The sequence below is a fragment of the Pseudarthrobacter sp. NamE2 genome (assembly GCF_005796205.1).
In the GTDB taxonomy this organism is placed as follows: Bacteria; Actinomycetota; Actinomycetes; order Actinomycetales; family Micrococcaceae; genus Arthrobacter.
Genome location: NZ_VAHN01000015.1, coordinates 1 through 56292, shown reverse-complemented (window position 1 = coordinate 56292; position 56292 = coordinate 1). Strand labels below are relative to the sequence as shown.

The 56292-nt window shown below is 66.2% G+C and carries 54 protein-coding genes, 1 tRNA gene and 2 riboswitches (1 of these 57 only partly in view); of the genes, 22 read left to right on the top strand and 33 right to left on the bottom strand.

Annotated features, from left to right (window positions below; translation table 11 throughout):
- A protein-coding gene (locus FDW83_RS15980) for a hypothetical protein (RefSeq protein ID WP_138139068.1) crosses the window boundary here: on the bottom strand, window positions 1–188 show its 5' portion. Its footprint begins 40 nt before the window's first position; only the first 188 of its 228 coding nucleotides appear in the window; it begins with the start codon at window positions 186–188; its stop codon lies off the left edge, out of view.
- 253 nt (window positions 189–441) lie between these two features.
- On the opposite strand from FDW83_RS15980, the gene FDW83_RS15975 reads away from it, so the two are divergent.
- Together FDW83_RS15975 and FDW83_RS15970 are read left to right on the top strand one after the other, a co-directional pair.
- Window positions 442–1632, top strand: coding sequence for a VIT1/CCC1 transporter family protein (locus FDW83_RS15975; protein WP_138139067.1), 1191 nt, complete (start codon window positions 442–444; stop codon window positions 1630–1632).
- Between the two features lie 37 nt (window positions 1633–1669).
- Complete coding sequence (locus FDW83_RS15970; protein ID WP_171027590.1) at window positions 1670–2578, top strand: matrixin family metalloprotease; 909 nt, start codon at window positions 1670–1672, stop codon at window positions 2576–2578.
- Window positions 2579–2593: 15 nt separating this feature from the next.
- On the opposite strand, the gene FDW83_RS15965 is transcribed toward FDW83_RS15970, so the two are convergent.
- Both FDW83_RS15965 and FDW83_RS15960 read right to left on the bottom strand, forming a co-directional pair.
- Window positions 2594–3718: an LOG family protein gene (locus FDW83_RS15965; protein ID WP_138139066.1), complete on the bottom strand. Its 1125-nt coding sequence runs from the start codon at window positions 3716–3718 to the stop codon at window positions 2594–2596.
- Between the two features lie 72 nt (window positions 3719–3790).
- Window positions 3791–5002 carry an MFS transporter gene (locus FDW83_RS15960; RefSeq protein WP_138139065.1) on the bottom strand — a complete coding sequence of 404 codons (1212 nt, stop codon included), beginning with the start codon at window positions 5000–5002 and terminating at the stop codon, window positions 3791–3793.
- Between the two features lie 199 nt (window positions 5003–5201).
- Here FDW83_RS15960 and FDW83_RS15955 point away from each other — a divergent pair, with 199 nt between their 5' ends.
- The 3 genes from FDW83_RS15955 to FDW83_RS15945 all read left to right on the top strand — a co-directional run bounded on the left by FDW83_RS15955 (window position 5202) and on the right by FDW83_RS15945 (window position 6626).
- Window positions 5202–5669: a MarR family winged helix-turn-helix transcriptional regulator gene (locus tag FDW83_RS15955; protein WP_138139064.1), complete on the top strand. Its 468-nt coding sequence runs from the start codon at window positions 5202–5204 to the stop codon at window positions 5667–5669.
- 116 nt (window positions 5670–5785) lie between these two features.
- Window positions 5786–6127 (top strand): helix-turn-helix transcriptional regulator, encoded by a 342-nt coding sequence (locus FDW83_RS15950; RefSeq protein ID WP_138139099.1) that lies wholly within the window; start codon window positions 5786–5788, stop codon window positions 6125–6127.
- 16 nt (window positions 6128–6143) lie between these two features.
- On the top strand, window positions 6144–6626 hold the full coding sequence (locus FDW83_RS15945) for an SRPBCC family protein (RefSeq protein WP_138139063.1): 483 nt from the start codon (window positions 6144–6146) through the stop codon (window positions 6624–6626).
- A 179-nt stretch (window positions 6627–6805) separates the two neighbouring features.
- Here FDW83_RS15945 and sucD read toward each other — a convergent pair whose 3' ends face one another.
- The 5 genes from sucD to FDW83_RS15920 all read right to left on the bottom strand — a co-directional run bounded on the left by sucD (window position 6806) and on the right by FDW83_RS15920 (window position 13302).
- Window positions 6806–7708, bottom strand: coding sequence for a succinate--CoA ligase subunit alpha (sucD, locus tag FDW83_RS15940; protein WP_138139062.1), 903 nt, complete (start codon window positions 7706–7708; stop codon window positions 6806–6808).
- Between the two features lie 30 nt (window positions 7709–7738).
- Window positions 7739–8908, bottom strand: a complete 1170-nt coding sequence (gene sucC / locus FDW83_RS15935; RefSeq protein WP_138139061.1) for an ADP-forming succinate--CoA ligase subunit beta — start codon at window positions 8906–8908, stop codon at window positions 7739–7741.
- Between the two features lie 222 nt (window positions 8909–9130).
- A complete protein-coding gene (locus FDW83_RS15930; RefSeq protein ID WP_138139060.1) occupies window positions 9131–9829 on the bottom strand; it encodes a hypothetical protein in 699 nt (232 codons plus the stop codon).
- 8 nt (window positions 9830–9837) lie between these two features.
- Entirely contained in the window at window positions 9838–12375 is a 2538-nt protein-coding gene (gene pcrA / locus FDW83_RS15925; protein WP_370281353.1) for a DNA helicase PcrA, read from the bottom strand.
- A 96-nt stretch (window positions 12376–12471) separates the two neighbouring features.
- Window positions 12472–13302, bottom strand: a complete 831-nt coding sequence (locus FDW83_RS15920) for an inositol monophosphatase family protein (RefSeq protein ID WP_138139058.1) — start codon at window positions 13300–13302, stop codon at window positions 12472–12474.
- Between the two features lie 31 nt (window positions 13303–13333).
- On the opposite strand from FDW83_RS15920, the gene FDW83_RS15915 reads away from it, so the two are divergent.
- On the top strand, window positions 13334–13963 hold the full coding sequence (locus FDW83_RS15915) for a hypothetical protein (RefSeq protein WP_138139057.1): 630 nt from the start codon (window positions 13334–13336) through the stop codon (window positions 13961–13963).
- On the opposite strand, the gene FDW83_RS15910 is transcribed toward FDW83_RS15915, so the two are convergent.
- Entirely contained in the window at window positions 13932–14717 is a 786-nt protein-coding gene (locus tag FDW83_RS15910) for a DUF998 domain-containing protein (RefSeq protein WP_138139056.1), read from the bottom strand. The genes FDW83_RS15915 and FDW83_RS15910 overlap by 32 nt on opposite strands.
- 81 nt (window positions 14718–14798) lie before the next feature.
- Here FDW83_RS15910 and FDW83_RS15905 point away from each other — a divergent pair.
- The 3 genes from FDW83_RS15905 (at window position 14799) to FDW83_RS15895 (ending at window position 15789) form a co-directional block, all read left to right on the top strand.
- A tRNA-Arg gene (locus FDW83_RS15905) sits at window positions 14799–14871 on the top strand.
- A 1-nt stretch (window position 14872) separates the two neighbouring features.
- Window positions 14873–15349, top strand: a complete 477-nt coding sequence (locus FDW83_RS15900; RefSeq protein WP_171027589.1) for a DUF6314 family protein — start codon at window positions 14873–14875, stop codon at window positions 15347–15349.
- Window positions 15346–15789 (top strand): NUDIX domain-containing protein, encoded by a 444-nt coding sequence (locus FDW83_RS15895; protein WP_138139055.1) that lies wholly within the window; start codon window positions 15346–15348, stop codon window positions 15787–15789. The genes FDW83_RS15900 and FDW83_RS15895 overlap by 4 nt, the downstream gene beginning before the upstream one ends.
- On the opposite strand, the gene FDW83_RS15890 is transcribed toward FDW83_RS15895, so the two are convergent.
- Window positions 15786–17699, bottom strand: coding sequence for an ABC transporter ATP-binding protein (locus FDW83_RS15890; protein WP_138139054.1), 1914 nt, complete (start codon window positions 17697–17699; stop codon window positions 15786–15788). The two genes, FDW83_RS15895 and FDW83_RS15890, sit on opposite strands and share 4 nt — an antisense overlap.
- 46 nt (window positions 17700–17745) lie before the next feature.
- On the bottom strand, window positions 17746–19401 hold the full coding sequence (locus FDW83_RS15885; RefSeq protein WP_138139053.1) for an ABC-F family ATP-binding cassette domain-containing protein: 1656 nt from the start codon (window positions 19399–19401) through the stop codon (window positions 17746–17748).
- Window positions 19402–19637: 236 nt separating this feature from the next.
- Between FDW83_RS15885 and FDW83_RS15880 the strand changes: the two genes are divergently transcribed.
- Window positions 19638–20375 carry a hypothetical protein gene (locus FDW83_RS15880; RefSeq protein ID WP_138139052.1) on the top strand — a complete coding sequence of 246 codons (738 nt, stop codon included), beginning with the start codon at window positions 19638–19640 and terminating at the stop codon, window positions 20373–20375.
- Entirely contained in the window at window positions 20372–21109 is a 738-nt protein-coding gene (locus tag FDW83_RS15875; RefSeq protein ID WP_138139051.1) for a hypothetical protein, read from the top strand. The genes FDW83_RS15880 and FDW83_RS15875 overlap by 4 nt, the downstream gene beginning before the upstream one ends.
- 330 nt (window positions 21110–21439) lie before the next feature.
- Here the strand turns inward: FDW83_RS15875 and FDW83_RS15870 are convergent, their stop codons facing one another.
- The 10 genes from FDW83_RS15870 to FDW83_RS15830 all read right to left on the bottom strand — a co-directional run bounded on the left by FDW83_RS15870 (window position 21440) and on the right by FDW83_RS15830 (window position 32622).
- A complete protein-coding gene (locus tag FDW83_RS15870; RefSeq protein WP_138139050.1) occupies window positions 21440–24472 on the bottom strand; it encodes a glycoside hydrolase family 38 C-terminal domain-containing protein in 3033 nt (1010 codons plus the stop codon).
- Window positions 24473–24591: 119 nt separating this feature from the next.
- Window positions 24592–25470, bottom strand: a complete 879-nt coding sequence (gene fdhD, locus FDW83_RS15865; protein ID WP_138139049.1) for a formate dehydrogenase accessory sulfurtransferase FdhD — start codon at window positions 25468–25470, stop codon at window positions 24592–24594.
- Between the two features lie 69 nt (window positions 25471–25539).
- Window positions 25540–26919: a molybdopterin molybdotransferase MoeA gene (locus tag FDW83_RS15860; RefSeq protein ID WP_138139048.1), complete on the bottom strand. Its 1380-nt coding sequence runs from the start codon at window positions 26917–26919 to the stop codon at window positions 25540–25542.
- Window positions 26916–27209, bottom strand: coding sequence for a DUF6457 domain-containing protein (locus FDW83_RS19220; RefSeq protein WP_171027588.1), 294 nt, complete (start codon window positions 27207–27209; stop codon window positions 26916–26918). The genes FDW83_RS15860 and FDW83_RS19220 overlap by 4 nt, the downstream gene beginning before the upstream one ends.
- A 16-nt stretch (window positions 27210–27225) precedes the next feature.
- A complete protein-coding gene (locus tag FDW83_RS15855) occupies window positions 27226–27885 on the bottom strand; it encodes a molybdenum cofactor guanylyltransferase (protein ID WP_240721017.1) in 660 nt (219 codons plus the stop codon).
- Between the two features lie 59 nt (window positions 27886–27944).
- The gene (locus FDW83_RS15850) at window positions 27945–28445 is read right to left on the bottom strand and encodes an HNH endonuclease (RefSeq protein ID WP_138139047.1); all 501 of its coding nucleotides are present in this window, start codon (window positions 28443–28445) and stop codon (window positions 27945–27947) included.
- Window positions 28446–28745: 300 nt separating this feature from the next.
- A complete protein-coding gene (locus FDW83_RS15845; protein ID WP_138139046.1) occupies window positions 28746–29525 on the bottom strand; it encodes an NlpC/P60 family protein in 780 nt (259 codons plus the stop codon).
- A gap of 161 nt (window positions 29526–29686) precedes the next feature.
- Window positions 29687–30370 carry a C40 family peptidase gene (locus FDW83_RS15840; RefSeq protein ID WP_138139045.1) on the bottom strand — a complete coding sequence of 228 codons (684 nt, stop codon included), beginning with the start codon at window positions 30368–30370 and terminating at the stop codon, window positions 29687–29689.
- A gap of 70 nt (window positions 30371–30440) precedes the next feature.
- A riboswitch (cyclic di-AMP (ydaO/yuaA leader) is annotated at window positions 30441–30636 on the bottom strand.
- 112 nt (window positions 30637–30748) lie between these two features.
- The gene (locus FDW83_RS15835) at window positions 30749–31570 is read right to left on the bottom strand and encodes a M23 family metallopeptidase (protein WP_138139097.1); all 822 of its coding nucleotides are present in this window, start codon (window positions 31568–31570) and stop codon (window positions 30749–30751) included.
- A 10-nt stretch (window positions 31571–31580) separates the two neighbouring features.
- A riboswitch (cyclic di-AMP (ydaO/yuaA leader) is annotated at window positions 31581–31823 on the bottom strand.
- 103 nt (window positions 31824–31926) lie between these two features.
- The gene (locus FDW83_RS15830; RefSeq protein ID WP_138139044.1) at window positions 31927–32622 is read right to left on the bottom strand and encodes a metal-dependent transcriptional regulator; all 696 of its coding nucleotides are present in this window, start codon (window positions 32620–32622) and stop codon (window positions 31927–31929) included.
- A gap of 282 nt (window positions 32623–32904) precedes the next feature.
- Between FDW83_RS15830 and serC the strand changes: the two genes are divergently transcribed.
- Window positions 32905–34035 carry a phosphoserine transaminase gene (gene serC, locus FDW83_RS15825; protein ID WP_138139043.1) on the top strand — a complete coding sequence of 377 codons (1131 nt, stop codon included), beginning with the start codon at window positions 32905–32907 and terminating at the stop codon, window positions 34033–34035.
- 80 nt (window positions 34036–34115) lie between these two features.
- On the opposite strand, the gene FDW83_RS15820 is transcribed toward serC, so the two are convergent.
- Complete coding sequence (locus FDW83_RS15820; protein WP_138139042.1) at window positions 34116–34751, bottom strand: DUF3027 domain-containing protein; 636 nt, start codon at window positions 34749–34751, stop codon at window positions 34116–34118.
- A gap of 6 nt (window positions 34752–34757) precedes the next feature.
- Window positions 34758–35141 (bottom strand): cold-shock protein, encoded by a 384-nt coding sequence (locus FDW83_RS15815; protein WP_138139041.1) that lies wholly within the window; start codon window positions 35139–35141, stop codon window positions 34758–34760.
- A 215-nt stretch (window positions 35142–35356) separates the two neighbouring features.
- On the opposite strand from FDW83_RS15815, the gene FDW83_RS15810 reads away from it, so the two are divergent.
- The 7 genes from FDW83_RS15810 (at window position 35357) to FDW83_RS15780 (ending at window position 42920) form a co-directional block, all read left to right on the top strand.
- The gene (locus FDW83_RS15810; protein WP_138139040.1) at window positions 35357–35590 is read left to right on the top strand and encodes a hypothetical protein; all 234 of its coding nucleotides are present in this window, start codon (window positions 35357–35359) and stop codon (window positions 35588–35590) included.
- A 10-nt stretch (window positions 35591–35600) separates the two neighbouring features.
- Entirely contained in the window at window positions 35601–38084 is a 2484-nt protein-coding gene (locus FDW83_RS15805) for a helicase-associated domain-containing protein (protein ID WP_138139039.1), read from the top strand.
- Between the two features lie 13 nt (window positions 38085–38097).
- Window positions 38098–39744: a DNA repair helicase XPB gene (locus FDW83_RS15800; RefSeq protein ID WP_138139038.1), complete on the top strand. Its 1647-nt coding sequence runs from the start codon at window positions 38098–38100 to the stop codon at window positions 39742–39744.
- 60 nt (window positions 39745–39804) lie between these two features.
- A complete protein-coding gene (locus tag FDW83_RS15795) occupies window positions 39805–40257 on the top strand; it encodes a DUF427 domain-containing protein (RefSeq protein WP_370281340.1) in 453 nt (150 codons plus the stop codon).
- Between the two features lie 82 nt (window positions 40258–40339).
- Window positions 40340–41050 (top strand): response regulator transcription factor, encoded by a 711-nt coding sequence (locus FDW83_RS15790; RefSeq protein ID WP_138139036.1) that lies wholly within the window; start codon window positions 40340–40342, stop codon window positions 41048–41050.
- 2 nt (window positions 41051–41052) lie between these two features.
- Window positions 41053–42525: a HAMP domain-containing sensor histidine kinase gene (locus tag FDW83_RS15785; RefSeq protein WP_205754687.1), complete on the top strand. Its 1473-nt coding sequence runs from the start codon at window positions 41053–41055 to the stop codon at window positions 42523–42525.
- Window positions 42526–42632: 107 nt separating this feature from the next.
- Entirely contained in the window at window positions 42633–42920 is a 288-nt protein-coding gene (locus FDW83_RS15780) for a WXG100 family type VII secretion target (protein ID WP_138139035.1), read from the top strand.
- Window positions 42921–42971: 51 nt separating this feature from the next.
- Here the strand turns inward: FDW83_RS15780 and FDW83_RS15775 are convergent, their stop codons facing one another.
- Complete coding sequence (locus tag FDW83_RS15775) at window positions 42972–43967, bottom strand: ribonuclease HI family protein (protein WP_138139034.1); 996 nt, start codon at window positions 43965–43967, stop codon at window positions 42972–42974.
- Window positions 43968–44133: 166 nt separating this feature from the next.
- Between FDW83_RS15775 and FDW83_RS15770 the strand changes: the two genes are divergently transcribed.
- On the top strand, window positions 44134–45441 hold the full coding sequence (locus FDW83_RS15770) for an ABC transporter substrate-binding protein (RefSeq protein WP_138139033.1): 1308 nt from the start codon (window positions 44134–44136) through the stop codon (window positions 45439–45441).
- 90 nt (window positions 45442–45531) lie between these two features.
- Here FDW83_RS15770 and groL read toward each other — a convergent pair whose 3' ends face one another.
- From groL to FDW83_RS15745, 5 genes are all read right to left on the bottom strand, one after another.
- Entirely contained in the window at window positions 45532–47160 is a 1629-nt protein-coding gene (gene groL, locus FDW83_RS15765) for a chaperonin GroEL (protein WP_138139032.1), read from the bottom strand.
- A gap of 288 nt (window positions 47161–47448) precedes the next feature.
- Complete coding sequence (locus tag FDW83_RS15760; RefSeq protein ID WP_138139031.1) at window positions 47449–48720, bottom strand: ABC transporter substrate-binding protein; 1272 nt, start codon at window positions 48718–48720, stop codon at window positions 47449–47451.
- Window positions 48717–48923, bottom strand: coding sequence for a cold-shock protein (locus FDW83_RS15755; RefSeq protein ID WP_138139030.1), 207 nt, complete (start codon window positions 48921–48923; stop codon window positions 48717–48719). The genes FDW83_RS15760 and FDW83_RS15755 overlap by 4 nt, the downstream gene beginning before the upstream one ends.
- A gap of 170 nt (window positions 48924–49093) precedes the next feature.
- Window positions 49094–49738 (bottom strand): LytR C-terminal domain-containing protein, encoded by a 645-nt coding sequence (locus FDW83_RS15750; RefSeq protein WP_138139029.1) that lies wholly within the window; start codon window positions 49736–49738, stop codon window positions 49094–49096.
- Between the two features lie 56 nt (window positions 49739–49794).
- The gene (locus FDW83_RS15745) at window positions 49795–50136 is read right to left on the bottom strand and encodes a DUF3263 domain-containing protein (protein WP_138139028.1); all 342 of its coding nucleotides are present in this window, start codon (window positions 50134–50136) and stop codon (window positions 49795–49797) included.
- 141 nt (window positions 50137–50277) lie between these two features.
- Here FDW83_RS15745 and FDW83_RS15740 point away from each other — a divergent pair, with 141 nt between their 5' ends.
- Window positions 50278–51051: a uracil-DNA glycosylase gene (locus FDW83_RS15740; protein WP_240721016.1), complete on the top strand. Its 774-nt coding sequence runs from the start codon at window positions 50278–50280 to the stop codon at window positions 51049–51051.
- A gap of 14 nt (window positions 51052–51065) precedes the next feature.
- On the top strand, window positions 51066–51905 hold the full coding sequence (locus tag FDW83_RS15735; protein ID WP_138139026.1) for a siderophore-interacting protein: 840 nt from the start codon (window positions 51066–51068) through the stop codon (window positions 51903–51905).
- Window positions 51906–51927: 22 nt separating this feature from the next.
- Here FDW83_RS15735 and FDW83_RS15730 read toward each other — a convergent pair whose 3' ends face one another.
- The 4 genes from FDW83_RS15730 to FDW83_RS15715 form a co-directional block, all read right to left on the bottom strand.
- Complete coding sequence (locus FDW83_RS15730; RefSeq protein WP_240721015.1) at window positions 51928–53490, bottom strand: threonine/serine exporter ThrE family protein; 1563 nt, start codon at window positions 53488–53490, stop codon at window positions 51928–51930.
- Between the two features lie 32 nt (window positions 53491–53522).
- Complete coding sequence (locus FDW83_RS15725) at window positions 53523–54839, bottom strand: peptidoglycan bridge formation glycyltransferase FemA/FemB family protein (protein ID WP_138139025.1); 1317 nt, start codon at window positions 54837–54839, stop codon at window positions 53523–53525.
- A gap of 122 nt (window positions 54840–54961) precedes the next feature.
- Complete coding sequence (locus tag FDW83_RS15720) at window positions 54962–56095, bottom strand: peptidoglycan bridge formation glycyltransferase FemA/FemB family protein (RefSeq protein WP_138139024.1); 1134 nt, start codon at window positions 56093–56095, stop codon at window positions 54962–54964.
- A gap of 70 nt (window positions 56096–56165) precedes the next feature.
- The coding region (locus tag FDW83_RS15715; protein WP_138139023.1) for an L-serine ammonia-lyase, iron-sulfur-dependent, subunit alpha at window positions 56166–56292 on the bottom strand (127 nt) is incomplete at its 5' end.

Below are 56292 nucleotides of genomic sequence, written 5' to 3'. Positions count from 1 at the left end.
ACCACCCGGTCCTCGGCGTCGATAATCACCGGCGGTGCCTGGACAACGGGTTCTTCCTCGTCCAGGAACTCGTCCTCCGCGTCCCAGTCGTCCTCAACTACCGGCGCATCCTCCGCGTAGTCGTAGGCGGGGTCCGCTTCTACGGAGTCCAGGTGCGGCATGTCCGGGTGCTGTCCGGTGGTGCTCATGATTCAACCTCCGTTTGTTCGCCTGACGTGCTCTTGTCGACGGGGCGCCGGCGGCGCCACACTTTCATCACAACACCGGCAGGCAGGCGGGTCAATAGGTTCGTGCGGCCGGCGCAGCGTGCGCAGGGAGGCCGGCAATTAGGTGTGCCGAAACCTTCAAGCGAGGTCGGCCAGCCAAAAAACCGCGGAAATCCGCAGTAAGCTGGCACCTGCAATGGGGCCGCAGCATGCCCTATACAGCCCAGGAGTTTCCGTGTCACAGCACGCCCAACCAGACCATCCACCGTCTGCTTCCACCCGCTCCAGTGGCGCCCCTGCCGGCAGCAGGCTTTCCCGATCCCCCGGCACCGGGAGCCACGTGTCCGCCCCAACCGCCGCGGACATCAAACGGTGGCGGCAGTACCTGGCCGATGAGCGCGCCGAGGCCGCCGCCTACCGCGACCTGGCCCAGAACCGCCAGGGCGAGGAACGGGAAATACTCCTTGCCCTTGCCGAAGCCGAAGGCCGGCACGAAGCCCACTGGCTTGCCCTGCTGGGCGACCAGGCCGGCAAGCCGCGGCAGGCGTCCTTCCGCAGCCGCTTCCTCGGCTTCCTGGCCCGGAACTTCGGTTCCGTGTTCGTGCTGGCGTTGGCACAGCGGGCGGAAGGCCGCTCACCCTACGCCAAGGATCCCAACGCCACCGATGCGATGGCTGCCGACGAGCAGATCCACGAGGAAGTGGTCCGCGGCCTGGCAACACGGGGCCGCAACCGCCTTGCCGGAACGTTCCGTGCCGCGGTCTTCGGCGCCAATGACGGCCTGGTCAGCAACCTGTCGCTGGTGATGGGCATGGCCGCCTCGGGCGTGGCCAGCAGCGTGGTGCTGCTGAGCGGCATCGCAGGCCTGCTGGCCGGGGCCATGTCCATGGGCGCCGGCGAGTTCATCTCGGTCCGGTCCCAGCGGGAACTGCTGGCCGCCACCCGTCCCACCCAGATCACCCTTGCTGCGGCCCCCAAACTGGACATCGAGCACAACGAACTCCTCCTGGTCTACCTGGCCCGGGGCATGTCCCAGGAGGCGGCCCAGCACCGGGTGGCGGAGCGGATGGGAGTGTACTCGTGCGACTGTGATCCCAGCCTCTCCCTGCACCCCGAACTGCCCGACGACGAGGACCAGCACGAGGCTGTAGGCACAGCCTTGGGCGCTGCCTTCTCCAGCTTCTGTTTCTTTGCATCTGGCGCGATTGTGCCCATTTTGCCGTTCATTTTCGGCATGACCGGAATGGCCGCCCTGGTGGTGTCCGGCGTGCTGGTGGGGATCGCCCTGCTGGCAACCGGCGGCATCGTGGGCCTGCTGTCCGGCACCTCCCCATTCACCCGCGGCCTGCGCCAGCTGGCCATCGGCATGGGCGCCGCCGCGGTGACCTACCTGCTGGGGCTCGTCTTCGGCACCGTGGTGGGCTAGTGGCGGCAGCCCGCGGTGCAATGCCGCAGGTTTCCTGATGGACAACCGACCGCCGCGCCACGCCGGCCCGCGTCCACGCAGCGGGCTGGGCTACCGCTCGATGCTGACCGGCGCGCTCCTGCTGGCAGCAGTCTTTGGCGGCGCCCTGGTGCTGGACGATCCCCGGGTCAAGCAACTGCTGGACGTCCGCATCGGCCCCGGCAACGCCCGGCAAGAGGACGGTGAACGCACCGCGCCATCGCATGACACCCCGTCCGGGAGAGCGCAACCCGGCGTGGACACTCCTCCCCCGGGCTATGAAGAGGCAGACGCTCCCTTGGGAACGCCGGACCCGCCTGCCGTGGGCAGTAACGCCTACCGTTTCCTGGCGGTGAACGGTGACGGCAGCCCCGTCGGCTACTCGCCCTGCCGGCCCCTGCATTATGTGGTCAACTCCGGCCTCGCCCCGGCCGGTGCCGAGCATCTGGTCACCGAAGCAATCGCCACCATTTCCGCGGCGACCGGCATCGAGTTCGTGTACGACGGCACAACGCATGAGCAGCCGTCGCCGCAGCGCCCGCCGTACCAGCCGGACGCCTACGGCGAGCGCTGGGCGCCCCTGCTCATCGCATGGACCACGCCAGAGGTGGCGCCGCAGCTCAAGGGGAAAGTCATCGGCACCGGCGGCAGCACCCATTTCAGCTACGCCGATGGTCCCAAAACCTTTGTTACCGGCGGCCTGGACCTGGACGCCCCGCAGATCGCCAACGAGCTGACCAACCCGGACGGCCACCTGTACGCCAGGGCCGTGATCCTGCACGAGCTCAGCCACGTGATGGGCCTGGACCACGTGGAGGATCCGCGGCAGCTTATGTACCCGGAGATCGGCCTGCCTGAGGGACTGGCCGACGGCGACCTGAACGGCCTGTACGAGTTGAGCAAGGCCCAGTGCCGCAAGGACCTCTGAGCGGGAAGGAACCGGTCAGCCCTGCAGTACCGCCACGGCTTCGTCCACCGTGTCCACCAGGAAGATCCGCTCCGCCATATCCCGTCCCGCTGCCATGGTGTGCAGCAGCGGCCACGCCGGGTAGTCGTGCTCCCAGTGCCGGCGGCCCACCAGCACCATGGGCGTGACCTTTTCCCGGGCGCCGTAGTAGTTTTCGCAGGCGTCCTGGAAGATCTCCTGGACCGTGCCTGCCGCGCCGGGCAGGAAAACGATGCCGCCCTGGCAAAGCTCCAGCAGGATGGCCTCGCGGACCGCGTTGGCAAAGTATTTGGCGATGGCGGTGGCGAAGTAGTTGGGCGGCTCATGCCCGTAGAACCAGGTGGGGATGCCCAGCGAGGGCGTCCCGTCTGGAAAGTGTTCGACGACGGCGGCGGCCGCGCGTGCCCACGCTGACACGGAGGGACGGAAGCCAGGGACGGAGGCAAGCATGTCCAGCGCGGTTTGCAGGCCGCCGTCGTCCGCCTGGCTGAGGTATGCCCCCAGGTTGGCTGCTTCCATGGCGCCCGGTCCCCCGCCTGTCGCCACGGCAAAACTGTTGCGCGCCAGCAGCCTTCCCAGCTGTGCCGCCTGTGCGTAGCTTTCTGTCCCCCGCTGCGCCGCGTGACCACCCATGACGCCTACCACGGCCTTCCCCGCCCAGGGACGGGACAGGAGCAGTTCGTCCAAGGCATCGCCAATGGCCTGGTCGTGGAGGGCGGAGGCGAGCGTGGCGTCAAGGCGGTGCCGCTGCCCGGGCTGGATGCTCCACTGGTAGATGCGGGCGTCCGGGAGTTCCTCGTACGGCTTGTTGGCCAGCCCGTCATAGAGTTCGGCCGGCGAGTACAGCCCGGAACGGTATGGGTTGAAGGGAACCGTCTCAAGCCGCGGAAAAATCAGCGCGCCACGGCTGCGGAGTCTGCTTTCCATGCCTTCGTCGAAGGTACAGCCAAGGAAGATGGCGCCTTCCACATCCAGTCTGTCCAGTGCGGCGGATCTGCCGCGCAGGTCCAGGGACTGCGCGTGCCAGCCCTCCAGGTGCACCGCGCCGGCCGTCACCAGGCTGTCGAAGGCCTGCAGGTCCTGGACCTCGAGGCTGCGGGGAGTGGGGCCCAGGTTGGTCATCCACCCAGCCTAGCCAACCGCCGTCGTCCTCTCCCTGGTTCTGCGCCGCCCGCTGCGTAACTGGACAAAAACTCAGAGGCGCAGGCCCTCCGTTGCCTCCACCGGCGCTTCTGCCGGGACCTCCGCGCGGCCGGCACTCCGCCTGGCAGTCGCCGCCGCGTACGCCATAACCGCCAGGCCCAGCAGCGTGATGGCCGCGCCGGCCCAGATGGGTGAGGTGTAGCCCAGGCCCGCCGTGATGGTGACCCCGCCCAGCCAGGCGCCCAGCGCGTTTCCCACGTTGAAGGCACCGATGTTGGCGCCGGATGCGAGCGTGGGTGCGTCCGGGGCGTACTTCATGACGCGCATCTGCAGGCCGGGCACCGTGGCGAACCCGAAGCCGCCCATCAGGACCAGGGAGATAACAGTCAGGATCTGGTTCCCGGCTGTCACCGCGAAGGCCACGAGGACCACGGCCAGGACGGCGAGGACCGCCAGGAGCGTCCGGTCCACGTTCCGGTCTGCCGCCTTACCGCCCAGGGTGTTGCCGGCAAAGAGACCGACGCCGAAGACGATGAGCAGCCACGGGACGGTGGAGGCGGCGAAGCCGGAGACCTCTGTGAGCGTGTAGGCGATGTAGGTGAAGGCGCCAAACATGCCGCCGAAGCCCAGGATAGTGACCACGATGGACAGCCACACCTGGCCCGAGCGGAACGCGGTCAGCTCCGAGCGCAGGCTTCCTGCCTTCTCAGTTTCACCTGCGGACCTGGGTACCAGCGCGAGGATTCCCACGAGCGCAGCAACACCGATGGCCGTGATGGCCCAGAACGTGGCCCGCCATCCAGCGGCCTGGCCGAGCAGCGTGCCAAACGGAACACCGAGGACGTTTGCTGCCGTGAGCCCGGTGAACATCAGTGCGATGGCACCGGCCTTCTTGCTGGGCGGGACCATCCCGGCCGCCACCACCGCCCCGATGCCGAAGAAGGCGCCATGGGAGAGGGCGGCAATGATGCGGCCGAGCATCATGGGCCAGTAGTCCGCCGCCGTCGCGGACAGCAGGTTGCCGGCAATGAAGAGAACCAGCAGGCCGGCGAGCACGGGCTTGCGTTCCAGCCGGGTCACTGCCGCCGTCAGCCCGAGCGCGCCGACCACCACGGCAAGAGCGTAGCCGGAGATGAACCACCCGGCCGTTGCCTCACTCACACCAAAGTCGGCTGCAACATCAGGGAGAAGACCCGCGATAACGAATTCGGTGAGTCCGATTCCAAATCCGCCAAGGGCGAGGGCTATCAGGCCAACAGGCATGGCATTGCTCCTTTTGAGCTGAACTGAGGTGGTTACCGGTCTACGGCGTCGGCTGTACGCGGCTGAAAAAGGCGCCTAAAATAGTTGCAGGCGCGGGATTTATTGTTGCACATGCAATTATCCAGCGCAAGCAACTATTCTAGTGCCCCGTCACGTGGTCCGTTCTTTTGAGGGGCCGCTTTCCGCGAAAGGAGTATCCATGGGCATCAAGGACGACGCCGTCGAAGTCCGGGCGCAAGGCTGGCGTACCCTGGCGGCCCTGCACGGACTGATTGAAGGAGAGCTTGAGCGGTCCCTGCAGGCAGAGTCGAAGCTGTCTGTCGTGGAGTACACGGTGCTGGACGCCTTGAGCCGCCAGGACGGATGGCACATGCGCATGCAGCAGCTCGCCCGGGCCTCCGCCCTCAGCCCCAGCGCCACCACCCGCCTGGTGAACCGGCTGGAGGACCGCGGGCTCCTGACCAGGATTTTGTGCGATGACGATCGGCGGGGCATCTACACGGAACTCACCCAAAGCGGCAGCAGGCTGCTCGCGGAGGCCCGGCCAGTGCACGACGCCACGCTGGAACGGGCCCTGGCGGAGGCCCAGAACATCCCCGAACTGGCACCCTTGGTGGACGCCCTGCCCCGGCTGCTCGCCCCGGCCCAGGTCGCAAGCAGCTCATGACGTCGGTGATCCGGCCATAACAAGAGCTCAAAGATGCATTGCGGTTGAACCAGCACCGGCGTACTCTTAAACAACCAACTGGTTGATAAAGATATAGGTTGATTAACGAGGCCGTCATGGGTTCCAGCAGCGAGGCACTGGACTTGGCCTTTATGGCCTTGGCGGACCCCGTGCGGCGGAGCATCATAGCCCGGCTTAGCCGGGGGCCGGCCACGGTGAATGAATTGGCTGAACCGTTTGAGATCACCAAGCAGGCGGTCTCCAAACACATCCAGGTGCTCGAGCAGGCGGAACTGGTAACCCGTACCAGGGAGGCCCAACGCAGGCCCGTCCACCTTAATCCGGCGCGGCTTGAGGCGCTGACCGCGTGGATCGACCAGTACAGGCTGGTCCGCGAAAATCAGTTCCGCAGCCTCGACGCCTTACTCAGGTCAAACGCCGATCCCAGCGGCGACTAACCAACAAGGAATCATCATGAGCAATCCCCTGAAACTCAGTGTTCCGGAAGGCGTTCCTTTCATCGACTACGAGCGTGAGTTCGATTTTCCTGTCCCGGATGTTTTCCGGGCCCATAAGGAACCGGACCTGATCGTCCAGTGGCTGGGCCCGCGCGGGTACAAGATGGAAATCGACCACTACGATTTCCGGACGGGCGGCAGCTACAGCTACCTGCACACCGGTCCCGAGGGTGTGCCTTACGAGTTCAAGGGCATCTTCCACACCGTCCGTGAGAACGAGTTCGCCGTCCAGACCTTCGAGTTCGGCGGCTACCCGGATGTGGTCAGCCTGGAGTTCATGACATTCGAGGACCTCGGCAACGGCAGGACGCGCCTCCGCGGCCACTCCGTCTACCCCAGCCAGGAAGCCCGGGATGGTATGGCCCAGTCCGGCATGGAGGGCGGCATGAGCGAAGGCTACGAGCGGCTGGACGAGCTGCTTAGCAGCGCCAAGGTCTAGGACGCAAGCACCAACTAACTCGCACTTGACGTCGTGGACTTACGATTTCACGACGTTGACTGCCACCCAGTCGGGTTGCCGCCCGCCGTCGTCGTACTTAAAGCGTCGTCGTACTTAAAGCAAAGCGGCACCGCGTGCCGTCCCAAGGGACAGCAGGCGGTGCCGCTTCCTGTGCAGTGCTAGAGGGCTGCGTAGACCTCGCGCAGCAGCTTGGCGGTCTCGGACGGCGTCTTGCCCACCTTGACTCCGGCTGCCTCAAGGGCTTCCTTCTTGGCCTGTGCCGTACCGGCCGAACCGGACACGATGGCGCCGGCGTGGCCCATGGTCTTGCCTTCCGGTGCGGTGAAGCCGGCCACGTAGCCGACAACCGGCTTGGTGACGTTGGCCTTGATGAAGTCGGCGGCACGCTCTTCGGCGTCACCACCGATCTCGCCGATCATCACGATTGCCTTGGTCTCGGGGTCGGCCTCGAACGCGGCCAGGGCGTCGATGTGGGTGGTGCCGATGATGGGGTCGCCGCCGATGCCGATGGCGGTGGAGAAGCCGAGGTCGCGCAGCTCGTACATCATCTGGTAGGTCAGGGTGCCGGACTTGGAGACCAGGCCAATGGGGCCCTTGCCTGTGATGGTGGCTGGGGTAATGCCCACGAGGGACTCGCCCGGGGTGATGATGCCGGGGCAGTTCGGTCCGATAATGCGGGTGACCTGCTTGCCGTCGGCGTCCACCTTGGACTGGGCCAGTGCCCAGAATTCGGCGGAGTCCTGGACCGGAACGCCTTCGGTGATGACAACAACGAGGCCGATGCCGGCTTCGATGGCCTCCACGACTGCAGCCTTGGTGAATGCCGGCGGAACGAAGACGATGGAGACGTCTGCACCGGTTTCCGCCATGGCTTCCTTGACGGTGCCGTAAACGGTAACTTCCTTGTCGCCGTGCAGGACGGTGGTCCCCGCCTTGCGGGCGTTGACGCCGCCGACGATGTTGGTGCCGGCCTTGAGCATCAGGGAGGTGTGCTTGGTGCCTTCACCGCCGGTGATGCCCTGGACGATGACCTTGGAGTCCTTGTTGAGGTAGATAGACATGATTCTTTTCCTAGATCTCGGCGGGCTCGATCAGCGGGCGGCGTTGGCGAGCTCGGCGGCCTTGTCGGCGCCCTCGTCCATGGTGGCGGCCAGGGTCACCAGCGGGTGGTTGGCTTCGGTGAGGATGCGGCGGCCTTCTTCGACGTTGTTGCCGTCGAGGCGGACAACGAGGGGCTTGTTGGCTTCCTTGCCGAGTTCGGCGAGGGCTCCAACGATGCCCTTTGCGACGGCGTCACATGCGGTGATGCCGCCGAACACGTTGACGAACACGCTCTTGACCTGCTCGTCGCCAAGGATGATGGACAGGCCGTTGGCCATGACCTCAGCCGAGGCACCACCGCCGATGTCCAGGAAGTTGGCGGGCTTCACGCTGCCGTGGTTCTCGCCTGCGTAGGCCACGACGTCCAGGGTGGACATAACCAAACCGGCACCGTTGCCGATCACGCCAACCTCGCCGTCGAGTTTGACGTAGTTCAGGTCCAGTTCCTTGGCCTTGGACTCCAGCGGGTTGGCCGCTGCCTTGTCCTCGAGCTCTGCGTGGTGCACGTGGCGGAAGTCTGCGTTCTCATCCAGGGAGACCTTGCCGTCCAGGGCCAGGATGTCGCCCGAGCCGGTCTTGACCAGCGGATTGACCTCCACCAGGGTGGCATCTTCCTTCTTGAAGACGTCCCAGAGCTTGAGGATAACGCCGGCCACCTTGCCGCGCAGTTCCTCAGCGAAGCCGGCGGCAGCAACGATTTCATCGGCTTTGGCTTGGTCGATGCCGACGGCGGGATCGATGGCGACCTTCGCAAGGGCTTCGGGGCGTTCGACGGCGAGCTGCTCGATGTCCATGCCACCCTCTACCGAGCACATGGCCAGGTAGTTGCGGTTGGCGCGGTCCAGCAGGACGGAGAAGTAGTATTCCTCGGCGATGTCCGCGCCCTGCGCGATCATGACCTTGTTGACCGTGTGGCCCTTGATGTCCATGCCCAGGATGTTGGTGGCGTGCTCAAGGGCTTCATCAGCGGACTTGGCAACCTTGACACCGCCGGCCTTACCGCGGCCGCCGATCTTCACCTGTGCCTTGACGACGGTGACTCCGCCAATGTTTTCGGCAGCAGCCTTTGCTTCTTCAGGGGTGTGCGCCACGATGCCGGCGAGCACGGGAACGCCGTGCTTTTCGAACATATCGCGCGCCTGATATTCAAACAGGTCCACGGTTTAGTGTCCTTCTACGTCGAAGTAGTTTCTGTACAGTCGGACACCATCGAAGACGATGACCGGGCTGCGGATTGCACGCCGCGGCGGCCTGTCTGGAAACGAGCCACGCGGCGTGATGCTCCTCTGGGAACTTTAGTCCTTTGTCGGGACCGGCCCGTCCCAGACTACCGCTTATGTGAGTAACGACACTATTCTATGAGGCGTAGAAAAACCGCGGATTTACGGGGTTTTTGGGGCTTCCGCCGGCGCCGTCGCGGCACCCCCGGCCTGCCCGTGGAGCAGCTCGTAACGTTCCGGCGAGACGAAGAATGCGACGCCGGCAGAGACGTTTCCGCACGCCACCCCACCGTTGTAGGCCGAACACCTCAAGCCGTTGCGTTCGAGGTTCTGCCCGTCTGCCAGGACGGGCAGCTGGGCGATTGGACCTGCTTTGCTTCCGGCCGGGCCGAACGTTGCTTCCATTTCCGTGACGCCGGACCGGCAGCCGCCGTACGTGGCATTGTCCGGCGTCAGCAGGGCGACGCCGCCCAGATAGCCAAGGTTCGTGCCCGCACAGTCGTCCCCGACGTCCCCGGCGGAGGGCTCGGGGTAGGTGCCGAGCTGGCAATGGGCCACGGGAACGGTGGCCAGCTTGTTGTTCCCTGCGTCGCTGAAGCTGTTGGTCTCATACGGGAGGTTCAGGTGTTCCCCGCGTGCTGAAGTGAGGGAGCAAGCCACCGCCCGGTCCTCGGTGACAAAGGAAAGGACATCCGTGCCGTTGGCAAAATCCCTGGGATCGGCGAGCGCCGCCTTCTCCAGCTGCTCCAGGGGTGGCATCGGGGGTGGGGGCACATATCCGGGGTCCTCCGCGGTGACGCTGCATCCCGTTGCGGCCAGCAGGAAAAGGGCGGCGAGCGTCCCCCGTAAAGTTCGTCGCATGTGCCGGCCTAGGCGTCGAGTTTGGTGAGCGGTGCGTAGCGCAGCAGCAGGCGCTTTTCGCCGGCGTCGAACTTCACCTTGGCGACCGTTTTGTCCCCAACGCCTTCCAAACCGATGACGGTGCCGTTGCCGAAGCTGGTGTGGTTGACCTTGTCCCCCACGCTGACCGCGATGATCTCCTTCTGCGGCTGCACCCGGTTCCGGGCGATGACCGCGGGAACGTCGGCGTCGAACCCCGCGGCGGAGCCGCGGGCCGTCCCGGCGCCCCAGAACGATCCGCTGTAACGGCCGGATCCGATGGAGCCGCTGCTGCTCCCCCAGGCCGCCTGCCTGCTGGTGCCTTCCCGCTTCCATTCCATCAGTTCTGCCGGAATCTCCTCCAGGAACTGGCTGGCGGGGTTGTACTGGCTCTGGCCCCACATGCTGCGGACCTCGGAACGCGTGACGTACAGCCGCTTGCGGGCGCGGGTGAGGCCCACGTAGGCAAGCCGGCGTTCCTCGGCAAGTTCCTTGGGGTCCGTGGCGGATCGCTGGTGCGGGAAGAGCCCGTGCTCCATTCCCGTCAGGAACACCACGGGAAATTCCAGCCCCTTGGCGGTGTGCAGAGTCATCAGGGTGACGACGCCCAGCCGCTTCGCTTCGGCGACGGCGGCGTCGACGTCAGCGCCCGGTGCGTCGGGAATCTGGTCGGCGTCGGCCACGAGGGACACCTGCTCGAGGAATGCTTCGAGCGACCCTTCGGGGTTGTCGCGTTCGTATTCCCGGACGACGGCGACAAGTTCCGCGAGGTTCTCCACGCGGCTTTCGTCCTGGGGATCCGTGCTGGCGCGCAGCGCTGCAAGGTACCCGGTCTGTTCCAGGACTGCTTCCAGGGCGGCTGCAGCGCCGGAGCCGGCTGCCACCTCCGCAAGATCGTCCAGCAGCTTCACGAAGCCGAGGACAGCGTTAACGGAGCGGGTGGCCATTCCGGGCGCCTGCTCGGCGCGGCGGGCAGCGGCCATGAAGGAGATCCGCTCACGCTGCGCGAGGGCCGCTACGGCTCCTTCGGCCCGGTCGCCGATGCCGCGCTTTGGTTCGTTGAGGACCCTGCGGAGGTTGACGTCGTCGTCCGGGTTCACCAGGACCCGGAGGTAAGCCAGGGCGTCCTTGATTTCCTTGCGCTCGTAAAAGCGTGTGCCGCCCACCACCTTGTACGGCAGGCCCACCCGGACCAGCACGTCCTCGATGGAGCGCGACTGGGCGTTGGTGCGGTAAAAAATGGCGACGTCGCCCGGGCGGAGGTTGTCCTCGTCCTGAAGCCGGTCGATTTCCTTGGCAATGAACTGGGCTTCGTCGTGCTCGTTTTCGCCCACGTAGCCGATGATCTTGTGGCCTTCGCCCTCCGCGGTCCAGAGCCGCTTTTCGGGCCGGTTGGGGTTGCGGGAGATAACCGAGTTGGCTGCGCTGAGAATGTTCTGCGTGGAGCGGTAGTTCTGCTCGAGCTTGATGGTCCGGGCCTCGGGGTAGTCCTTTTCAAATTCCACGATGTTGCGGATGTCCGCGCCGCGGAAGGCATAAATGGACTGGTCCGAGTCGCCCACCACGGTGAGCTCGGAGGCTCCCGGCCCCTCCCCCACGATCTCGCGGACCAGGGCGTACTGGGCGTGGTTGGTGTCCTGGTATTCGTCCACCAGGACGTGCCGGAACCGGCGCCGGTAGGACTCGGCGAGCGCCGGGAAAGCGCGGAACATGTAGACGGTCTCGGCGATGAGGTCGTCAAAGTCCATGGCGTTGGCCTGGCGGAGCCGCTGGGTGTAGCCCTTGTACACGTCTGCAACAGCCTGCTCAAAGGGATCGTTGTAGTTGGCCGCAGACGCGAAGGAATCAGCGTCGACAAGTTCGTTTTTCAGCGCGGAAATCTTGTGCTGGATGGACTTGGGCGGGAACTTCTTGGGATCCAGGTCCAAGGCTTTGGACACCTGGGTGACGAGCCGGAGCGAGTCCGCGGAATCGTAGATGGAGAAGTTGGATTTCAGCCCGACGTTGGCGGCCTCCTGGCGCAGAATCCGCACGCAGGACGAGTGGAAGGTGGAGATCCACATGATCTTGGCCCGGCCGCCCACCAGCGCCTCGATCCGCTCCCGCATTTCCGCAGCGGCCTTGTTGGTGAACGTGATGGCCAGGATCTCGCCGTGGTGCGCCCTGCCGGTAGCTATCAGGTAGGCGATCCTGTTACTGAGCACGCGGGTCTTGCCCGACCCCGCGCCGGCCACGATCAGCAGCGCGGACCCGGCGTGCTTGACCGCTTCCTCCTGCTGCGGGTTGAGCCCTTCGAGGAGCTGGGAGACGTCCGGCCGCCGCCCGTGGTGGCGCTGCCCTTCGGGCTGCGCGGTCGCGTGTGCATGCCCTTCGTTCCGGCTGCCAGTCCGGCTGTCCGCCGGGATTTCGGATGGAGTGCTGCCGCCCGGGCCGGCCGCGGTGGCCACGGCGTCAGGGCCCGCCTTTGCGCGGGCGGCCGACGCGGGAGCAGCCTTGAACGGTCCGTCGGAGTACGGGTCAAACAACATATCCATGATGGCTACAAGTTTAGGCGGTGGGACCGACAGGCACGTGCGGCCTGTGGATTACGCCACGCAGCACCTCGCCTGCTGACGGAAAATTTCCTAGGCAACCGATCCGGACTCGAGTGCGGCACGCAGCTCACGCACCGCCGTCGTGCCTCCTGCCATAAACCATTCCAGCCCGTTCACCCGGACGGTATCCACGGCGCCGCCCGCGGCCCGGACGATTGCCTTGCCGGGCAGCCAGTCCCATTCCGGGCAGCTGTGCTGGAACCAGCAGCCAAGCTGTCCGTCCGCCACCCGGCCGAGGTCGCATGACCCCGAACCGAGCATGCGCAGCGCGGCGGCGGATGTTGCTGCCGCATGCCAGGGCATGGCGCACAACGGGTCCATCAGCCAGGCGGGATGGATGTAGGTGGCAGCGCCCAGTTCGGCAACGGCCGTGGCGTTCCGCTCGCCCCTGTTGTCCCGGAAAACGGTGATCCGCTCCCCGTTGAGGGAAGCCGGATGGCCGCGGCCACCAACCCACAGCTTGTTTTCCTCCGGTTGGAAAATGGCGCCGAGCAGCACATCGGAGCCGTCCTTGAGCGCGATGGCGGAACACCAGTAGGTGGAACCGTGCAGGAAGTTGTAGGTGCCGTCGACGGGGTCGATTACCCAGGTCCGGCCGCTGCTGCCCTGGACGGACGCGCCCTCCTCGCCCAGGATGCCGTCCTCCGGGCGGCAGCGCTGCAGCTGCTCCAGGACATAGGCCTCGGCGGCATGGTCGGCGGCTGTTACCACGTCCGAGATGGAGGTTTTCTGCTGTGACTGCAGCCCTGCCATCCGCATCAGGAGCGCCAGCTGTCCGGCTTCGCGGACCAGGGCCGCCGCGAGCTGGTGGTCGTCCAATGCGGGGTCAAGTTCAACGGCGCTGTGCCGGCCAATGGTCATGGTTTCAGTGTATGGGCGGAATAATGGTGCCATGGCCAAAACCCCTGCCCAGCGGATCAAGAAGCACGGCGCGAAGGCGGTTGTGCCGCAGCACAATCTGCCGCCGGTCATCAACCCCACCACGGCGCGCACACCGGAGAAGGCGCAGAGCAACAGCAACCTTATTGTGATCGCAGGCGTGGTGGCCAGCCTGTTCCTGTTCTGGTACCTGCACCTGCTGACCATGGACCAGCTCACACAGCTGTCCGGCGGGCTAGCCATGCCGGACTCACTGTTCGGCGGATTCGACCCCGGATACGTCGGCCAGCTCCAGGCCGCGATGAACAGCGAGGCACGCGGCCAGTTGAACTACGTCCACAAAACCGCCGGGACGCTCTTTCCGTTGATTTTCGGCTTTACGTGGCTCCTGCTGATCGGGACGAATGTTGCCCGGAAAGCTCTGCGCTGGGCGTTGTGGGCGCTGCCGCTGCTGTTCGTGGTAGTCAGGCTGTGGGGCAACGGGGCCATTGACGGCATGATGGCTTCCGAGGGGCCCGACGCCGGCCAGGTGGCACTGGCGTCCGGCCTCACCGTCGCAGGCTGGATCCTCTTGGTCCTGAGCCTGCTCGCCGGAGCGGGAGCCGTGCTGCTTAGCGCCCGGCGGAAAAAGGCGGCTGGTTGACGCCGGCTGCCGCGGCCCGCAGCTGCTTCCGGTGCCGGTGCACGCGCTGTGCGATCACCAGGCCGGCCGTGGCCATGCCCACCGTCACCGGGTAGGCCATCAGGCGCTCCAGCGTGCCCGGTTCCGGTACGTCCATCCCCGTCACGCCGCCCGTGACCAGCGCCGCCAGCGAGACGCCGCCGCACACAAGGATGAACCAGGCCATCCGGGATTTCCGCAGCCACAGGATGCCCAGCACCAGCAGCGCGGCTGCGCCCGCCAGGAAGTACATCACGGCGCCGGCGAAGTGCCAGCCCGACCCCACATCCTCGGGCACCAGCCCCACAATCACAGTGCCGGCACCGGCGGTTCCCGTTAGCAGCCGCACCCAGACGGCTGCCAGCCACGGTTTCCGGCGGCCGGGTTCAACGCGGGCTCCAGCCCGCGCCGCGACGCACAGCAGGCCGGAGCCCAGCAGGAGCGCGCCCAGCACCATGCCCAACCCTTGGACCACGAAGGAGATGTTCATCAGCCAGTTCAGTGGAGAACAGACGTCCCGGCCGTCGAATATGCCGCAGTACAGGGCACCGAGGTCGCTGATGTAGCCGGTGCGCAGGTCGTAGGCCCGGGGACCTGCCCAGGCGCCGATCACCGCCGCTTCGGCCGCAAAATACTGCAGCACGCTCAGCACGGACCACGCCCCGATGTACTGCCGGGTGGATGCGGTGTCCGGAATGAAGGCCACCGCAGGGGTGGCGGACGGTGCTGCGCTCATGCCTTGAGCGTAGTACCGCCCCGCACCTTGTATGCTGGTAACGGTCTCCGGCCGGAGCGGCTTGCCGATTCCCGGATGCCCGCCCTCGTAGCTCAGTGGATAGAGCACGGCTCTCCTAAAGCCGGTGTCGTTGGTTCGAATCCAATCGAGGGCACTTGAGCGCTTCTTCCCCGCAGTTCGACCTCCGCGCCTACCTCCTCGGCGCCGGTGCAGACGATCCAGTGCCTGCCGGCCGCTGGACCGTGGAAAGGGACCTGCTGGACCGGGGGGACGGCACCCGCGGAACCTTTTCCGGCGTCGTACTTTTGATACCGGACGACGACGGCGGCCTGGCCCTCCGCGAAGAGGGCACGATGCGCTGGCCCTCCTTCACCGGCCCCGCCACCCGTGAATACCTGCTGCGGCCTTCCGGGCAGCCCGATGCCCTGGACGTGTTCTTTCCCGACGGGCGTCCCTTCCACCGGATGAGTTTCGCGGCGGAGGTGAACCGTGACAACCACTGGTGCGATCCCGATACCTACCGTGTGGCCTACACCTGCGAAGGCCCGGACCGCTTCAGCTACAGCTGGGACGTGACGGGACCGCGGAAGGACCTTTTGCTGACGTCGCGTTTGACGAGGACCACGGCGTGAAGGCGCGCATTGTGGTGTCAGCGGTTTGCGTCTTCGACGCCGGAGGCCGCCTGCTGACCGTGCGCAAGCGCGGCACCGGCATGTTCATGCACCCCGGCGGCAAGCCTGAACCGGGTGAGACGGCAGTGCAGGCAGCGGCCCGGGAACTGGCAGAGGAAGTTGGCATCGTCATCGATTCGCGGGAGCTGGAGCTGATGGGCGTTTGGATTGCCGACGCCGCCAATGAGGCCGCCACGGACATCGAAGCCACAGTGTTCCGCGCCCCCGGCACCTGGCAGGCGCACCCGTCGGCGGAGATCGCGGAGATCCGGTGGCTGGACCTGGAGGATCTTTCCCGCAGCGGTGCCTTCCCTCCGGACCTCGCCCCGCTGCTGACGCAGCATATCCTCCCCGAACTGGACGCCGCTCGCGGCGTCCGGGCGGCAGGCGCGGACTCCTAGGGTTCCGGAACGGCCTCGCGCGCCACGGCGCTGGCCTCGGCGAACTGGGTCCTGTAGAGCTCCGCGTAACGGCCCTCGGCAGCCAGGAGTTCCGAGTGGGTTCCGCGCTCCACGATCCTGCCCTCTTCCACCACCAGGATGGCGTCCGCGGCGCGGATGGTGGACAGCCGGTGGGCGATCACGACGGCGGTCCGCCCCTCGAGCGCGGCGCCGAGCGCCGCCTGCACCGCGGCCTCGTTCGTGGAGTCCAACGCTGCCGTGGCCTCGTCAAGGATGACCACCCGGGGATGCGCGATCAGGAGCCGGGCGATGGTGAGGCGCTGCCGCTCTCCGCCGGAGAGCCGGTAGCCGCGCTCCCCCACCACGGTGTCCAGCCCGTCGGGCAGGGACCGGATCATGGTTTCCAGCCGTGCCTGCCGGATGACGTCCCACATGTCCTCCTCGGTGGCGTCCGGCTTGGCCAGGCGGAGGTTTGAGGCGATGGTTTCGTGGAAAAGGTGGCCGTCCTGGGTGACCATGCCCAACGTGTCCCGCAGGGAATCGAACGTCGCGTCCCGCAGGTCCAGGCCGGTGCCGGGGACGGACCCGCCAAGCCGGATGGCACCGGAGTCCACGTCGTACAGCCGGGCCAGCAGCTGCGCGATGGTCGACTTGCCGGCGCCGGAGGACCCCACCAGGGCTACCGTCTGTCCCGGTTCGACCCGGAAACTGATGCCGTGCAGCACTTCCTCGCCGCCGCGCGTATCCAGCGTGACCACTTCCTCCAGCGAGGCCAGGGAGACCTTGTCCGCGGAGGGGTAGGCGAAGCGGACGTCGTCGAACTCCACGGACACGGGCCCTGCCGGAACCGGCACCGCGTCAGGCTTCTGCCGGATCAGGGGCTCGAGGTCCAGGATTTCAAACACCCGCTCGAAGCTGACCAGGGCGCTCATGATTTCCACCCGGGCGTTGGACAGCGCGGTGAGTGGAGCGTAGAGACGGGTGAGCAACAGGGCCAGGACCACCACGTCACCGGCTGCAAGCTGCCCTGTGATGGCCAGCCAGCCGCCCAGGCCGTAGACCAGCGCCAGGGCAAGGGCGGACACCAGGGTCAGCGCCGTCACGAACGTGAACTGGAGCATCGCCGTCCGGATTCCGATGTCCCGGACACGTCCTGCCCGGACGGCGAACTCGCGGGACTCCTCCGCGGGCCTGCCGAAGAGCTTGACCAGGGTGGCGCCGGGCGCGGAAAAGCGCTCGGTCATCTGCGTGGCCATGGCGGCGTTGTGCTCTGCGGCTTCGCGGCGCAGCCCCGCCAGCCGGGAACCTATCCGCCGGGCGGGAAACAGGAACACCGGCAGCAGGACCATGGCCAGGACTGTCACCTGCCACGAGGTGCCCAGCATGACCGCAAGGGTGAGGATGAGGGCCACCACGTTGCTGACCACCCCGGACAGGGTCCCGGCAAACGCCGACTGGGCGCCGATGACATCGTTGTTCAGGCGGCTGACCAGGGCACCGGTCCGGGTCCGCGTAAAAAAGGCGATCGGCATCTTCTGCACATGGTCGAAGACCCGGGTGCGCAGGTCCAGGATCACGCCCTCGCCGATGGTGGAGGAGAGCCAGCGGTTGACCATGCCCAGCCCTGCTTCAGCTACGGCAACGACGGCGATCAGCGCCGCCAGCCGCACCACCTCGTCGGCGCCTGCCCGCGCCACGATGGCATCCACCACCTGCCCCGCCAACACCGGCGTGGCCACAGCCAGGAATGCCAGCGCCACGGACAGTGCCATGAAGGCGAGGAGTTTCACGCGGTGCGGCCGGGCGAACCCCAGGACACGCTTGAGGGTGGCCTTGGAAAACGGCCTGGTACCGCTCTTTGCCCTGGTGATGGTGTGAAGGGAGCTCCAGGCAACCCGGTCCATGCTCATCGATCTAGCTCCGCGCTCGAAGTTCTGCCCTGTCCGGCTATCCGGTTCATACGCCGCCTGCTGCGTGATGTTCGGTGACCGCGCCGTTGTCCACGTTCCAACGTACATCCAGGCGCACGTTCTCCAGCAGCCTTCGGTCGTGGGTCACCAGGAGCAGTGCACCGTCGTAGCTGTCCAGCGCTTCTTCGAGCTGTTCGATGGCCGGCAGGTCGAGGTGGTTGGTTGGTTCGTCCAGGACCAGCAAATTCACGCCCCGGGCCTGGAGCAGCGCCAGCGCGGCCCGGGTGCGTTCCCCGGGCGAGAGGGAATCAACCGGCCGCCCGGTGTGGTCGGCCTTCAGGCCGAACTTGGCAAGCAGGGTGCGGACCTCTGCCGGGGACAGATCCGCCAGGACATTTCCGACGGCGTCCGCGAGGGGCAGGTGCCCGGCCAGCAGGGCCCGTGCCTGGTCAATTTCCCCAACGGCTACGGATGCGCCCATCGATGCGCTGCCGGAATCCGGCGCGGTGACGCCCAGGAGCAGGCGCAGCAGCGTCGATTTGCCCGCCCCGTTGGGTCCGGTGATGCCAATCCGCTCCCCGGCACTCAGCTGCAGGTTGACCGGGCCCAGCGTGAAGCTGCCCTGCTGCACAACGGCATCACGCAAGGTGGCAACCACGGAGCTGGAGCGGGGAGCCTTGCCGATGGAGAACTGGAGCTGCCATTCCTTCCTCGGCTCCTCCACCACCTCGAGCCGGGCGATGCGGGACTCCATCTGGCGGACCTTCTGGGCCTGTTTCTCCGAAGACTCGGCGCTGGCGGCGCGCCGGATCTTGTCGTTGTCCGGGTTTTTCCGCATCGCATTCCGCACGCCCTGCGAGCTCCACTCCCGCTGTGTCCGTGCGCGGGAGACGAGGTCGGCCTTGGTGGCAGCGAACTCCTCGTACCTCTCGCGTGCGTGACGCCGCGCAACGGCGCGCTCCTCCAGGTAGGCGTCATAGCCGCCGTCGTACACCGCAATGGCGTTCTGCGCCTGGTCCAGTTCCACCACGGTGGTGACGCAGCGGGCAAGGAACTCGCGGTCGTGGCTGACCAGGACCACGCCGCCGCGCAGCCCCTTGACGAAATCCTCCAGACGGGCCAGGCCGGCCAGATCCAGATCGTTGGTGGGCTCATCCAGAAGCACAATGTCGAAGCGGCTGAGAAGCAGGGCGGCAAGGGCCGCCCTGGCAGCCTGGCCGCCGGAAAGCCCGGTCATGGGAGCGTCAGGACCGGCGTCCAGGCCCAGGTCCGCCAGGACCGCGGGGATGCGTTCGTCGAGGTCCGCGGCGCCAGAGGCCATCCAGCGGTCGAAGGCATGGGCGTAGGCGTCATCAGCGCCCGGGGTTCCGCTGCCCAGCGCCTCCGCCGTCCCTTCCATGTCCGCTGTTGCCTGTGCACAGCCTGTGCGGCGAGCGATGTATGCTGCCACCGTTTCTCCGGGCACCCGCTCGTGCTCCTGGGGCAGCCAACCTACAAACGCATCAGCCGGTGCGAGGCTGACAGTGCCCTCCTGCGGCTGGTCCGCGCCCGCGAGGAGCCGGAGCAGGGTGGTCTTGCCGGCACCGTTGGCACCCACCACCCCTACAACGTCGCCCGGGGCCACGGTCAGGGAAAGCCCGGTAAACAGTTGCCGGTGGTCATGGCCGCCGGCGAGGTCCTTGGCAACCAGTGTTGCTGTCATGGATCGATCCTTTCACCGTGCGGACCCGGCTACTGCCGGGATATGCCGGGGTTGCCTGCAGGAGCGGCAAAGCGGCCGGAGCGTGGGCATAGAAGAACCCGCTGGTCCGGACTTGGGGGGTGTTCGGACCAACGGGCTCGACCATCAAGCATAGTCGAAACAATGCCGCCGGTAAAATCGGCCGGAATGCGGCGCGCTAAACTCATCACAAGCAACCGTTCTGCAGAGAGCACTTCATGACCCTTCCCGCCAAGGCGTTCCAGCGCTGGCTGCAAGGCATCGCCCCTGATGCCAGCACAGCAGATGTCTGCAGGGTCTCCGGGATCAAGCGGACTACGCTCGCGCAGCAACTGGTGAGGGGCAAAGTTTCCGTAAGCACGGTGGTCAGCATCGCCCGCGCATACAACATCAACCCCCTCACGGCGCTGTCCTGCTTTGAGGAGTACCGCGAGCTGGCAGGCCCGCTCCAGCCGCCCACCCGCTGCGAACTGATCAGCCAGATCTCAACACAGGACCTGATGCGGGCTTTGCTGGCCCGCCCGGCGATGTGCCCCGGTGAGACGTCCCCCGCACGCCCGCCGGCGCTCACGCCTGCGCCGCACGCCACCTCGGTCAAGAACTGGGTGGATGCAATCGACGACGGCGAAGTGCGGCACCGCGTCTCAGCCTCCACCGGCGTGGCACCCCAAAACTATTCGGCACAGCTGACGGCGAACCGGCTTTCCGCAGAACTCGCCCTCGCCACGTCGCGGGCGGCGGGCGTGGGGCTGGCGAACGGCCTCGTTGCCTCCGGACTGGTGACGGAAGAAGAGGCCGGCTGGCCAGCGGATGCGCGGCAGTCCGCGCTGGACGGCCTGTCCGACGGTGATCTCACCGCGCTGGCCGGGGACCGGCTGCAGGCTATGGGTAAAGTATTGCGTCGCCAGGAACAAGACCAGGCGCAAACGGAAAAGATTTGGGAGAACCTGGGATGATTGCAGTCCTTCAATGGAGCACACTGGCTATCTGCGCACTGATCGCCATCGCCCGCATACCCAGTGCGCTGCGGGGCGAGAACAGGTCCCTGTTCTACATCTTCACGCTGATGACCCTCGCCATCCTGCTCAGCATCGAGGCGCCCTACGTGGCCATCGACCAGGCGCTGGGCGGGATCAACCTCGCCAACCTGCTGCTCCGCTTTGTCATCTTCGCCACCATCTACGTTCTGGGCGTAAAGGTCACCAGGGGTTTTGGCGCCGAGGGCGCATACCGGCTAATCACCGGAAGGGCCGGCATGGCTGTCCTGCTGGTGATTTCCGTGGTCATGGTGGCTGTGTTCGTCATGATGGACACCGCCGGGTCGTCCGCGGGGCTGGTAGGTCCGGCAAGGATGAACGCCCGCAACGGGGTTCTGGTCGAATACTATGGCGCGGCCGGGCGCGCGTACCCCGCCTTCGTTTCCCTGGCCTTGCTGCCGGCGATGATCGTCGCTGTGCGGAGCACGCTGCCCGTCCTGATACGGATGGCCGCCGGGCTGCTGGCGATCGGCGGAGTAGCCATCACGCTCTCCCTGCTGTTCCCCGTCTTCCCCAGATCCTGGGATTCCCTGGAGTTCGTTATCAACTACACCGCGGTGCTCTGCTTCATGATCGGCCTGGCGTTGATCTGGGCGGCGAGGGTAAAAAATGGCGGGAATACAGCTGCCCGAAAGACATCTACCGAAAAGTAACTTGGCCGCTTTCACAATTTCATTAGAATATGAAACAATCATGAATGTGTGAAGGTGGAGCGCGGCACGTTTACGAACGGGGATAAATTCTTGAACGCCCGCCAGCTTCGGGGGCCTTTGCACACATTGGGGGGATGAGTGGTGGCGGCCGTTGGGGACCGCCCCCACTCAGCCTTTTAACGGCAGTTTTTCCTGGACGCTGTATTTCTTTGGCGGCTTTTTCCCATGGCCGGGTTCGCCCGGCTACCTCACCCGCTCCGGAGTTTTTGTCCAGCTACTCAGGCTTCCGGGCCACGGAAGCCGGCATTTCCGGACAAAAACTCCAAGGGGTTAGCGCCGGGGGAACCTCAGGGTGACCAGCTGGAACGGACGGAGCAGCAGGTCGGCACCGTCCGCAGCCGGCTCCACTCCGGGCGCCGGAACATCGCGTTCCAGCAGGTCAACGGTACGGACGGCCCCCGCCGGGAAGTTGGCAATGATCCGTCCGCATGACCGCTGCCCAAGTGACTCGTACAGCCGGACGATGACATCCCCGGACCCGTCTTCGGCAAGCTTTACTGCCTCGATCACCAGCGCGGCATTGGTCACTGCAAACAGCGGTTCAGCCGGCGCGGCGCCGCGGACCAGGCGGGGCGCCAGGTTGGTCCGGTACCCCTCCTCGACAGCTGCGGCGATATCGGCGCCCGGCCGGATGGTGACAGTCAGCTCATGCAGTCCGCGGTCCGCTTCAGGATCGGGGAACTTGGGGGCACGCAGCAGGGACAGGCGCACCGTGGTGGTCGTCCCGCCGTCGGACTCCCTGACGTTCCTGGTGACATCGTGCCCGTAGGTGGACGCGTTGGAAACCGCCACGCCGTAGCCGGGTTCGCCCACGTGGATCCACCGGTGGGCGCAGATTTCGAACTTGGCCGCTTCCCAGGACGTATTGGTGTGCGTGGGCCGGAAAACGTGGCCGAACTGCGTTTCCGATGCCGACCGGTCCGCACGGATGTCCAGGGCAAACCCCAGCTTGAGCAGCTTTTCGCGTTCCTGCCAATCCACCGAAGTTGTGATGGCCAGTGAGGGGCTGCCGGGCTCGAGAACAAGACGCTGGGTCACCGGCGAGCTTCCGGCCAGGCGGTCCACAATAACGACGGCGGCGCCGTCCTGCTCTTCCAGGCGTACAGTAGTGGCGCTGGTCAGGGGTGTGACGGAGCGCCGGTAGAACTCGTCCACGTCCCAGGCGTCCCACTCGTTGGGCGTGTCGCGGTGCAGCTCCAGCAGGTTGCCGCGCTGGCCGGGCGCGATCGCTTCGCGGCCGCTGGCCTGGTCCATCAGGGAGGCGATCAGCCCGTCTGAATCCAGGACCACACGGATGACCCCGTTGTCCAGGATGTAGCCACCCGCCTCCGCGGTGGCCCGGACGGCCTGGGAAGACACAGCGGGCGCGGCTGCCGCGAGCGCCGGCACGCCGCGCCTGGCATGCGGAGCGGCATTAAGGAGGAACTGCCGGTCCCCCTCGCCAAGGAACGCGGCCGCAGCCTGGCCGATGATCGATTCCAGTGCCGTTTCAATGGCCTGGTAGTTGCGCTCGGCATCCTTGTGGACCCAGGCGATGGAGCTGCCGGGCAGGATGTCATGGAACTGCTGCAACAGGACCAGCTGCCACAGACGCTTAAGTTCGGCTGCCGGGTAGGCGAACGCGCCGCCCGCCCGAACCGCTGCCGTGGCACACCACAGTTCGGCCTCACGCAGCAGGTGCTCACTGCGCCGGTTGCCCTTCTTGGTCCGGGCCTGGCTGGTGTAGGTACCCCGGTGGAGTTCCAGGTACATTTCCCCGACCCAGACGGGCAACGCCGGGTAGTCCTGCTCGGCCTGCAGGAAGAAGCTCTCCGCAGATCCGATCCGGACCTTGGGCGAACCTTCGAGATCGGCTGTCCTGGCTGCCGCGGCCAGCATCTCCCTGGTGGGCCCGCCGCCGCCGTCGCCGTAGCCGAAGGGCACCAGCGAGACGGTGCCGCGGCCGTGGTCACGGTAGTTCCGCTCGGCATGGGCAAGCTCGCGGCCGCTGAGCTCCGAGTTGTAGGTATCCACCGGCGGGAAGTGCGTGAAGAGGCGGGTGCCGTCGATGCCCTCCCAGTTGAAGGTGTGGTGAGGCATCCTGTTGGTCTGGTTCCAGGAGATCTTCTGGGTCAGGAACCACCGGCTTCCGGCGGACTTGACGATCTGCGGGAGCGCCGCGGAGTAGCCGAACGAATCTGGCAGCCAGGCCTCCTGGCAATCGACGCCGAACTCCTTGATGAAAAAGCCCTTGCCCTCCACGAACTGGCGGGCCATAGCTTCACCACCGGGCATGTTGGTGTCGGATTCCACCCACATGCCGCCTACGGGCACGAACTGACCGGAGCGCACCTTCTCCCGTATCCTGCTGAACAGCTCGGGGTAGAACTCCTTAATCCACGCGAACTGCTGCGCGGACGAACAGGAGAAGACGAAGTCCGGGTTCTCGTCCATCAGGGACACCACGTTGGAGAAGGTCCGGGCACACTTGCGCATCGTCTCCCGGACCGGCCACAACCACGCGGAGTCAATGTGGGCATGCCCCGTGGCCACCAACTGGTGCGCGGATGCATAGGCAGGACGGGCCAAAACTCCGGCCAATTCTTCGCGGCCGGCGGCAGCTGTTCCTGCAACGTCCTCCGGATCCATCACATCCATCATGCGTTCCAGCGCCCGCAGAATCTCGTGCCGGCGGGGAAGTTCCAGCGGCAGCTGCTCCATCAGGCCCGCCAGGGTCCAGACGTCCTGCTGGAGCTCCCACACGTTCTGGTTCAGTTCCGCGATGGCGATGGTGCCCAGCCGGTACTGCGGGGCGGTACCGGCGGTGGACCTGTCCCCGTACGGCGTTGCGGCGAAGGTCCAGCCCTGGGCAACGTCCGGGTTGGCGGCCGCTTCCACGTAGAAGTCTACGGCCATGCCACCGCCCAGCAGCTTCAGCGGGATGTACTGGTTCCGCGGCGAAACAGCTTTGATGATGGTACCGTCTGGACGCCAGGCGATGCCCTCGCACTGGAATCCGGGAGTCTCGATGGTGAAGCCGAGGTCCACCACCACTTCCACAGTGGTGTCAGGCTCCGTGCCCCACGACTCGGGAACCTCACCCTGCAGGCGGAGCCACTTGGTGCCCCACGGCTTTCCCCACGGTGCGCCGTGCTCCTGCGGTGCAAATTCCTGCCTCATCGCCTCCAGTGCGGGCACGGGTTCGTCCGGCACGTCCCAGCTGCTCAAGGCAAGGGGAAGGGTCCGGCTGTAGACGGCGGGGATGATGCGCTCGCGCACGAACCTTTCGAGGCGGACTTCCGTGATGCGGCGGTCGTCGTGCAATGTGTGCCTTCTTTAGAGTGAGAAATGGACCATCGTGTCCAGTCGATGGATAAATCTACCCGCTAGTAGCCTCTTATCCAACCCCTTCCGGCAACATCCGGAACCGTTTCCGGGGCGCTTCAGGCGACCGGCTGCCGGACGTCAGGCCGGATGATCCGGGCGTCGCCCGCATAGACGTTCATGCTCGTGCCGCGGCTGAATCCCGCCAGCGTCAGCCCGCTCGCTTCGGCAAGCTCCACAGCCAGGCTGGACGGCGCGCTGACGGCGGACAGAACCGGAATTCCTGCCAGTGCAGCCTTTTGGACAAGCTCAAAGGATGCCCTTCCGGAAACCTGCAGGACCGTGCCGCGCAGCGGAAGGAGGCCCTCACGCAGTGCCCAGCCCACAACCTTGTCCACGGCGTTGTGCCGGCCAACGTCCTCGCGCAGGCAGAGCAGCCGCACGCCGCCGTCGTCGTCAATCTTAAAGAGCCCGGCAGCGTGCACTCCCCCGGTGTCCTCGAAGACGCGCTGGGATTTCCGCAGCAGGGCGGGCAACGACGCAAGGACGTGGGCGTCCACCGTCACCGGATCCGGCGCCGGGCTGTAGTGCGAGGATTTGCGGACGGACTCGATGGAATCCGTCCCGCAGATACCGCAGGAACTGGACGTATAGACGTTGCGCCCCGTGTCCGGAACGGGAACGTCCGGCCGCAACTGGGCCTCCACCACGTTGAACGTCTGGACGCCGTTCTCGTCCTCGCCGGCGCAGAAACGCAGGGAAACAAGCTGGTCAGGGCTCCAAATGACACCCTCGGACACCAGGAAGCCGGCCACCAGGTCGAAGTCGTCGCCGGGAGTGCGCATGGTGACGGAGAAGGACATGCGGCCCAGCCTGATCTCCAGCGGCTCCTCGACAGCCAGGACGTCCTCCCGGTGCCGGACCGGAAATTCCAGGGCCTTGGGTGAGCCGTCCAGCAAATATTTATGCACCTTCCGGCGCTGCGTCACGCGTCCCATGTTCCACCCCGCCTGTTCATAGTTCCATCATTGCAACCTCAGGAGACGGGCTCAACCGGTGCGCCGGCTTCAGCCAAGGAGGGCACTCCAGTCCACCGGTCCGGCCGCAGCGTTCCTGGCACCCGTCCTGGCAGTCCGGCCGGCGGTTTTCGGTTTGGCCTTGGCGGCGGCATCGGCGGGTTCGGGTATGGGTGGGCCCCAGGGCAGGGCGAAGGCGGGTACGGGCTCGCCCAGCTGCACCCCATGCGGCGGTACCACCATGACTCCGTCCGCGGCGGCCAGTCCGCGCATCATGCCCGGCCCGGCATGCTGCGCCGGTGACGCCATGCCGTACAGGAGGCGGAACGGCATCAGGCGGGTGCGGCCGGGATCGGCTTCGATCACCGTTCCGGAGGGCACCTCCCGGACCGGGGGCATGGTGCCGTGGCCGAGCGCTGCGAGCAGCGGCCCACCAATAGTACAAAGAGCCATCATGGCCGCCAGCGGGTTGCCGGGGAGGCCCACAACAAACCGGCCGTCGGGCAGTTCAGCCAGGACGGCCGGGTGTCCGGGGCGCATGGCCACTCCGTCGATGACCAGCCGGCCTCCCAGTTCCGCCACTGCCCGGCGCAGGTGGTCAGTGCCGGACCGGCCTGTTCCACCTGTAGTGATGACGACGTCGGCGGGCAGGTCCGGAGCTCCGGGCACCTCCGGAACAACGTCCTCGAGTGCGGCAAGCCATTCCGGATAAGAGTCGCCTATCCTTTGCTGTCCGCCCGGAATCCCGCCCAACATTGAGACCACTGCCGGCAATTGTGGACCAAACGTGTCCCGCACCTGACCCGGAACCGGAATCCCGTGCGCCACCACCTCTGAACCGGTCAGGAGGAGCCGCACCAGGGGCTTGCCCTGGACCCGCAGTTCGTCGTATCCGGCGAGGGCGGCCAACGCCAGGTGTGCTGGATTCAGTACGACGCTCGCTTTGACCAGCAGTTCCCCTTCCGCTGCCTCCTCCCCCGCTTTCCGGATGTGCTGGCCCGCCCGCGGTTCCCCCGGCCGTGCGGTCCCGCCGGTGGTCAGCACCGGCAAACCGTCATCGTCCGTGCCCAGCACCGCCGCTTCACTGCGAAGGATGGCCTTGCCGCCGGGCGGGATCAGGCCGCCGGTAACGATGGGGCTGGCCTGGTGCGGGGCCAGCCTCGTCCCGGGCTCCACCGGGATCCATGGCCCTGTTCCGTTAACTGCCCATCCGTCCATGGCTGACGAGGCGTAGTGCGGCATGTCCTGCAGCGCCACAATATCCTCATCGAGGCGCCGCCCCAGCGCGAGTTCGAGTGCAACCGGCCCGGCGGGGATCGGCGTGGCCGCATCGAAGGCTGCCTCCCGGGCTTCCTGCCAGGTGTGGGCAAGGTGGTGGTGTTTTTCCTGCTCTTCGGGTTGGCGGGTTGCCGGCGGGACTTCTTCGGTCATTCGCCGGGAGTCCCGGCGGCTTCAGAGTCGTAGTCGGCTGCCAGCGAGCGGGCGATGGAGAGGAATGACTCCACGGACGCGGCATCGGGTGCTTTGCCTGGGCCGGAAGCCAGTCCTGCGGCCAGGCCCGCGATGAACGTGGTCAGCGGCGCTGCCGGGCGGACAACGGAGTGTGCGGCTACACCGGCCAGGGCCAGGATGGCGTTGATGTCCACTTGGACGTCTTCGAGTTCATAAGCCTGGAGCAGGGACCTGCACCATTCGTCCAGCGTTTCATCCTGGCTTTTCATGAACTGCCTCCCACGTTTAACTTTGGTTACGCCGGCCCTGGAACCCGTCCTGGCGCCCGGCGGCAATGCCCAGTGCGGCGGCATCGTCCCAACTGTCCACGTCTGCGGTGGATGCAGCAGGGACGCTGACAAGCTGCACGTCAAGACTAGCAAGGAGGGAGCGGACTGAGCCGTTGACCAGGGCTCCCCTGGCTGCAAGCTCATCAACCGCTTTTTGTAGCCCGGCTGTGCGATAAAACGCAGCGAGCGGTTGGAGCCGGCCTTCCGACGCTTCATCAGCGCTGCACGCCATCACCGCATCCGGCATCCCGGCGTGTCCTGCAAGCGCGGCTTTCAGTACTTCAACGGCCTCGGCTACGAGCGGCATGTCACACGCCAGGACAAGCGTATACGCCGGTTGGTGCCCGTCGCCGGCCAGGGCGTCAAGACCGGCAGCGATACCGGCGGCGGGACCGGAAAACTCTGGCTGTTCCCGGCAGGAAAGCACACCCTCCGGCAGGAGCTCTATGTCAGGCCCCACCACCACGATGCGGCGGGCGCCCGAGGCGGCATCAAGGGCACGCTGCAGGAGGGTGGAACCCTGGAAGACCAGGCGCTGCTTTGGCGCTCCACCCAGCCGGGATGACCGGCCACCTGCAAGGATCAGTGCGTTATATTCCGGAGCGTCGTGGTCCACCGTTCCAGCCTAGCGATTCCCGGAAGCGGCGGGGTTATCCGCGGACGTAGGGACGATCGTTAGGCAGCACGCTCGGGCAGCAGGAACGGATCCCATGCGGGTGTGGGCTTTTCCAGTTCCTTAATCTGCCACATGCTGCCGCGCGGCGGTTCGGGGTCGAAGCGAAGTTTCCAGCCCATCTCCGCGGGGGTGTGGTCACCTTTGGCGTTGTTGCACCGGAGGCAGGCGGCCACCAGGTTCTCCCATGAGTCAGCTCCGCCGCGGGACTTCGGATGGACATGGTCGATCGTGTGGGCAGCCTTGCCGCAGTACGCGCATTTGTGCCCGTCGCGGCGCAGCACCCCGCGGCGGCTCACAGCCGTGGCCTGGTTGTATCTGGGGCGGATGTAGCGGTTAAGGAGAATGACCGAGGGGCGCCCCAGTATCTCCTGGGGACCAACCACGGGGTCATCCCCTTCGGCCACAACGCTTGCCTTGCCCGTGAGCACAAGCACCAGCGCCCGGCGGAAGGTCACAACCGCCAGCGGTTCATATCCAGCATTCAGAACGAGAGTGCGCATGCACGTACCTCTTCACGGCCGCACCCGTCAGGGGCACGAGGGCCGGCTGCCCTCGGCATGTTCGGGCTATGGATCGACACCACAAGAGTAAACAAAGAAGTGCACTATCAGCTAATCGCACTATCACAGCCTCCGCCGCGTCCCCAAACCTGCAACCCGATGGAGGCAGCCGGAAGGCCTTCCCGCGCCGCCTGGAGAGCTCCCCATATGAGCCTTAAATAGCAAGAGGAACCCTGCCGGATTGGCAGGGTTCCTCTTGCTTCAATGGCCGGTGGGGCGTCCGGCCGGAAAACAAAGGCGTTAGCTGACGCGGATGAAGACCGGGCCCGAACCAACGTTGGCGCTAAAGACAACGGTCTGGTTGCCGTTGTAGCCGCCGTGCACGGCTTGGCCGTTGCCGGCGTAGACAGCAATGTGGGCCATACCGGCGCCGCCGTCGGCATAGTAAATCAGGTCGCCCGGCTGGGCCTCCGCGGCGCTCACGGTGCGGCCCAGGGACAGGTATCCTGCCGGCCAGTCGTGGAAGTTGATGCCCACGGCGGCGAGGGAGTTGGTGACCAGCATGGTGCAGTCCTGCATCACGCCAAGCTGGGCATAGGCTGCGGACAGGATCGCTGCGCCCTTGCCGCTGGCGGAGGCGGGCGCAGCCGGAGCGGAAGCAGCCGAGACCGTGGCCGTAACCTTCGGCGCTGCAGCAGCCTGCGTTGCCCGGGCCGGTGCCGGTGCGGGTGCCGGTGCCTCCTCCTCGACAACCTCGGGCTCGGGCTCGACGACGGGAGCGGGCGTGGTGGTAACAGCAGGCTTTTCGTACGTGATGGCGATCGTGGAGGCCGCGGAAATGGGGGTTTCGATCGCGGATTCAACTTCCAGGGCAGAAGCGGGGGCGGATTCGCGCTGGATGTTGGCGTCGGCAGCGTTGGCTGCGATGCCGCTCGTTAGGACCAGGCCGGAGGCGGCGGCGATGACCGCGGCCTGGCGCCCTACGCCGCCTGCGTTATCGCCAACAGCCTTGGCGATGATGGCGATGGAGTTGGTTTTGGTGACGTCGGCGCGGTGCCGTGCGGTAGCACGAGTAGTCATCAGTTCTCTCTTTCGATGTCCTCGGGGGCCTGTGGGCAGCCCGAGAGATTTTGGACGCGCCGGCATCTTGGGGGTACGTCGGCGCGTCCCGAACGGGGATTGTGATTCAGCGAAAAGTGACGGCAAAGAAATAGTTCCTGGGGCCGAAGCCCCAAGAACTATTAGCCAGCCAGGGTGTAGAAGGAGGAGGTGCCCGTAGCGGCCACGGAGTGGAGCAGCGTGCCCTGCGAAGGGTTCAGCGCGCTGATCATCATGCCGTTGCCCACGTAGATGCCGACGTGCGCGCCGCCGTTCTGCATGACCAGGTCACCCGGCTGGGGGGTGGAGGTGGGGGTCATTGCGGTCCAGGCATTGACGCGCGGGATGCTGATGCCAGCCTGCGCGTAGACCCACTGGGTGAAGCCCGAGCAGTCCCAGCCGGTGGTGGGGCTGGTGCCGCCCCAGACGTACGGGCTGCCAATGCCGGTGTAGGCGATGGCTGCAAGGCCGGAGGTGGCTGCGGACGCTGCGGTAGCCACAACCTTCTCAGCAGCTGCGGAGGTGCTGGAAGCGGTGTCCGTGTCCTCGTCCTCGTCCTCGTCGTTCGTGGACTGGACCGTCACCGGCGCAACGACGGGAGCGGCAACCGTGGTGACCACGGGACGTTCGAAGGAAACGGTGGCGGTGGGGGCCGCGGTAACGGCGAGGGCGGTGGCGGGACCGGATTCGGTGGAAGCGGAGACACCAGCGGTGGTGTCTGCAGCGTTGGCCGGCAGCCCCATACCCAGGACAAGTCCCGAAGCGGCTGCGACGACGGCAGCCTGGCGACCTACTGTCCCGGCGTTGGCACTAACAGCCTTGGACACTGCGTCCAGAGGGTTGGTACGAACCGGTTGCGCACGGTGGCGCGCAGAACTATGGCGTGAAGACACGAAGGTAGCCTCTCCCAATGCCTGCGAGGTGAGCTGTCGGATTCGGATGGGAGTCACCCGGCCGCGCCGCTTCCAAGGAAGCTTTGCGACTTAACCCCAAGGCCTTCATGACGAAGACCAAAAATTGGTTCCCCCGCCCCTGCCAGACGATGAAATGCGAACGGACCTTGAGCGGTGGCAGAGTTAGGCAATCCGCACAAGAGCGTCAACTTCTGAAAAGTTGACGCGAGTTAGACGGTACAGCAGTTTCTCTCGAATGTCACATTCAGGTCACGAGCGGTCACAACGATGCGAGAGTTGGCGATCATTTGACTACAGCCAGCCAGTGGGATCGACAACTTCGCCATTGACCTGGACCTCGAAGTGCAGGTGGCAGCCGGTGGAGGCTCCGGTGGTTCCGCTGAGGGCCACAACGTCGCCTCGGGAGACCGTCTGGCCTTCCGTCACGTTGAAGGACGACAGGTGGTTGTAGGTGGTCTCCAGGCCGTTGCCATGATCGATCACCACGCGGTTTCCGCCGCCGTACTGATGCCACCCCACGAAGGTCACGGTGCCGGTGGCGGCAGCAAGGACGGAGGTGCCGCACTGTGCCACATAGTCCTGCCCACGGTGGAAGTCGCCGGAGCCGCCGGTGATGGGGCTGACCCGGTAGCCAAAGGGTGACGCCGTAACCAGGGAGGCCAGCGGCGCACCAAGACTTCCCACGGATGCGGCCCGGGACACAGCGCCCGCGGACTGCGCGCTAAGGAGCTGTTTGAGTTTGCCGTCCGGGTCAGCCTGGGTCACCACAGCGGAGCGGCTGAAGTCGATCTGGGCCCCTGCTTCGGCGGAAATCGGCGGCTGCGGCGTAACGGAGGTGGCAGCAACCGGCGCAATGCCGGAATCCTCGGTGGCCATGACCGGGCTGGTGGCAGGAACGGTCACGGTGAGGACCATGCCGGTGGCGGCGAGGGCGATGCCGGCCTTCTGGCCGATGCCGCTGGCGGAGGCAAACTCGGTAATTTGCCGAAACGGACCCCGGCGGCGGCGCGCATCACGGTGGAGATCGCGGGGGCGCTCCGAGTGGATGACTTCGGCCGCACGGGGGGCAGAAGCGGGGCCGGCCGCGCGGCGGCGCCCCCGGGAGGTCTGCATGGACAAGAAGGATTCCTCTCTGGAAGCCTGCGAAGTTAGCTGTCGGATTCGGGTCAGAGAGTTCAAAGACCCGGTCCGCCGTAAGCAAGCTTCGGCACAGAGATTTCCCGGAGGGATTCCTTCACTGGAAGAGGCTTGCTGCTGACGGACTTCACCCCAAGGCAGTCCCCCGTCTGCCGCTTGTGGTTCCCCCGCCTCTGCCAGTTAGTGCTCGTGCTCCTGATCCGCTGGCAGAGCTCGGCTCCAGATCAGGTAACGCTTTAGTATCAACGCTTGGTTCAACTATAGGGGCTTAACCCTCAAAGTAACAATTCCGTTATCTTCGCGTAACCAACATCACGCGGCAGGCAAAAAGGCTAGCTGACCGTCACGAAAACATGCGCGGCCACTTCGGGCGGAAGCTCCAGCGCGCCGTCAATGCCCGGGACGCGGACAGAGATGTAGTCGCCCACTCGTTCCAGCGCCACTGCCGCCCCGGGGCGGATTCCGCCCTCGTCGAGCTGGGCCAGCAGTTCCGGTTCCACCTGGATGGGTTCGGCGAGCCGGCTGACTGTCACCGCAGAAGCCGGGCCGTAGGACTTCATAGCCTCGAGGAGGTTGACGGCGGCGTCGGCCGGGGCCACGGGAACCTCACCGCCGAGCGCGGCAAGGCCCGGTATCGGATTGCCGTACGGGGACTCCGTGGGATGGTCCAGCATCTCGTAAATGCGCCGTTCCACCCGCTCGCTCATAACGTGTTCCCACCGGCACGCCTCATCGTGGACGTACGCCCAGTCGAGTCCAATAACGTCCGCGAGAAGCCGCTCAGCCAGCCGGTGCTTGCGCATCACTTCGGTGGCGCGCTTCCGTCCAACTTCGGTGAGTTCCAGGTGCCGATCACCGGACACCACAACCAGCCCGTCACGCTCCATCCGGCCGATGGTCTGGGAGACGGTGGGCCCGGAGTGCCGCAGCCGCTCCGCTATGCGGGCGCGCAGGGCGATGATGTTCTCTTCCTCAAGTTCCAGGATGGTCCGAAGGTACATCTCCGTAGTGTCGATCAGATCCGTCATCCAGCTCAGCTCCTCGAGCGCAGTACCTTGCGTAGTCCCACCGCATCGCCTTTTACTGCGACGTAGTCCGTTGGCTAGCTTAGCCTATTTTGACTTAGTCCGAATAGTTGGAACGGGCGTGTGACCCCGTCTCAGTGGCTGGACTATGACGCTTTCGGTTCCCGTGTCAAGAGCTGTTCAGGCAGAATGGGATCGGCCTCAGGTGCAGCCGTTGCAGGCTGCCCGCCAGTTACCGAATACCCGCCCGGACCCTGCCGTGTCCACGCCGAAATTGGAGCCCCTGTGAGCGAACCCAGCATCACTATTCCCGCTGATCTCCTTCCCCGGGACGGACGGTTCGGCGCCGGGCCCTCCAAGGTCCGCCAGGAGCAGATTGATGCGCTGTCCGCCGCATCCAGGAACATCCTCGGCACTTCCCACCGGCAGGCCCCCGTCAAAAACCTGGTGGGCTCGGTCCGTGAAGGCCTGGCACAGTTCTTCCGTGCGCCGGAAGGGTATGAAGTTGTTCTGGGCGTCGGCGGTTCCACCGCGTTCTGGGACGTGGCCAGCTTCGGTTTGGTGGAGAAGAAGGCCCAGCACCTCTCCTTCGGCGAGTTCGGCTCCAAGTTTGCCGCCGCAACCAACAAGGCACCGTTCCTGGATGCCTCCTCGATCATCAAGTCCGAACCGGGCACCCGGCCCGAGCCCCAGGCGGAAGCAGGAGTGGACGTCTACGCCTGGCCCCAGAATGAGACTTCCACCGGCGTTGCCGCCCCCGTCAAGCGGGTGGCGGGCGCCGACGAGGGCTCGCTGGTGCTGGTTGATGCGACGTCCGCGGCTGGCGGCCTGGACGTGGATGTTGCCCAAAGCGATGTGTACTACTTCGCACCGCAGAAGAACTTCGCATCCGACGGCGGCCTGTGGCTTGGCCTGTTCTCCCCCGCCGCGCTGGAGCGTGCTGCCCGCGTCAAGGAAAGCGGCCGCTGGATTCCCGACTTCCTGGACCTGCAGACCGCCATTGACAACTCGCGCCTGAACCAGACCTATAACACTCCGTCGCTGACCACCCTGGTGACCCTTGACGCCCAGGTGCAGTGGTTGAACTCCAACGGCGGCCTGGACTTCGCCGCTGCGCGCACGGCGGACTCCGCGGGCCGTGTCTACCAGTGGGCCGAGGCTTCCGGGTTTGCGTCCCCTTTCGTCGCCAACCCGGACGAGCGCTCCAACGTCATCGCCACCATCGACTTCGACGAGTCCGTGGACGCAGCCGTGGTGGCCAAGGTCCTGCGCGCCAACGGCGTGGTGGACACGGAGCCTTACCGCAAGCTGGGCCGCAACCAGTTGCGTATCGCCACCTTCGTTGCCATCGAGCCGGACGACGTCTCAGCGCTGCTTGCCAGCATCGATTTCGTGGTGGGCGAACTGCGCAAGTAGGAGCCCGCGCGCCTAGCGCTTGAAGCACGACGGCGCCGCCCCGGGTCCTGCCCGGGGCGGCGCCGTTCGTTTGACCCTGCCTAAGGGACGTCCGCGCCCTGGTCCGTTCCGCCGTCGTCCGCTGACGACGGCGGAGGGACGGCGGCGGCGTCAGTGTAATCAGCGTCAGCAGCATCGGAGCCGGTGATGCTGCCGGCGTCCGCGTCCCCAAGATCCCCGCCGGCGGCGTCACCCTCCTGTGGCGCGTCGTCCGTCTCCTGGGACTCCTCATCCAGCTGCTGCCCGTCCTCAGGCCGCACGCGCTCAGCCCACGGCACCCACTCGGGGGCAAGGATCGAATCCTCTGACGGCAGCAGGCCCAGCTCGCTCACCGTGACCACCTTTGAGCGGGAATTGCGCGTGAGCACGGCATACCACTGCCAACCCACGTAGCCGGCCAGCTTCGACTCAAACAGGTGCGTCACCAGCCGGTCACCCTCGCTCTTCGCGGCGAGATGGGATCCGATGGACGACGCAGCGGTGATGCCCTCCAGCGCGGTGCGGGCCGTCTCCACGGCAGCGGCAAGGAAGGCGTCCGGCTTTCCGGTCCGCCAGACGGGCACCCCGGCCGGGCGCCTGGCAACGCTTTTGGGGGCTGCCACAGACGGCGCCACAGCGGGAGCCGGGGCGGAACCGGATGTTTCCTGTGCCTCCGGCTGTTCAGCTTCCGGGCTCATGGGTGCCTAAACGTCCAGCTCGTCGGCAACCTTACGCAGCGCGGCCGCGATGGCTTTGCCCTTGTTGCCTTCCGGATACTTCCCCTTGGACAGAGTGCCGGACAAGTTGTCCAGCACTGTCACCAGGTCCTGCACCAGCGGCGCAAGATCGCGGGCGGCAGGGCGCTTCGCCTTGGCGATGGACGGCGTCTTGTCCAGCACCCGCAGGCCCAGGGCCTGGGCGCCCTTCCGGCCATCGGCCACACCGAACTCCACCCGGGTGCCGGCCTTGAGCTCCGTCACGCCCTCGGGCAGCGACGATTTGGGCAGGAAGACCTCCTGGCCGTCCTCGCCTGCGAGGAACCCGAAGCCCTTGTCCTTGTCATACCACTTGACCTTGCCGGTAGGCACGTAATCAACCTTCTTCGTTCTGCTGTCATGAGACACGGCCGGCCGCCACCGCATCCGCATTGTTGTGCGGGTTCAGGGTATGGCAGCCACGAACCGTGTTGGTCTGTATGCTTCAAGGTTATCCTGCCCAGTGGCCAGATCCTGCTTTCGGAGGCGCCGGTAACGCTGTTCACCCGGTTACCTCGCGGTGCCGGCGGGGCGGTAGCGTTACGTCCATGACTCCCTCGCGTTACCGGCGGCCCATCATGATCGGGGCCGCAGTCATTGCCGTGCTTTCCCTGGCAGCAGTGGGAGCGGTGATGGCGTTTGCATTTGCCGATACGGTGGCGCCGGTCTGGGTCACCTATACGGCGCTGTACGGCCTGCCGGTGGCGTTCCTCCTGATGCTCTTCCTGGTCCTGGACAGTGTTGCCGGACGGCGCCGGGCGGGAAAGACTGACCGGCGGTAACGTTGGACTGATGTCCCTTATTCGTGCGCTCAGCAAGGACCTGGAGGCACGCAGCGACGATTCGTTGCGGGCGCTGTTCGCCGCGCGGCCGGACCTTATCTCCCCGGCCGTTCCGGACTTTTCGGCGCTGGCCGCCCGCGCCAGTTCGCGGGTCAGCGTCCAGCGGGCCCTCGAACGGCTCAACCGGCCGCAGATGCAGGTCCTTGAGACCCTCCACCTCTGCACCAACACGGACACGGAGCACAGCGCCTCCGCCGCCGGCCTGCGGAAGATGATCTCCGGCGCGACGATCGCCAGGGTTGAACAGATCCTGGGCGCGCTGCAAGAGCTTGCCCTGGTCCATCGGGTTCCACCGCCGCACGGAGCCCCGGCCTCCGCCGCGAAGCAGCGCTTCTACCTCCCCGTTGGCTGCCTGAAGGACGTGGTGGGCCTTTACCCTGCGGGTTTGGGCAGGAGCTACACGGAGCTTGTCCGGCTCCAGCCCGCGTTTGCGCAGCGGGCTGTCCAGCTGGTCTCCGAGCTGCACCGCAGCGGTGCAGCGGTCCGGGACGCCACCACCCCCATGGAAGCTGCCCTGGCGCTGCAGCACTGGACGTCCTCGCCGGAGGCCCTCCGGGACATCCTCGCCGGAGCACCGGAACGGACGACGGCGCTGCTCGCCAGGTTCCGCAACTGGGCCATGGGTGCCGTCCCCCAGGCGCAACGCAAGGCTTCGGTGCTGACGGAAGCGTCCGACGTCGGGCCTGTCGACTGGCTCCTGGCCCGCGGCCTGCTGGTGCCGCTGGACGCCGCCCATGTCGAACTGCCGCACAGCGTGGGCCTGTCGCTGCGCGGCGGCGTGATCATCAATGACTTCACCCTCTCGCCGCCTGTCCCCGAGCTGGGCAGGACCACCGCGATGCTGCGGCGGAACGCGGCCATGAGCGCCATCTCCGAGACATTGCGGCTGGTGGGTGAGCTGCTGCACGCGGTGCGGGACCAGCCGCTGGCAACACTGCGCAGCGGCGGTGTGGGCGTGCGCGAGACCCGGCGGCTTGGCGAGGTGCTCCGGATTGACCAGTCTCGGGTGGGGCTGTTGCTGGAACTGTGCGGACTTGCCGGCCTGATCCGTCTGGATGTGGATTCCTCAACCTGGGTGCAGCCGGAGCAGCTTGAGTGGCTCGGATTGCCGCGGCAGGAACAGTGGCTGTGGCTGGTGAACGCGTGGCTGGCCAGCGAGCGGGTGCCGTCGCTGGTGGGCCAGCCGGTGAACGGGGCGCAGGGCGTGCCGGCGGGCCACCGGACGGCCTCCGGCAGCACCATCGTGGCGTTGTCCGCCGAGCCGCAGCGCCCGGACGCGCCAGTAATCAGGAAGCGCGTCCTGGAGATCCTGCACGAACTGACCATGGAGGCGGCAGCCCCTGACGGGGCTGCCCCTGTGCTTGACGCCGCCGCCGTCCTGCAGCGTGCGGAATGGGCCCAGCCCCGCATGGCACGCCGCTTCGGCTCGCTGATCCGCGGGATCCTCGCCGAAGCGGAACTGCTCGGCCTGGTCGGGTCCGGTGCGCTGACACAGCTGGGCAGCGCCTTCGCCGAGGACAACCCGGATGCCGCACTGGCCATCCTGGGAGAGCATCTGCCGGCCGCCCTGAACCACGTCCTCCTGCAGGCGGACCTGACGGCCGTCGCCCCGGGTTATCTTGCCCCCGGGCTGGCCGAAAAGCTGCTGGTCATGGCGGAGCCCGAAGGCCAGGGACCTGCCACCATCTACAGGTTCTCGGAGGCTTCCGTCCGGCGTGCCCTGGACTCGGGTTACGACGCTGCCGGCCTGCTGGAGTTCCTCCGTGAGCACTCCGCCACCGCCGTGCCGCAGCCCCTTGAATACCTGGTGGAGGACACCGCGTCCCGGCACGGGCGGCTCCGGGTGGGGCAGGCCGCCAGTTTCATCCAGTCCGACGACGCCGCAGCGCTTCTCGATCTCCTCTCGGGACCGCGCGCGGCAGCTTTGGGCCTGGTCCAGATCGCTCCTACGGTGCTGCTGTCCACGGCACCGCCGCGGGAAGCTGCCCAGGTCCTGCGCAGCCTTGGCCTCTCGCCTTCGGTTGACGGAGTGGAGGACCCCTCGCTCCGGCTCCGCCGCACCACTGCCCCGCAGGAAAGCCTCCGCCCCGTCTATACCCCGCCCGGCTCCGCGCCGGCCCCCGAGGACGTGGACGCCCAGCTGGCCGTGCTGCGCCGCGCCGGTCCCGCCGTCGGACACTCCGCCGGCGGGCGCCACGGAAGCGAAACCGCCACCCAGCTGGGACTGGAAGCGCTGCAGCGCGCCATCAGGCTCAAACAGCGGATCAGCATGAACGTGGTGGACAGCCTGGGGAATGCCAACCTCGAAGTGGTTGTTCCCATATCGGTAAGCGGCGGGCGCGTGCGGGTGTTTGACCCCGCGAAGGAAACCGAACGTGTCCTGTCCATCCACCGGATCATCGATATTGAGGCCGCAGAGGAACTGCGCCAGTGAAGGACTTTTCCGCGTGAACGACGGACCCCTGATTGTCCAAAGCGATAAGACCATCCTCCTCGAGGTGGACCACGAGCTGGCCACGGAAGCCCGGCACGCCATCGCGCCGTTCGCGGAGCTGGAGCGGGCGCCCGAGCATATGCACAGCTACCGGTTGACGCCGCTGGGCCTATGGAACGCCAGGGCGGCGGGACTCGACGCGGAAAAGGTCCTGGACACCCTGCTGAAGTACTCTCGCTTCCCGGTGCCCCATTCGCTGCTGATCGACATCGAGGAGACGATGTCCCGGTACGGCCGGCTCCGCCTGGAAAAGGACCCGCAACACGGGCTGGTCATGCGCACGGACGACTACCCCATACTGGAGGAAGTGATCCGGGCCAAGAAGATCCAGCCGCTGCTGGGCCCCCGGATCGACGGCGAAACCGTGGTGGTGCACGCGTCCCAGCGCGGCCAGCTCAAACAGCAGCTGCTCAAGATCGGCTGGCCGGCCGAGGACCTGGCCGGCTACGTGGACGGCACCCCGCACCTGATCACGCTGAACGAGGACGGCTGGCAGCTGCGGCCGTACCAGCGCCTGGCCAGCGAAAACTTCTGGGCCGGCGGCAGCGGCGTGGTGGTGCTTCCCTGCGGCGCCGGCAAGACGCTGGTGGGGGCGGCGGCCATGGCCACGGGTTCCACCACCACGCTGATCCTGGTCACCAATACCGTGGCCGCCCGGCAGTGGAAGGACGAACTGCTCCGGCGGACGTCCCTCACCGAGGACGAGGTGGGCGAGTACTCCGGCTCCGTCAAGGAGGTCCGGCCGGTCACCATCGCCACCTACCAGGTCCTCACCACCAAACGCGGCGGACTGTACCCGCACCTGGAACTGGTGGACGGCCACGACTGGGGCCTCATCATCTACGACGAGGTGCACCTCCTTCCCGCCCCGATTTTCCGCATGACGGCCGACCTGCAGGCGCGCCGCCGGCTGGGGCTGACTGCCACCCTGGTCCGTGAGGACGGCCGGGAAGGCGAGGTGTTCAGCCTGATCGGACCCAAGCGGTACGACGCGCCGTGGAAGGACATCGAAGCGCAGGGCTACATCGCCCCCGCCGACTGCGTGGAGGTCCGGGTGGACCTGCCCAGGGACGAGCGGGTGGCGTATGCGATGGCCGACGACGCGGACAAGTACCGCCTTTGCTCGACCTCGGAGTCAAAGACGCAGGTGGTGGAGCAGCTCGTGGCCCGGCACGCCGGCGAACAGCTTCTGGTGATCGGCCAGTACATCGACCAGCTGGACGACCTCGGCGAGCGCCTGGATGCGCCCGTCATCAAGGGCGACACGTCGGTGAAGGTGCGGCAGAAGCTGTTCAATGCCTTCCGGGCGGGCGAAGTCCAGACCCTGGTGGTGTCCAAGGTGGCCAACTTCTCCATCGACCTGCCGGAGGCTTCCGTTGCCATCCAGGTGTCCGGTTCCTTCGGATCGCGGCAGGAGGAGGCGCAGCGGCTGGGCAGGCTTTTGCGCCCCAAGAAGGATGGCCGTGCGGCCCGCTTCTATGCCCTGGTGGCCAGGGACACGCTGGACCAGGATTTTGCCGCCAAGCGCCAGCGGTTCCTCGCCGAGCAGGGGTACGCTTACCGGATCATGGACGCCACAGATGTGCAGACAGCCGAGTAGGGCATCCTGGGACTGTCTAAGCGGCCGGTCCGCGAGGCACCCGGACCCGGCCAGGAGTCGGTGTGGGACTACCCGCGCCCGCCACGGGTTGAGCCGGGCAGTGAACGCATCCGGATCTTCCTGGGCGGCGAGCTGATCGCTGATACCACGGATTCCCTCCGCGTCCTGGAGACGAGCCATCCGCCTGTCTATTACCTGCCCCGGCGGGCGTTTAAGCCCGGGGCACTGGAGCCGTCGCAGGGGAACAGCTTCTGCGAGTTCAAGGGCGCCGCGCGCTACCTCACGGTACGGGGCGGCGGCGTGGCCGCGGAACGGGCCGCCTGGTTCTACCCGGTTCCGGCCGCAGGCTTTGAGGCCCTGGCTGACCGCGTCGCCGTCTACCCCGGCAGGATGGACCGCTGCGAAGTCGACGGTGAGCAGGTACTCCCCCAGCCCGGCAACTTTTACGGCGGCTGGATTACCAGCCGTGTAGTGGGACCGTTCAAGGGAGGACCCGGAACCACCGGCTGGTGAAGCTCCGCCGGGTGCCCGCGCCTTGGTGCTTCTCCCATGGAACATCCAGACAACTCCCAGTGACTGGGAGCATGATGGGAGCATGAATAAAAACGGCCCTGAAGCGAAGCTCCTTGTCGTCGACGACGAACCCAACATCCGCGAGCTGCTGTCCACCTCGCTGCGGTTTGCCGGCTTCGAGGTAGTCTCCGCCGCGAACGGGCGGGATGCGTTAGCCGCTGCGGACACCCACGCTCCCGACCTGGCCGTGCTGGACGTGATGCTCCCGGACATGGATGGGTTCACTGTCACCCGCCGCCTGCGTGCGTCCGGCAAGCACTTCCCGGTCCTCTTCCTGACTGCCAAGGATGACACCGAGGACAAGGTCACAGGCCTGACCGTGGGCGGGGACGACTACGTCACCAAGCCGTTCAGCCTCGACGAGGTGGTGGCCCGGATCCGGGCGGTCCTGCGCCGCACCCAGCCGCTGCTCGATGACGATGCCGTCATCCGCGTCGGCGACCTCGAGCTCGACGACGACGCCCACGAGGTGCGCCGCGGCGGCATAGTCATCGAGCTCTCCCCCACCGAGTTCAAACTCCTCCGCTACCTCATGCTCAACCCCAACCGGGTGCTGTCCAAGTCGCAGATCCTGGACCACGTCTGGGAGTACGACTTCAACGGCGACGCGTCCATCGTTGAGTCCTACATCTCCTACCTGCGCCGGAAAGTGGACATCGATCCCGATGCCCCGGCGCTGATCCAGACCAAGCGCGGCGTGGGCTACGTGCTCCGGACGGCAGAAAAGCGCTGACCTTGCTCGAACGGTGGAAATCGTCCTCCCTGAGGACACAGCTGGTGGCCATGATTATGGCCCTGCTGATGGTCGCGCTGACCGTAACCGGGGCCGGCACGCTGACCCTGCTGCACAGCTACCTCCAGGGCCAGGTGGACGAGAAGCTGAACGCCGCTGTCGGGCTGGCCCGGAAGCAGGGCTCGTTCACCCCGCTGACCCCCAACCCGGCAGTGCCCACCGACTACTCCCTGGTCCTCTTTGTACCGGGCGAGGACCCGCAACCCTTCGGCGGTGACCCGGAGATCCACCCTGACATCGAGTCGATCAGCCTAGTTGAGGCGCAGGGGCGGGGCGTCGTTCCCTACCAGGTCCGGGGCACGGATGGCGAGAACTGGCGGGTAGTCGCGGTTCCCGTACAGACCAACCAGGGCGGCGCCGTGGTGGTGATCGGCCTGCCTTTGAGGAGCGTGGATGACGTCCTGAAGCATGCGACGCTCGTGGTGATCGGGGTCGGCCTGCTCACCCTGCTGTTGGCGTCCCTGATCGCCAGCTGGACGGTGTCCCGGTCCTTCCGCCCGCTTGCCAGGGTGGAAAAGACGGCAGCTGCCATCGCTGCCGGCGACCTGTCCCGCCGCGTCGACGTGGAGAACCCCGCCACCGAACTTGGCCGGCTCAGCAGCTCGCTGAATGCCATGCTCGCTCACATTGAAACCGCCTTCGCAGCACGCACTGCCTCCGAGGCCAGGATGCGCCGGTTCGCCGCCGACGCGTCCCACGAGCTGCGGACCCCCCTGGTGACCATCCGCGGCTTTTCCGAACTGTACCGCCACGGCGCGCTGACCACGGACGAGGACGTTGGCACCGCCATGGGCAGGATCGAGAGCGAAGCGAAGCGCATGGGGTCCATGGTGGAGGACCTGCTCCTGCTCGCCCGGCTGGATGAGCAGCGGCCGCTTCAGCAGAAGCCCGTTGACCTGCAGGTACTCGCCCACGACGCCGTGGTGGATACCCAGGCCAGCGACCGCTCCCGCGTCATCTCGCTTACCGGGCTGGACGGCGGCCCGGCCGCGCCTGCACCGGTGCTCGGCGACGAGGCAAAACTCCGCCAGGTGGTGGGAAACCTCGTCGGCAATGCTTTGCGCTACACCCCGCCGGGCAGCCCCGTCGAGCTGGCCGTTGGAGTAAGGATGGCGGACGGCCAGGCACGCTCCATCATCGAGGTGCGGGACCACGGACCCGGCATCTCCAGCGAAGACGCGTCCAGGGTTTTCGAACGCTTTTACCGCGCTGATACGTCCCGCACGCGCGAAACCGGCGGCAGCGGGCTGGGGCTGGCTATTGTGGCCGCGATCGTTGGCTCGCACGGAGGCTCGGTCAGGGTGGAAAACACCGACGGCGGCGGCGCCACGCTGGTGGTCAGCCTGCCTTACCGGGACGGGAATCCCCTGCAGCCCGACGCACAGGGCAGCGGCGGCGAGGTTATCCACATATAGCGCTTGAGCCCGCACACGGCGGCAGGACCCCGCATAGGCTCATTGCAGCAGCCCGGAACAGCCGGGCAGGGCGGGTGTTCCGCCCACCACAGGGAAAGGGCGCAGCCATGAGCATTATTTCAGTTGATACCGAACTGCTGCAGCTGAAGTCCGCCAACGTCCAGGCCACCATGGACCGGATCAGCGCTGACGTCCAGGCAATGAAGCATGGCCTGGACGAACTGCAGGGCACGTGGCGTGGTTCCGCAGCCGCAAATTTCCAGGCGCTGATTGCGGAGTGGACCCTGACCCAGGGCAGGGTGGAGGCGTCGCTGGCTTCCATCAACGCGGCGCTGGCGTCCGCCGCGGCCACCTATGCCCAGGCAGAGCTGGGAAACACCCAGCGCTTCAGCTGAGCGGCACCAGGCACCGCCCCGCACTGCGGCTCCGAGCGCCGGGATGGGACCCTAAGCCTCCGGGGTGCCCTGGTGGAAACGGAGCCGCCACCGGTCACCGTCCAGGACCCACAGTGAACTACGGAGGACCGTCCCCGAGCGTGTGAAACTGCGGTAGGTCAGGAGGACGGCACCGGTTCCGATGCGGTCCGCCCCCAGGATTTCGATGTCGGTCCTTTCCCCCGGATCCTCTTCGAGGGCCATCATCATGGCATCCCGGGTCCAGACCCGGCCCGAACTGCCGATTTCCATGAAGTCCGGGTGCAGCAGGACGGCGGTCCGCCCGATGTCGCCGCGCACCAGCGGTCCCAGCAGCTCGCGTTCCAGTTCCTCCACGAGGGCTTCGGGCGCCGGGGCCTGTCGCTTGGCGTCCGCAACGTTGAAGGCGTCACTGTCCAACTGGCTGAAGAGGTCCGGCTCGTCCAAGCTACCGGCTGTACCGGCGGGTGACCGCTGCGCTTCCGCTGCTCCCGATGTTTGTGCAGCCCGCGGGGTCTGCACGGCAGCTTCGGCTCTTCCACGGGCCGGAACAAGGGGGTGGGCACCAGGGAACCCCGGCCCGGACCGCGCTGCAACGCCTTGCTGGTAGGCGGTGGCCGCCGCGCGGGCACGCTCATCGGCCGCTTCATTCAGGTCGTGGCCCGCATGCCCTTTGACCCACTCGAAAACACACTTCCGGCCAACCAGTTCCCGGTCCAGTTCCTTCAGCAGCTCAACATTCAAGACCGGCTTTCCGTCAGCCTTCCGCCAGCCCTTGCGCTTCCAGCCCGGCATCCACTTGGTGATTGAGTTGATGACGTACTGGCTGTCGCACAGGATGCGCAGGTCTTCATCCGGAAGGTGGGCGGTTGCCCGCAACAGGTCCAGCACCGCCATCAGCTCACCCTGGTTGTTCGTGCCATGAGGCCATCCGCCCGCACGCCAGCAATCCTCATTCACGTACCAGGCCCAGCCTGCCGGACCGGGATTTCCCAAGGCTGAACCGTCAGCCGCCGCAGTAATTGTCACCGGTCCATCCTGCCAGACCCTGGCGGCAATATCTGCGGGAAAACGGTTACCGAAAATCCTTGACGCTAATGGGCCGCTCGGGAAACAATCGCAAGTACCACACGAGAAAGCGTTTTCTTGTCGCGTAAAGGTGCGGGACAGGAAGCTGCACCAGGAAGGCACATCAATGGCGATTCGCACTGTCACCCGGCGGAAGTTCCAGCTCGGCGCGGCGGCCTTGGCCCTCTCCATCCTTGCTACCGGTTGCGGCGCCCCGGGCGGCTCCGGCAGAAACGGGCAGGTCACCCTCCGGTTCGCCTGGTGGGGCAACGAATACCTGAATGCGCAGACGGAAAAGGTTATCGCTGCGTTCGAGGCCGAACACCCCAACATCAACATCGAGTCGGAGCCCGGTGAGTGGGCCAGCTACTGGGACAAGCTGGCCACCAAGACCGCAGCCAATGACGCTCCGGACGTTATCCAGATGGACCAGAAGTACATCGCCGAGTACGGCGGACGCGGTGCGCTCCTGGACCTCGGAAAGCAGGACGGGATTGATACCTCCAAGCTGGACAAGGAATCCCTGGCGTCCGGCCAGTACGACGGCGCCCAGTACGGCCTGAGCACGGGGCAGAACGCCTACGTCATCATGGCCAATACCAAGGTCTTCGAGGCGGCGAACGTGCCTCTTCCGGATGACACCACCTGGACCTGGGACGACTTCATGGAAACGGCCTCAAAGATCAGCGCTTCCGGCAACGGAACCAGCTACGGCGCCGCCTACGGCAGCAACGAAGCCGACCTGATCATCTGGCTGCGGCAGCACGGGGAGAACCTTTACTCAGGGGACGGCAAGCTGGACTTCGACTCCGCAACCGCCGCGTCGTTCTGGGAGCGGCTGAAGGAACAGCGTGATTCCAAGGCAAGTCCGCCGGCAACGGTGGCCACGGAGGACGCCGGCGCCGGCCTGGAAGAGAGCCTCTTCGGCACCAACAAGGTGGGTATGGCCTGGTGGTGGACCAACCAGCTCGGTTCCCTTGAAGCCACCACTGGCAGCAGCATCAAGATGCTCCGCGCCCCCAGCGTCGACGGGTCGGCCGCCAAGAACGGCATGTACTACAAGCCCACCATGTTCTGGTCTGCTTCATCGCGTTCGAAGCACCCGGAGGAAGCGGCCACCTTCATCAACTACCTGACCAACAGCCCGAAAGCAGGGCAAATTATGATGACGGACCGCGGGGTCCCCACCAACTCGGAAATCGTCGAAAGCATCACCCCGGCCCTGAAGCCGGCCGACACCACTGTGGTGTCGTTCCTCAGGGACATCGCCCCTGAGATGCAGGAAGCCCCGCCGGTTCCGCCCGTGGGCGCCGGCAGCGTCCAGAACGTGATCAAGCGCTACACGGACGAGGTGCTGTACGACCGCCTCACCACGCAGGCGGCAGCCGAGGCGTTCAAGAAGGAAGTCGAGGGCATGATTTCAAGCGCCAAGTAGCCACTCGCTATAACCACAAACAGCTGCGGCCTCCTCCGAAGAGGGGCCGCAGCTGTTTGTGGTTAGTGGGACATAACCCGGCGGGGAAGCTTAGAAGCCGCCCATGCCGCCCATGTCGTCGCCGCCGCCGACCGGAGCCGGCGTCTTTTCCGGCTTGTCGGCCACAACAGCCTCGGTGGTGAGGAACAGGCCGGCAATGGAGGCCGCGTTCTGCAGGGCAGAGCGGGTCACCTTGACGGGGTCATTTACGCCGGCAGCCAGCAGGTCGGTGTATTCGCCGGTTGCGGCGTTCAGGCCGTGGCCTGCGGGCAGGCCGCGGACCTTGTCCACCACGACGCCGGGCTCGAGGCCGGCGTTGAAGGCGATCTGCTTCAGCGGGGCGTCGATGGCAACGCGGACGATGTTGGCGCCGGTTGCTTCGTCGCCGGAAAGCTGCAGGTTGGCGAATGCCTTGGCACCGGCCTGAATCAGGGCCACGCCGCCGCCGGCGACGATGCCTTCTTCAACGGCAGCCTTCGCGTTGCGGACTGCGTCCTCGATGCGGTGCTTGCGCTCCTTGAGTTCAACCTCGGTTGCGGCACCGGCCTTGATGACTGCGACACCGCCGGCCAGCTTGGCCAGGCGCTCCTGCAGCTTCTCGCGGTCGTAGTCGGAGTCGGAGTTCTCGATCTCGGCGCGGATCTGGGAAACGCGGCCGGCGATCTGGTCGGCGTCGCCTGCACCCTCGACGATGGTGGTCTCGTCCTTGGTGACAACAACCTTGCGGGCCTTGCCCAGGAGTTCCAGGCCGGCGTTTTCCAGCTTCAGGCCGACTTCCTCGGAGATGACCTGGCCGCCGGTGAGGACGGCGATGTCGGCGAGCTGTGCCTTGCGGCGGTCGCCGAATCCCGGAGCCTTGACGGCGACGGACTTGAAGGTGCCGCGGATCTTGTTGACGATCAGGGTGGCCAGGGCCTCGCCCTCGATGTCCTCGGCGATGATCAGCAGCGGCTTGTTGGACTGCATGACCTTCTCGAGGACTGCAACCAGTTCCTTGACGTTGGAGATCTTGGAGTTGACGATCAGGATGTACGGATCCTCAAGGACCGTCTCCTGCCGCTCTGCGTCGGTGACGAAGTAGGCGGAGATGTAGCCCTTGTCGAAGCGCATGCCTTCGGTGAGCTCGAGCTCCAGGCCGAAGGTGTTGGACTCCTCGACCGTGATGACGCCTTCCTTGCCCACCTTGTCCAGGGCTTCGGCAATCAGCGCACCGATCTCGTCGTCGCCGGCGGAGATGGACGCGGTGGCGGCGATCTCTTCCTTGGTTTCGATCTCCTTGGCGGAGTTCAGCAGCTCGGCGGTGACGGCGTCAACAGCCTTTTCGATGCCGCGCTTGAGGGAGAGCGGGTCAGCACCGGCAGCAACGTTGCGCAGGCCTTCCTTAACCAGGGCCTGTGCCAGCACGGTGGCGGTGGTGGTGCCGTCGCCTGCGACGTCGTCGGTCTTTTTGGCGACTTCCTTGACCAGCTCGGCGCCGATCTTCTCGTAGGGATCGTCCAGCTCGATCTCCTTGGCGATGGAAACACCATCGTTGGTGATCGTGGGAGCGCCCCACTTCTTCTCGAGGACGACGTTGCGTCCACGCGGGCCGAGGGTGACCTTAACGGCGTCGGCGAGGGTGTTCAGGCCCCGCTCAAGGCCGCGGCGTGCCTCTTCATCAAATGCAATGATCTTGGCCATAACGGCAGTAGTCCTTTCGGGACAGTCGTTAAGAATGAACCTTCGCTGCAGTGCCCGCGACGGACGATCCTTGGCCGGCGGCCTCTGTATGCCTCCGGGTACGGATCTCACTCCAGTTAGGTGTTTCTTCGCTCCTCGACCGGTGCGCCGCGCCGCCTGCCGGAAGCAGGCTTTGCTTTAGCAGTCGGTACGTCAGAGTGCTAAGTCAATAATTAGCACTCCCCACGTGAGAGTGCAAGCGAAAGGGCTCCGAAAAAGCCCGCGCGGGGCCGTCTTCGCCGAGGGCGATCAGCTGCCGGTGCGGCCGGCCGTCTCGCGGCCACTGGGCACCGGAAGGTTGTCCGGCCCATACGCGAAGACCATGTAATTCGCGGTGGTGATGTCTCCGTTGGTGTCGAAGGCAATCGGGCCTGACTCGCCGTCGTAATTGATCCTTGAAGCCCCGCCGGTGACGCATCCCTTATAGGACGTGCAGGCGTCCGCAGCGGATGAATCGGCGGATGGTCCGGTGCTGCCGCCGGAAACACTGATCAGGTGGGCGGCGATGGAGCGGCCGGCGTCGTCTTCGGCCTGGGCTGCGGCCAGCGCTGCAACTGTAACGGCGTCGAAGGTCTCAGCTGCGAAGGAGACATCCTTCAAAGTGCCATCCACCGCGAGGAGCCGGTCCTGGAAGCCCGCGGACGGAAGCTGGCCCTGGACGACCGCGCGGGTTCCATCCAATGCCTTGGCACTGAGCTTGGACCCGTAGCGGGCAAAGGCTCCGTCGCTGACGATGATCCGGGATCCGGCCACGCCTGCGTCGGCAAGTTCTGCCAGTGCCTCCTGGGCACCGCCGCGGGCCACGAGGATGACTGCGTCGGATGCGGCCTGGCCTGCGGCCGAGGCGGCTGGACCGGCCTCGCCCGCCTTGAACCCCTCGTTGAGGGCAACGTCCAGCCCGGCCTGCTCCGCCGAATCGGCGACAGCCGCCGCCACGTCTTTTCCGTAGGCGCCTTCCTGGTAGAGCAGAGAGATGGTGGCGGCACCTGCGTCCTCGGCCAGCTTGGCCAGCACGGGCGCCTGGGCCACGTCCGCTGCTGCAGTCCGGAAGTAATAGCCGCCGGAATCGACGGCAGAGAGGCCCGCGGCGGTGTTTGCCGGCGAGATGAGGGGTGTGCGGGCACGGGACAGGACATCGATGGTGGCTTCGGCATTGCTGGAGTCGGTGGGCCCGATCACCACGTCAGCCTTGGCCGCAACAAGGGCATGCGCCTGGGCTGCGGCGTCCAGGTCCGTCTCGACCGGCAGCAGTTCCACCGGCCTGCCCTTGTGCCCGCCCGACTCGTTGATTTCCTTGACGGCGAGCCTGGCGGCGGCCAGCTGCGGACCGTTGAGGAAGCTGCTGTCACCGGTATTGTCCAGGACCAGCCCCACCCGCAGGATGCCGTCGCCTGCGGCCTCAACCGCTTCCACACGCGCGTTGCCGGTGACTCCGGAACAGGCTGTGGCGGCCAGGAGCGCGCAGGCTGAAAGGGAGAATGCCGGACGGATACGGACAGCGGGTACCTGCAAATGCTTCACTCGGCCGGCCGGACGCTTTCGGCCTGGGGGCCTTTTTCGCCCTCGCCGACTTCCAACTGCACGCGCTGGCCCTCGTCAAGGGCCCGGTAGCCCTCACCCTGGATGGCGGACCAGTGGACAAAGACATCGTCCCCGGATCCGTCCACGGTGATGAAGCCGTAACCCTTTTCCGCGTTGAACCATTTCACGGTTCCCACTGCCATGCTGACCAACTCTTTCCGTAGAACCCGGGGAACTCTGCGCCGGTGCCGGATGCCTGGCGCCGGTGCGAAGCTGAATTCACTCTAGCCAATGCCGGTGCGGCGCGGCAGGATGCCCGAAGCGCAGAGCGGCAATAGTTATTGACGCGTAACCGGCGCCGTTTTGCCGGGAGCTACCGGTATCCCGGGCCGAGCACCACAACCAGGGGAACCTGGAATTCGGTGCTGCTGACCACGGTGGGAATACCCAGCAACTGCGCCAGGGCCTGGGCGTTGGCAAGCTGGCTGGCACCCGCATAGAAGATCACCGAACCCTGCACCGGAGCGCCGGCCCAGTTGCCCACCTGTCCCAGGATCCAGCCATCGGCCTGCACAGAGCCGCCGACGCGGCTTGCCAGCCCGGCCGTTCCGGCGCCGTTGTACACGGCCACAGGCTGCGTCTTGTCCAGGAAGACCTGGGGTGCCCCGGACGCGGTTGGCCGAGGCTCGGCCTCCGCTGCGGGGGCAAGTTCAGTGGAAGCGGACGGTGTGGCTTTCTCCGTGGCCAGCATGGAGCTCTCCGGGCTGGCCGGCGGCGTGGTGCCTGTAGTGGCCAGCGGAGCGGCCTCCTGGCTCATTGAGGCCTGGACATTTGCGCCGCTGAATCCGAGCTTGGGAAGGATCAGGAAGGACACCAGCCCGATGGCCAGGGCGGCTACGCCAACAGCGAGGATGGGCCAGAGCCGTACACGTGACGGCGCGGATGCCGTGCGGTGGACACCTTGTCGCGACGGGGTCTCGGGGACCCTGTCGAATTCATCGCGGGCGTATTTGGTCATGGATGACGTCCTTGTGGGATGGCTGGGGAGGCGTGGTGCCCTGGGCACGAAACTTTTTAGGCGTCGGACCCCAGGCGCCGTGCAGTCCGCGCACGGTGGCGGGACGTACGTAGTCTACGCAGTCTCTTCACCAGCATGGGGTCGTGGGCCAGCGCATCCTCGCGGTCAATCAGTGCGTTGAGCAGCTGGTAGTAATGTGTGGCCGAGAGATCGAAAAGCTCACGGATGGCCTGTTCCTTGGCCCCGGCATACTTCCACCACTGCCGTTCGAGGGCGAGCATCTGCTGCTCGCGTTCGCTGAGCGGGGAGTCCCTCGGGGTGAAGCCCGCAAGCAGGAAGTTGCGTGGGTTTTGCTCCGGCAGCTGTTCGGGCATGTGTTCCCGAGCCGGTTCCGCCACGGCTCACTCCTTTGCTGGGTACGGGAAATGTCTTACCCCATGCTACGGACGAATAACAGCGTTGTCATTTGGGCTGCCTTTCCCCTGCTCTCCCTGCGCGGCCGCCCTGCGGAAGCCGCGGGCCCCTGCGAGAATGGGACGGTGCTTGAATCAGACGCGTTGTTCGAACTGGAGCAGGACCCCGCCGCCACGGGCAGTTTCGCCGACCTGGCGCGGCAGCCGCTGGCGGAGCTCGTCGCTCCGGACTGGGCGGAGGCACTGGCGGGGGTGGGGAGCGAACTCCGCAGCGTCCTTGCGTTCCTGGCCCGGGAGGAGGCCGCCGGGCACCAGGTCCTGCCGCCGCCGTCGAACGTCCTGCGCGCCTTCCGCCAGCCCCTTGCCGGCGTCAAGGTGCTGCTCGTCGGCCAGGACCCCTACCCCACGCCGGGACACGCCGTGGGCCTTTCCTTTTCCGTGGACAGGCTGACGCGGCCCATCCCCCGGAGCCTGGCCAACATCTACCGCGAGCTGGAAGCCGACCTCGGTATCCCGGCACGCGTCCACGGCGACCTTTCCGCCTGGGCGGAGCAGGGAGTCCTGCTGCTGAACCGCGTGATGTCCGTCCGCGCCGGTTCAGCAGGTTCCCACCGGGGCAAGGGCTGGGAGAAGATCACGACGGCGGCCGTCACCGCCCTCGCCAACCGGCGGTCCGCGGACGGGTCGCCCATGCCGCTGGTGGCGCTGCTGTGGGGCAAGGATGCCGAAACCGTCCGCCCGCTCCTGGGCCCCGCCACGCCGGTAGTGTCCAGCGCCCACCCGAGCCCCTTGTCCGCGTCCCGCGGCTTCTTCGGCTCCCGGCCCTTCAGCCGGGTCAACCAGCTCCTGGGCGAGCAGGGTTCCCCGGGCGTAACCTGGGAACTGCCTCCCGCTCCTTAGCTTAGGCTTGCCTTATGAGCATTGTTCCTGCTGCCACCAGCGCCACCAAGAAGAGCCGCCCCCAAATCAACCTGGAGGTGCTCCGTCGGGAGCAGCTGAGCCCCCACATGGTCCGCATCGTTGCCGGCGGCGAGGGTTTCAAGGACTTCGTCAACAACGGCTTCGTGGACCGCTACGTGAAAATCGTGTTTCCGCAGCCCGGCATCGAGTACCCCTCGCCGCTGGACCTGTGGAACATCCGGGAAACCATGCCGCGCGAGCAGTGGCCCTACACCCGCACTTACACGCTGCGCCGGGTCGATGAGCAGGCGCAGGAACTGGCCATCGACTTCGTGGTGCACGGTGACCAGGGGCTTGCCGGGCCATGGGCGGCAAAGGCCCAGCCAGGCGACCAGCTGACTTTCACCGGCCCTGGCGGCGCCTACAACCCCAACCCGGAGGCTGACTGGTACTTGTTTGCCGGCGACGAGGCGGCCCTGCCGGCCATCGCAGCAAGCATCGAATCGTTGCCTGCCGACGCCACAGGCCAAGCCTTCCTGGAAGTGGGCTCACAAGCCGACGTCCAACCGATTTCCGCTCCGGCCGGGGTGAAGATCACCTGGCTGTTCCGCGACGGCGTCCCCGCAGGTTCCAGTGACCGGTTGCCCACGGCGGTGGCCGAGGCTGAGTGGCCGGCCGGAACAGTGGACGTCTTCGCGCACGGCGAGCGCGGGTACATGAAGGCGCTGCGTGACGTCTTTTTTGTGCAGCGCAGGCTGCAGCGCAACCAGGTTTCACTGTCCGGCTACTGGGCACAGGGCCGGGTGGAGGACGTGTTCCAGGCGGAAAAGAAGCTTCCGGTCGGGCAGATCTAAGACCACCCGCGCTGCGGCCGGCTCAGCGGCGGCGCGCCCGGCGCCGCTCGTTGCTGGCCAGCCCGCGGGTCAGCGGCCGGGCGAGCGTATCGCCGAGGACGATGCCGCCTGCCGTTCCCAGCACGATCGCACCGGCGCTGAGCATCCCTCCGGCGCCCAGCAGGATTTCCGCTTCCTCGACGGTCAGTACGTACATGGACCGGAAGATGGTGAGGCCCGGCAACAGGATCAGCGCCGCCGGGACGGCCACCACCAGCTGGGGCGCGCCCATCCGCAGTGCCACCACACGGGCAAGCAGGCCAATGACGACGGCGGCGAGCGCCGGCGAGAACCGGTCACCGATTCCGAGCAGGCCGCCGCCCAGCAGGACAAAGTATCCTGCCACGCCCACAGCCGCTGTGGGCAGCAGGAGCTGCCACGTGGTCTGCTCCGTGACGCCGATGGCTATCACGGCCACCGCCACAAGGATAACCAGCACCCACAGGTCGTAGGCGGGCGGGAAGGTCTGCGTGACGTCGATCCGCTGCATCCCCGTCAGCTCCCCCACCACGAAAGCCACTGCGATGCCGGCCACGATGGCGCCGAATGTCAGCAGCGTCGACAGGAACCGTCCGGCCGCCGTTACCGGGAATCCGTTGATGGCATCCTGCACCGATGAGACCAGCCGTCCCGTGGGCAGCAGCAACAGTATGCCGCCCACCACCACGATCGCCGGCGAGTTGGTCAGGCCAAACTGCCACAGCAGCAGCGCCAGCTGGGTCACCAGGAAGGAACTGCTGGCGGTGATGAAGAAGTCCGGGACACGCCACCGGCCCAGCTGGCGGGACACCAGGCTGACGCCAATGTTGGCCACGAACGCGATCGCGGAGGACACCGGACCGCCGCCCAGCACACCGACGAACGCCGCGGCGAAGACACCGAAGGCGGCCGTGACCATCCACCGGGGATACGGCTTGGGGCTGGTGATGGCCTCGTTCAGGCGGCGGACGGCCTCGTCGCGGCCCACTCCCCCGGCCACGATGTCCGTCACCAGCTGGTGCACCTTGGCCAGGCCGGCATAGTTGTTGGTCCAGGAGCGCACCACGCGCAGCAATGCGATGGGCGGCTGGTCCTTGGGAGCGTAATTGATTCCCACCGACTGGTTGGTGATGTCCACCTCGATGTTCTTCAGCCCCAGTGCGGCGGTAACAGCGATGATGCTGGTTTCCACTTCCAGCGCCCCGGCGCCGTAGCGGAACATTGTCTCGGCCAGGTGCAGCGCGAAGTCCAGGGTTTTCCTGGCCGATGTATCCACGCCGCCCACCTGGATGGTGGGATTTGCGTAGGGGCTGCCGGCCAGCCTGTCCACGATGCTGAGCGGCGCCGTCGGGGGGTTTTCCCCCTGGACCAGGCGGCGCAGCATCTTGCGGGCTGCGGCGTTCTGGCGCAGTTCGGCCGGCGTCAGCGGCTCGGTTTTGGGCAGGGCCTCGGGGTGCTGCCGGGCCTTGGGCCCTCCGATCCCGGGGCGTTGGTTCCCGGGGCCTCCGGTCCCGGGAATTCCTGTTTGGGGCGTCTTGCTTCCGGGGCGCTCCGGCTGGTCAGTCATGGTTCCCTTCCCTGGGCAGTGGCCGCGGCTGGTTACGACGGGCGCTTAAAAGGCAGCTTGCCCAGAATTGTGCGGGCCGCGGCTGCTGCCGCCCGGGCCAGCCGGTTGGCGTGGAAGACTGCAGGCCGGACGGGCATCACGAAGTCGCCCACCAGTTGCACTACTTCGCCCCCGAAGCCCTTCTTGAACTCGTAGCCGCCGTGGCCTTCCTGGTCCTGGCCGGAGATGCCGAAGGTGCCATAGAAGTTGTAGCGCGGGTAGCCCTTTTCCAGGGCGTGGAGCATCATGCCCCAATACAGCGACGTGGCGCCGTTGAAGTAGATGTAGTCCTGCACGGTCCCCCCGATAACGCACACCACCTCGTCCCCGTAGCAGACGAAGTGGATGGCGGCCACCGTGGCTACGCCCACCGAGTCGGGGAACCGTTCAATGTCCCTGAGGCTGCGCTCGTAGCTGTCCACCAGGTCCTGGACCACCTTGAGCCTGTTGGCCTTCTTCTTGCTGCCGGTCTCCTCCACCTCGCGGCGAAGGTCGGCGGCAGTGGAGGACTCTGCTTCGAGCCGTTCGGTGATGGACTTGCGGTAGGCCGGGATGTCGATCTTGGCCATCATGAGCTTGGTGAATTCCGGCGACGTGGTGCGCAGCAGGTGCTCGTAGTAGGCACGCTCGCGGTAGACGAACCCCTTTTCGTCCCCTGCCAGGCTCAGCGCGCCATAGAAGTCGTCCAGTGTGTCCAGCGTGGCCTGTTCGAGGAACACGCCGTTCTTTTCCGCCTTGCGGATGGCCTTCCGGGTGCGGTAGCTCGTGCTCATGATCAGCTCTTCAGCGTCCTGGATGCCTTCCAGGCTCTTGATGAACATCCAGTTGACGTTGACGAAATCCATGTCCAGGCCCTGGTGCCGGAAGCCCAGGCCTTCCAGCTGCGCCACCAGGGCGCGGTTGTCCTCCACCTCAGGGTGTTCGGCGCCATCCTCGTCACGTGCGATGTACTTAAGGTTCGGCGAGATGCGCAGCTCGGCTGCCTTGCGCTTGGCGGCCCGCTTGCGGAGGAGTACGACGACGGCACGCACCAGGTCCGGGTCCGCATAGTCCATCAGTGGTCCCTTGGCGCATTCGCACACCGTGTAGCCCAGCCGGGTTGTGGTGTAGTTCAGCTTTCCTGCCGCCACGAGTCCGCCGTTCCGGCGGACCCCGAACAGTTCCACCTGCTGCCCGCGGGAGCGCTGGAAGCCGGCGAAATCGACCGACTGCAGGAAGCTGTTCTGGGGGTGCTTCAGCGCGAACGCCTCGAAGTCGGCGTCGCTGATGACCGCGAACTCAAGGTCTGTGGTGGTGGAAACTGGATTCACGGGACTTCCTTCTGGGGAGTTGTTCCGGGCCTGGCAGTGCAGCCGCGGGCGGGACGGGTGTCAGGTGGGAGGCATGCCGGTGCGGCACCCCGCTGGGCGGCGGTGCCGCCGATGCCGGCGGGTCAGTAGAACTGCTGTCCGGTCCTTGCCGTCTCGATCCGGCGGAACACCCTTTCACCCCCTTTGACCCAGAGGCTGTGCCTGAGGGGCGAAAGGATGTAGTCGTGGCAGCCCACGAAGTCCGTGACGGTCTTGGTGAAGCTGGTTTTGAACATGCCCATGCCGTACAGGTTGTGGCTCTTGTCCTTGATGCGGTCGGCCGGCGGAGTACCGCAGAAGTCGTACTCGGTGCAGCCAAGTTCCTGCATCCGGCGGATGGCGGCCCACTGCACCAGGTGCGAATCGCCGTACTGCTTGCGGTTCTGGGTGGATCCGCCGTCCTTGTAGGTTGCCTTGGCGCCGTAATTGATGACGAACGCGCCGACGCTCGGTTTGCCGTCTTCAAAGGTGAAAAAGAAGTTGCCCTGCCCGCGGTTGCAGAACTCGTCCCAGAAGCTGGCGTAGTAGTCATAACTGCGCAGCGGCATGGAGCCCTTGGCTTTGACGGTGTCTGCCATGAGGTCGTACAGCGCCCGGTAGGTGTCCGGGCCCTGTTCCAGGCGGACTACCTCGCAGCCTTCCCGTTCAGCGCGGCGGATGGCGTTGCGGGCGCGGGAGGAGATGGCTTTGAAAACGGCCTCTTCCGGTGCGGAGATGTCCAGCAGGGCGGTGGAATCGTTGGACTGGATATTGGGCGCCTTAACCAGGCCGGCGCCGGCCAGCTCCGCCCGCGCCTCAGCGGAGTCCACCATGTCCGGCTCGATCTTGATGGTGAAGACGTTCAGCTTCCGGCTGCGGACGAAAGCGGCGCAGGCTTCCAGTGCGGCCTTCAGCTCTGTAGGCGCAGCCAGGTCAGGGCCCTTGATGAGGTACCAGAGCCTGCCGAGTACGGGAAACTTCTTCTCCAGCACCAGGTTGTAGCTCGCCGTGTCTCCGCTTTCGAGAACCAGGAAGCGGACCTTCCAGCCGCTGCCGTTCTTCACCGACGCGTAGGCGGCCGACTGCAGCATGTTGCCGCCGTTCGGGTTCGCCGTGACGTGCTTGTCCCAGTTTTCAATTTCCTCGGCTGTGGCAAAACGTGCGGTGAATTCTCGCAAGGGGGCCGTGTCCAATCGGGTTGATGCGCGGTTTCGGTACTCGTGGATGCGTGCGGACATGCAGCCTCAAGTCTAAAGCCTGTAACCCTCCATGCCCTGCCGCCTTGACTCGGCGACCTGAGGTGCGGGGTCAGCATTCGACAACGTTGACGGCGAGGCCGCCCATGGCGGTTTCCTTGTATTTGGAGCTCATGTCTTTGCCGGTTTCGCGCATGGTGATGATGACTTCATCGAGCGAGACGCGGTGGGTGCCGTCA

What these genes read in the sequence shown, in the direction of transcription:
- FDW83_RS15970 (WP_171027590.1), top strand. Translation starts at nt 1,670, where the DNA reads ATGGACAACCGACCGCCGCGCCACGCCGGCCCGCGTCCACGCAGCGGG.
- FDW83_RS15965 (WP_138139066.1), bottom strand. Translation starts at nt 3,718, where the DNA reads ATGACCAACCTGGGCCCCACTCCCCGCAGCCTCGAGGTCCAGGACCTG.
- FDW83_RS15960 (WP_138139065.1), bottom strand. Translation starts at nt 5,002, where the DNA reads ATGCCTGTTGGCCTGATAGCCCTCGCCCTTGGCGGATTTGGAATCGGA.
- FDW83_RS15955 (WP_138139064.1), top strand. Translation starts at nt 5,202, where the DNA reads ATGGGCATCAAGGACGACGCCGTCGAAGTCCGGGCGCAAGGCTGGCGT.
- FDW83_RS15950 (WP_138139099.1), top strand. Translation starts at nt 5,786, where the DNA reads ATGGGTTCCAGCAGCGAGGCACTGGACTTGGCCTTTATGGCCTTGGCG.
- FDW83_RS15945 (WP_138139063.1), top strand. Translation starts at nt 6,144, where the DNA reads ATGAGCAATCCCCTGAAACTCAGTGTTCCGGAAGGCGTTCCTTTCATC.
- sucD (WP_138139062.1), bottom strand. Translation starts at nt 7,708, where the DNA reads ATGTCTATCTACCTCAACAAGGACTCCAAGGTCATCGTCCAGGGCATC.
- FDW83_RS15930 (WP_138139060.1), bottom strand. Translation starts at nt 9,829, where the DNA reads ATGCGACGAACTTTACGGGGGACGCTCGCCGCCCTTTTCCTGCTGGCC.
- pcrA (WP_370281353.1), bottom strand. Translation starts at nt 12,375, where the DNA reads ATGTTGTTTGACCCGTACTCCGACGGACCGTTCAAGGCTGCTCCCGCG.
- FDW83_RS15920 (WP_138139058.1), bottom strand. Translation starts at nt 13,302, where the DNA reads ATGACCATTGGCCGGCACAGCGCCGTTGAACTTGACCCCGCATTGGAC.
- FDW83_RS15915 (WP_138139057.1), top strand. Translation starts at nt 13,334, where the DNA reads ATGGCCAAAACCCCTGCCCAGCGGATCAAGAAGCACGGCGCGAAGGCG.
- FDW83_RS15910 (WP_138139056.1), bottom strand. Translation starts at nt 14,717, where the DNA reads ATGAGCGCAGCACCGTCCGCCACCCCTGCGGTGGCCTTCATTCCGGAC.
- FDW83_RS15890 (WP_138139054.1), bottom strand. Translation starts at nt 17,699, where the DNA reads ATGAGCATGGACCGGGTTGCCTGGAGCTCCCTTCACACCATCACCAGG.
- FDW83_RS15885 (WP_138139053.1), bottom strand. Translation starts at nt 19,401, where the DNA reads ATGACAGCAACACTGGTTGCCAAGGACCTCGCCGGCGGCCATGACCAC.
- FDW83_RS15880 (WP_138139052.1), top strand. Translation starts at nt 19,638, where the DNA reads ATGACCCTTCCCGCCAAGGCGTTCCAGCGCTGGCTGCAAGGCATCGCC.
- FDW83_RS15875 (WP_138139051.1), top strand. Translation starts at nt 20,372, where the DNA reads ATGATTGCAGTCCTTCAATGGAGCACACTGGCTATCTGCGCACTGATC.
- fdhD (WP_138139049.1), bottom strand. Translation starts at nt 25,470, where the DNA reads ATGGGACGCGTGACGCAGCGCCGGAAGGTGCATAAATATTTGCTGGAC.
- FDW83_RS15860 (WP_138139048.1), bottom strand. Translation starts at nt 26,919, where the DNA reads ATGACCGAAGAAGTCCCGCCGGCAACCCGCCAACCCGAAGAGCAGGAA.
- FDW83_RS19220 (WP_171027588.1), bottom strand. Translation starts at nt 27,209, where the DNA reads ATGAAAAGCCAGGATGAAACGCTGGACGAATGGTGCAGGTCCCTGCTC.
- FDW83_RS15850 (WP_138139047.1), bottom strand. Translation starts at nt 28,445, where the DNA reads ATGCGCACTCTCGTTCTGAATGCTGGATATGAACCGCTGGCGGTTGTG.
- FDW83_RS15845 (WP_138139046.1), bottom strand. Translation starts at nt 29,525, where the DNA reads ATGACTACTCGTGCTACCGCACGGCACCGCGCCGACGTCACCAAAACC.
- FDW83_RS15835 (WP_138139097.1), bottom strand. Translation starts at nt 31,570, where the DNA reads ATGCAGACCTCCCGGGGGCGCCGCCGCGCGGCCGGCCCCGCTTCTGCC.
- FDW83_RS15830 (WP_138139044.1), bottom strand. Translation starts at nt 32,622, where the DNA reads ATGACGGATCTGATCGACACTACGGAGATGTACCTTCGGACCATCCTG.
- FDW83_RS15820 (WP_138139042.1), bottom strand. Translation starts at nt 34,751, where the DNA reads ATGAGCCCGGAAGCTGAACAGCCGGAGGCACAGGAAACATCCGGTTCC.
- FDW83_RS15810 (WP_138139040.1), top strand. Translation starts at nt 35,357, where the DNA reads ATGACTCCCTCGCGTTACCGGCGGCCCATCATGATCGGGGCCGCAGTC.
- FDW83_RS15805 (WP_138139039.1), top strand. Translation starts at nt 35,601, where the DNA reads ATGTCCCTTATTCGTGCGCTCAGCAAGGACCTGGAGGCACGCAGCGAC.
- FDW83_RS15790 (WP_138139036.1), top strand. Translation starts at nt 40,340, where the DNA reads ATGAATAAAAACGGCCCTGAAGCGAAGCTCCTTGTCGTCGACGACGAA.
- FDW83_RS15780 (WP_138139035.1), top strand. Translation starts at nt 42,633, where the DNA reads ATGAGCATTATTTCAGTTGATACCGAACTGCTGCAGCTGAAGTCCGCC.
- FDW83_RS15770 (WP_138139033.1), top strand. Translation starts at nt 44,134, where the DNA reads ATGGCGATTCGCACTGTCACCCGGCGGAAGTTCCAGCTCGGCGCGGCG.
- groL (WP_138139032.1), bottom strand. Translation starts at nt 47,160, where the DNA reads ATGGCCAAGATCATTGCATTTGATGAAGAGGCACGCCGCGGCCTTGAG.
- FDW83_RS15755 (WP_138139030.1), bottom strand. Translation starts at nt 48,923, where the DNA reads ATGGCAGTGGGAACCGTGAAATGGTTCAACGCGGAAAAGGGTTACGGC.
- FDW83_RS15750 (WP_138139029.1), bottom strand. Translation starts at nt 49,738, where the DNA reads ATGACCAAATACGCCCGCGATGAATTCGACAGGGTCCCCGAGACCCCG.
- FDW83_RS15735 (WP_138139026.1), top strand. Translation starts at nt 51,066, where the DNA reads ATGAGCATTGTTCCTGCTGCCACCAGCGCCACCAAGAAGAGCCGCCCC.
- FDW83_RS15730 (WP_240721015.1), bottom strand. Translation starts at nt 53,490, where the DNA reads ATGACTGACCAGCCGGAGCGCCCCGGAAGCAAGACGCCCCAAACAGGA.
- FDW83_RS15720 (WP_138139024.1), bottom strand. Translation starts at nt 56,095, where the DNA reads ATGTCCGCACGCATCCACGAGTACCGAAACCGCGCATCAACCCGATTG.